General features: G+C 74.1%; 42 protein-coding genes and 1 pseudogene (1 of these 43 running past the window's edge). 31 read left to right on the top strand and 12 right to left on the bottom strand.

Translation table 11 applies throughout. The features are described from left to right. On the top strand, nucleotides 1-1,613 hold a 1,613-nt coding region (locus tag ABZ495_RS26380; protein ID WP_359838416.1), incomplete at its 5' end, for a restriction endonuclease. 276 nt (nucleotides 1,614-1,889) lie between these two features. Then, nucleotides 1,890-2,681 (top strand): ZIP family metal transporter, encoded by a 792-nt coding sequence (locus ABZ495_RS26385; RefSeq protein WP_352288042.1) that lies wholly within the window; start codon nucleotides 1,890-1,892, stop codon nucleotides 2,679-2,681. Between the two features lie 72 nt (nucleotides 2,682-2,753). Here ABZ495_RS26385 and ABZ495_RS26390 read toward each other — a convergent pair whose 3' ends face one another. Beyond that, on the bottom strand, nucleotides 2,754-3,659 hold the full coding sequence (locus ABZ495_RS26390; RefSeq protein ID WP_352288039.1) for a LysR family transcriptional regulator: 906 nt from the start codon (nucleotides 3,657-3,659) through the stop codon (nucleotides 2,754-2,756). A 106-nt stretch (nucleotides 3,660-3,765) separates the two neighbouring features. On the opposite strand from ABZ495_RS26390, the gene ABZ495_RS26395 reads away from it, so the two are divergent. Beyond that, nucleotides 3,766-4,707 (top strand): EamA family transporter, encoded by a 942-nt coding sequence (locus ABZ495_RS26395; RefSeq protein ID WP_359838449.1) that lies wholly within the window; start codon nucleotides 3,766-3,768, stop codon nucleotides 4,705-4,707. On the opposite strand, the gene ABZ495_RS26400 is transcribed toward ABZ495_RS26395, so the two are convergent. Beyond that, complete coding sequence (locus ABZ495_RS26400) at nucleotides 4,598-5,224, bottom strand: MarR family transcriptional regulator (protein WP_359838418.1); 627 nt, start codon at nucleotides 5,222-5,224, stop codon at nucleotides 4,598-4,600. The genes ABZ495_RS26395 and ABZ495_RS26400 overlap by 110 nt on opposite strands. Nucleotides 5,225-5,400: 176 nt before the next feature. Here ABZ495_RS26400 and ABZ495_RS26405 point away from each other — a divergent pair, with 176 nt between their 5' ends. Both ABZ495_RS26405 and ABZ495_RS26410 read left to right on the top strand, forming a co-directional pair. After that, on the top strand, nucleotides 5,401-5,745 hold the full coding sequence (locus ABZ495_RS26405; RefSeq protein WP_359838420.1) for a DUF2218 domain-containing protein: 345 nt from the start codon (nucleotides 5,401-5,403) through the stop codon (nucleotides 5,743-5,745). Nucleotides 5,746-5,797: 52 nt separating this feature from the next. Then, nucleotides 5,798-6,133 carry a hypothetical protein gene (locus ABZ495_RS26410; RefSeq protein WP_359838422.1) on the top strand — a complete coding sequence of 112 codons (336 nt, stop codon included), beginning with the start codon at nucleotides 5,798-5,800 and terminating at the stop codon, nucleotides 6,131-6,133. Nucleotides 6,134-6,426: 293 nt separating this feature from the next. Here the strand turns inward: ABZ495_RS26410 and ABZ495_RS26415 are convergent, their stop codons facing one another. Together ABZ495_RS26415 and gabT are read right to left on the bottom strand one after the other, a co-directional pair. Continuing rightward, entirely contained in the window at nucleotides 6,427-7,065 is a 639-nt protein-coding gene (locus ABZ495_RS26415; protein ID WP_359838424.1) for a phosphatase PAP2 family protein, read from the bottom strand. A 506-nt stretch (nucleotides 7,066-7,571) separates the two neighbouring features. Further along, on the bottom strand, nucleotides 7,572-8,927 hold the full coding sequence (gene gabT / locus ABZ495_RS26420; protein ID WP_359838425.1) for a 4-aminobutyrate--2-oxoglutarate transaminase: 1,356 nt from the start codon (nucleotides 8,925-8,927) through the stop codon (nucleotides 7,572-7,574). Nucleotides 8,928-9,227: 300 nt separating this feature from the next. Here gabT and ABZ495_RS26425 point away from each other — a divergent pair, with 300 nt between their 5' ends. The 3 genes from ABZ495_RS26425 (at nucleotide 9,228) to ABZ495_RS26435 (ending at nucleotide 14,657) form a co-directional block, all read left to right on the top strand. Beyond that, nucleotides 9,228-11,240 (top strand): ATP-binding protein, encoded by a 2,013-nt coding sequence (locus tag ABZ495_RS26425; RefSeq protein WP_359838427.1) that lies wholly within the window; start codon nucleotides 9,228-9,230, stop codon nucleotides 11,238-11,240. Nucleotides 11,241-11,376: 136 nt separating this feature from the next. After that, nucleotides 11,377-12,945, top strand: a complete 1,569-nt coding sequence (locus ABZ495_RS26430; protein ID WP_329487724.1) for a PucR family transcriptional regulator — start codon at nucleotides 11,377-11,379, stop codon at nucleotides 12,943-12,945. 269 nt (nucleotides 12,946-13,214) lie between these two features. Beyond that, nucleotides 13,215-14,657, top strand: coding sequence for an aldehyde dehydrogenase family protein (locus ABZ495_RS26435; RefSeq protein WP_352288023.1), 1,443 nt, complete (start codon nucleotides 13,215-13,217; stop codon nucleotides 14,655-14,657). Between the two features lie 122 nt (nucleotides 14,658-14,779). Here ABZ495_RS26435 and ABZ495_RS26440 read toward each other — a convergent pair whose 3' ends face one another. Beyond that, a complete protein-coding gene (locus ABZ495_RS26440) occupies nucleotides 14,780-15,445 on the bottom strand; it encodes an NAD(P)H-binding protein (RefSeq protein WP_329487722.1) in 666 nt (221 codons plus the stop codon). Nucleotides 15,446-15,513: 68 nt separating this feature from the next. On the opposite strand from ABZ495_RS26440, the gene dxr reads away from it, so the two are divergent. The 5 genes from dxr (at nucleotide 15,514) to ABZ495_RS26465 (ending at nucleotide 21,062) form a co-directional block, all read left to right on the top strand. After that, nucleotides 15,514-16,758 carry a 1-deoxy-D-xylulose-5-phosphate reductoisomerase gene (gene dxr, locus ABZ495_RS26445; protein ID WP_359838429.1) on the top strand — a complete coding sequence of 415 codons (1,245 nt, stop codon included), beginning with the start codon at nucleotides 15,514-15,516 and terminating at the stop codon, nucleotides 16,756-16,758. A gap of 54 nt (nucleotides 16,759-16,812) precedes the next feature. Further along, on the top strand, nucleotides 16,813-18,117 hold the full coding sequence (locus tag ABZ495_RS26450) for a M50 family metallopeptidase (RefSeq protein ID WP_359838431.1): 1,305 nt from the start codon (nucleotides 16,813-16,815) through the stop codon (nucleotides 18,115-18,117). A gap of 140 nt (nucleotides 18,118-18,257) precedes the next feature. Further along, on the top strand, nucleotides 18,258-19,418 hold the full coding sequence (gene ispG, locus ABZ495_RS26455) for a flavodoxin-dependent (E)-4-hydroxy-3-methylbut-2-enyl-diphosphate synthase (protein WP_329487719.1): 1,161 nt from the start codon (nucleotides 18,258-18,260) through the stop codon (nucleotides 19,416-19,418). Between the two features lie 137 nt (nucleotides 19,419-19,555). Next, on the top strand, nucleotides 19,556-20,431 hold the full coding sequence (locus ABZ495_RS26460; RefSeq protein ID WP_359838451.1) for a GNAT family N-acetyltransferase: 876 nt from the start codon (nucleotides 19,556-19,558) through the stop codon (nucleotides 20,429-20,431). Nucleotides 20,432-20,486: 55 nt separating this feature from the next. Further along, the gene (locus ABZ495_RS26465) at nucleotides 20,487-21,062 is read left to right on the top strand and encodes a GNAT family N-acetyltransferase (protein ID WP_329487718.1); all 576 of its coding nucleotides are present in this window, start codon (nucleotides 20,487-20,489) and stop codon (nucleotides 21,060-21,062) included. Here ABZ495_RS26465 and ABZ495_RS26470 read toward each other — a convergent pair. Then, nucleotides 21,035-21,952, bottom strand: coding sequence for an aminoglycoside phosphotransferase family protein (locus ABZ495_RS26470; RefSeq protein ID WP_359838433.1), 918 nt, complete (start codon nucleotides 21,950-21,952; stop codon nucleotides 21,035-21,037). The genes ABZ495_RS26465 and ABZ495_RS26470 overlap by 28 nt on opposite strands. A gap of 130 nt (nucleotides 21,953-22,082) precedes the next feature. Then, nucleotides 22,083-22,556 (bottom strand): annotated as a pseudogene (locus tag ABZ495_RS26475) (ferritin-like domain-containing protein); the annotation flags it as partial. A gap of 1,001 nt (nucleotides 22,557-23,557) precedes the next feature. Between ABZ495_RS26475 and rimP the strand changes: the two are divergent. From rimP to ABZ495_RS26525, 10 genes are all read left to right on the top strand, one after another. Then, nucleotides 23,558-24,124, top strand: coding sequence for a ribosome maturation factor RimP (rimP, locus tag ABZ495_RS26480; protein ID WP_329487716.1), 567 nt, complete (start codon nucleotides 23,558-23,560; stop codon nucleotides 24,122-24,124). Nucleotides 24,125-24,181: 57 nt separating this feature from the next. Further along, complete coding sequence (gene nusA / locus ABZ495_RS26485; protein WP_329487715.1) at nucleotides 24,182-25,195, top strand: transcription termination factor NusA; 1,014 nt, start codon at nucleotides 24,182-24,184, stop codon at nucleotides 25,193-25,195. Between the two features lie 138 nt (nucleotides 25,196-25,333). Beyond that, a complete protein-coding gene (locus ABZ495_RS26490) occupies nucleotides 25,334-25,582 on the top strand; it encodes a YlxR family protein (protein ID WP_329487714.1) in 249 nt (82 codons plus the stop codon). 249 nt (nucleotides 25,583-25,831) lie between these two features. After that, a complete protein-coding gene (infB, locus tag ABZ495_RS26495; protein WP_329487713.1) occupies nucleotides 25,832-28,993 on the top strand; it encodes a translation initiation factor IF-2 in 3,162 nt (1,053 codons plus the stop codon). 151 nt (nucleotides 28,994-29,144) lie between these two features. Beyond that, on the top strand, nucleotides 29,145-29,441 hold the full coding sequence (locus tag ABZ495_RS26500; RefSeq protein WP_329487712.1) for a DUF503 domain-containing protein: 297 nt from the start codon (nucleotides 29,145-29,147) through the stop codon (nucleotides 29,439-29,441). Between the two features lie 154 nt (nucleotides 29,442-29,595). After that, on the top strand, nucleotides 29,596-30,036 hold the full coding sequence (gene rbfA, locus ABZ495_RS26505; RefSeq protein ID WP_329487711.1) for a 30S ribosome-binding factor RbfA: 441 nt from the start codon (nucleotides 29,596-29,598) through the stop codon (nucleotides 30,034-30,036). 2 nt (nucleotides 30,037-30,038) lie between these two features. Further along, a complete protein-coding gene (locus ABZ495_RS26510; RefSeq protein ID WP_329487710.1) occupies nucleotides 30,039-31,142 on the top strand; it encodes a DHH family phosphoesterase in 1,104 nt (367 codons plus the stop codon). 34 nt (nucleotides 31,143-31,176) lie between these two features. Further along, on the top strand, nucleotides 31,177-32,106 hold the full coding sequence (truB, locus tag ABZ495_RS26515) for a tRNA pseudouridine(55) synthase TruB (protein WP_359838435.1): 930 nt from the start codon (nucleotides 31,177-31,179) through the stop codon (nucleotides 32,104-32,106). Between the two features lie 269 nt (nucleotides 32,107-32,375). After that, nucleotides 32,376-36,119 (top strand): serine protease, encoded by a 3,744-nt coding sequence (locus ABZ495_RS26520; protein ID WP_359838437.1) that lies wholly within the window; start codon nucleotides 32,376-32,378, stop codon nucleotides 36,117-36,119. Nucleotides 36,120-36,184: 65 nt separating this feature from the next. Then, complete coding sequence (locus ABZ495_RS26525; protein WP_329487707.1) at nucleotides 36,185-37,129, top strand: bifunctional riboflavin kinase/FAD synthetase; 945 nt, start codon at nucleotides 36,185-36,187, stop codon at nucleotides 37,127-37,129. 87 nt (nucleotides 37,130-37,216) lie between these two features. Here the strand turns inward: ABZ495_RS26525 and ABZ495_RS26530 are convergent, their stop codons facing one another. The 3 genes from ABZ495_RS26530 to eccE all read right to left on the bottom strand — a co-directional run bounded on the left by ABZ495_RS26530 (nucleotide 37,217) and on the right by eccE (nucleotide 41,917). Then, nucleotides 37,217-39,622 carry a MinD/ParA family protein gene (locus ABZ495_RS26530; protein ID WP_359838439.1) on the bottom strand — a complete coding sequence of 802 codons (2,406 nt, stop codon included), beginning with the start codon at nucleotides 39,620-39,622 and terminating at the stop codon, nucleotides 37,217-37,219. A gap of 127 nt (nucleotides 39,623-39,749) precedes the next feature. Then, nucleotides 39,750-40,520: a hypothetical protein gene (locus ABZ495_RS26535; protein ID WP_359838441.1), complete on the bottom strand. Its 771-nt coding sequence runs from the start codon at nucleotides 40,518-40,520 to the stop codon at nucleotides 39,750-39,752. Further along, nucleotides 40,520-41,917 (bottom strand): type VII secretion protein EccE, encoded by a 1,398-nt coding sequence (eccE, locus tag ABZ495_RS26540; protein ID WP_359838443.1) that lies wholly within the window; start codon nucleotides 41,915-41,917, stop codon nucleotides 40,520-40,522. The genes ABZ495_RS26535 and eccE overlap by 1 nt, the downstream gene beginning before the upstream one ends. Before the next feature lie 170 nt (nucleotides 41,918-42,087). Between eccE and eccB the strand changes: the two genes are divergently transcribed. The 4 genes from eccB (at nucleotide 42,088) to mycP (ending at nucleotide 45,960) form a co-directional block, all read left to right on the top strand. Further along, the gene (gene eccB, locus ABZ495_RS26545) at nucleotides 42,088-43,776 is read left to right on the top strand and encodes a type VII secretion protein EccB (protein WP_359808464.1); all 1,689 of its coding nucleotides are present in this window, start codon (nucleotides 42,088-42,090) and stop codon (nucleotides 43,774-43,776) included. Nucleotides 43,777-43,957: 181 nt separating this feature from the next. Continuing rightward, the gene (locus ABZ495_RS26550; protein WP_329487702.1) at nucleotides 43,958-44,257 is read left to right on the top strand and encodes a WXG100 family type VII secretion target; all 300 of its coding nucleotides are present in this window, start codon (nucleotides 43,958-43,960) and stop codon (nucleotides 44,255-44,257) included. Between the two features lie 73 nt (nucleotides 44,258-44,330). After that, nucleotides 44,331-44,621: a WXG100 family type VII secretion target gene (locus ABZ495_RS26555; protein WP_329487701.1), complete on the top strand. Its 291-nt coding sequence runs from the start codon at nucleotides 44,331-44,333 to the stop codon at nucleotides 44,619-44,621. Nucleotides 44,622-44,733: 112 nt separating this feature from the next. Next, nucleotides 44,734-45,960 carry a type VII secretion-associated serine protease mycosin gene (gene mycP / locus ABZ495_RS26560; RefSeq protein ID WP_359838445.1) on the top strand — a complete coding sequence of 409 codons (1,227 nt, stop codon included), beginning with the start codon at nucleotides 44,734-44,736 and terminating at the stop codon, nucleotides 45,958-45,960. A gap of 173 nt (nucleotides 45,961-46,133) precedes the next feature. Here the strand turns inward: mycP and ABZ495_RS26565 are convergent, their stop codons facing one another. After that, nucleotides 46,134-47,543, bottom strand: coding sequence for an APC family permease (locus ABZ495_RS26565; protein WP_352297655.1), 1,410 nt, complete (start codon nucleotides 47,541-47,543; stop codon nucleotides 46,134-46,136). A 481-nt stretch (nucleotides 47,544-48,024) separates the two neighbouring features. Continuing rightward, the gene (gene eccCa, locus ABZ495_RS26570; protein ID WP_359808461.1) at nucleotides 48,025-51,972 is read right to left on the bottom strand and encodes a type VII secretion protein EccCa; all 3,948 of its coding nucleotides are present in this window, start codon (nucleotides 51,970-51,972) and stop codon (nucleotides 48,025-48,027) included. 513 nt (nucleotides 51,973-52,485) lie between these two features. On the opposite strand from eccCa, the gene eccD reads away from it, so the two are divergent. From eccD to ABZ495_RS26590, 4 genes are all read left to right on the top strand, one after another. Continuing rightward, entirely contained in the window at nucleotides 52,486-53,943 is a 1,458-nt protein-coding gene (gene eccD, locus ABZ495_RS26575) for a type VII secretion integral membrane protein EccD (RefSeq protein WP_359808459.1), read from the top strand. Between the two features lie 163 nt (nucleotides 53,944-54,106). Further along, nucleotides 54,107-54,397, top strand: coding sequence for a 30S ribosomal protein S15 (rpsO, locus tag ABZ495_RS26580; protein ID WP_030397713.1), 291 nt, complete (start codon nucleotides 54,107-54,109; stop codon nucleotides 54,395-54,397). Between the two features lie 462 nt (nucleotides 54,398-54,859). After that, nucleotides 54,860-57,067 carry a polyribonucleotide nucleotidyltransferase gene (locus ABZ495_RS26585; RefSeq protein ID WP_329487696.1) on the top strand — a complete coding sequence of 736 codons (2,208 nt, stop codon included), beginning with the start codon at nucleotides 54,860-54,862 and terminating at the stop codon, nucleotides 57,065-57,067. A gap of 107 nt (nucleotides 57,068-57,174) precedes the next feature. Continuing rightward, nucleotides 57,175-57,671, top strand: the beginning of a protein-coding gene (locus ABZ495_RS26590) for a pitrilysin family protein (RefSeq protein ID WP_359838447.1). 856 nt of this gene lie beyond the right edge of the window; only the first 497 of its 1,353 coding nucleotides appear in the window; its start codon is at nucleotides 57,175-57,177; its stop codon lies off the right edge, out of view.

The raw sequence follows: 57,671 nt of genomic DNA on the forward strand, positions 1-57,671 counted from the left end.
CCTCCCGCGCGGGGCGGCCCGCACCGCCCGGAGCGGCCGGCCCCGCGGGGCCGGCTGGGCCGCCGGGCCCGGGGGGCCCGCCGGGGCGCCGGGGCCCGGCCGACCGGGCGGCCGACGGTCATGGCGGCCTGACCGGCCCGGAGGGCGCGGACGAGGCGGTCGCCGTGCACACCCGGGCCGCCGCGCTGACCCACCACCGGTCCGTCACCGTCCGGGCCGAGCACGAGCGGCTCGCGGACCTCCTGCGGCGGGCCGCGCTGCCCGTCTCGGCAATGGACTTCGAGAGCCAGCTCCGCCACTACGAGCCGAGGCCCTACCCGGCCACCGGCCCGGGCGGCGGCGAGGCCGACGCCGAACCGCGCTGGGCGGACTACGCGCCCGAGCGGCCGGCCGGGGCCGACCCCGACGAGCCGCCGACCCGGCGACTGCTGGACTCCGGCTTCCAGCGCGAGCTGGCCCAGGCCCGGCTCACCCACCAGCGTGCCCTCCGGGAGTGGCGCACCCGGCGGGCCGGGGCCGACCGCCCGGCCGAGGATGAGTCGCGGCGGGTCCACGAGCAGGCCGAGCAGGCCAGGGCCCGCGCGGTCCGCGAGTACAACGAGACCCTGGAGGAGTGCCGGCGGGCGTACCGGCTGGCCGAGCCGGCCGCGGTCGAGTCCCTGCTGGAGCGGGCGCTGGCGGCCGCCGAGACGGCCACCCAGGACGTACCCGCGCCCTGCCGGGCGGTCTTCCGCCCGCTCACCCGCACCGCCGTGCTCGACCTCGACCTGCCGTCCCTCGACCTCGTGCCGTCGCTGACCGGGTACCGGCTCGCCCCGGACGGCGAGATACTCCCGGTGCCGCGCCCGCCGGCCGACCGGGCCACCGACTACCTGCGGCTGGTCGCCCGGCTGGCCCTGCGCGCGCTGCAGGCCGCCGATGCCGTCGACACCGACGAGATACTGGCCGGGGTGGTGCTGAACGGCTGGCTGCGCGAGTCCGCCGGAGCGGAGCCGCTCTGCCTGGTGAGTGTGGACGCCGACCGCGACGCCCTCGCCCGGACCAGGCTGCTGCCGGCGGCCGCCCCCTACGAGGACCACGACGGCGAGGGCGTCTACGCGGACGCCGAACAGGACGAGGCACTGGTCCGGCTGCGCCAGCTCGGCGCCGCCGTGACCCCGGACCCCTACGCCAGGGCGGGCGTCGAACCGGCCGCCCTGGCGGGCGCCACCGTGCCGTCCGCGCCGGACCTCTCGGCGAACGAGTTCGCCCACCTGGTCCGCGAACTGCTCACCCGCGGCGGGCTGGAGCAGTGGAGCGTACGACTGCGCGGCCCGGCGGGCCTGGTCGCCACCGGGGAGGGGGCGGCGGGCAGCGCGCTGCCCGGGCGCTGGGTGGTCTGGGCCTCCCGCGGGTCCGGGGCGGTGGGCGAGGAGGAGATCAGGACCTTGGCGGAGGCCGTCCGCGAGGAGTCCGCCGAGCGCGGTCTGCGGCTGACCACCGGCCGGTTCACCGACGAGGCGCTCGACCTCACCGGCGAGGACGGGCACCAGCACATCCATCTGGTCGACGGCGACGGCGTGCGGGAGCTCGCCCGCGCCCACCTCGGGCTGCCGCTCGCCTCCGGTCACTGAACGGGCCCGGCCGGGCCGCGAGTCCGACGGGTGCCCGGGTGCTCTCGCGGCTCACCCTCACGGACCGTCCGGCGGGCGGCGCCCCGGGCACCGGGCGAGGCTGGGGGGCACCGGCACCGGGGCGTTCCCGGCCCGGGGCGTTCGGCACCGTTCGGCGGTCGGCCCCGGCGAGCCACCGGGGCACGGGACGCCCGGGACGCCCGGGGGTTGCTCGGGACGCTCAGGACACGGGGGAGGCGAGGGGATGCGTACGGTCTCCGGTACGGGGGAGGTGGGATGACCGCGATCCTGGTCGCCGCCGGCGCTTTCCTGATGACGCTCATCGGTGGCTACGTCGCCCAGCGCACCGGTGACCGGCGCCATCTGGTGCTCGGGTTCGCCGCCGGGCTGATGCTCGGGGTGGTGGCCTTCGACCTGCTGCCGGAGGCGCTGCACCAGGCGCCCGGGGAGATCCACGGCGTCCCGCAGGCGCTGCTGATGTTCGCGGCCGGGTTCCTGGCGATCCACGTCGTCGAGCGGGCGGTCGCCATCCACCGCGGCCACGAGGGCGAGTACGCCGCGCACACCCACGGCCACCAGCACGTCCACACCCATGCGCACGCCCAACCGGCGGTCGCCGAGGGAACGTCCGCGCCGGGGATCGGGCTGACCGCGGCGCTCGCCCTGGTCGGCCACAGCGTGATGGACGGCTTCGCGATCGGCGCGGCCTTCCAGGCCGGGACCACCGTCGGGACGGTGGTCGCCGTCGCCGTGGTGGCCCACGACTTCGCCGACGGCTTCAACACCTACACGATCACCCGGCTGTACGGGAACGACCGCCGGCGGGCGCTGACCCTGCTCGCGGCCGACGCGCTGGCACCGGTGACCGGCGCCGCGATCACCCTGCTGTTCACCATCCCCGAGCAACTGCTCGGCCTCTACCTCGGGTTCTTCGCGGGCTTCCTGCTCTACCTGGCGACCTCCGACATCCTCCCCGAGGCGCACAGCCCGCACCCCTCGCGCGCCACCCTGCTCTGCACCATCCTCGGGGTGGGCTTCATGTGGCTGGTGATCGGGTTCGCCGGCTGAACAGCCGGAGCCGGGCAGCCCGGGCGGCCGCACACCCGGCCCGGCGGACCCTCACCCGGGCCGGGCCCGCGCTCACGCCGCCAGGGCGGCCCACCGGTCCCGCATCGCGGCCAGCGCCTCGGTGATCGCCGGCCGCCGGGAGGCCTGGGCGCGCCAGAGCGCGAACACCCGCCGGGCCGGCTCCGGCACGACCGGCCGGGCGACCACCCCCGGCGGCAGGGCGCCCCGGCCGAGCCGCGGCACCAGCCCCATCCCCAGACCCGCCGCGATCAGCGCGATCTGGGTCTCGAACTCGCCGACCTGGTAGCGCACGTCGGGCTCCTCGCCGACCTCGCGCAGCGTGCGGACCAGCCAGTCGTGGCAGATGTTGCCCGGCGGCACGCTGATCCAGCACTGCCCGCGGAGCCGCTCCACCGGGACCACGGCCTCCCCGGCCAGCGGGTGCGCGGCGGGCAGCAGCAGGTCCACCGGATCCGGGCCGAAGTCCAGCCGGACCAGGCCCTCCTGCACCGGCAGCGGCACGGTCGGCCAGTCCTGGACCAGCGCCAGGTCCACCTCGCCCCGGGCCACCAGCTCGGCCGCCGGGTACGGGTCGCTCTCCAGCAGCCGGACGTCCAGGTCGGGGCAGCGCTCGCGCAGGTCGGCGAGCGCGCCCGGCATCAGTCCCCGAGCGCCGGTGGCGAAGGCGGCCACCAGGAGCCGCCCGACCGCCCGGCCGCGCTGCTCCTCCAGCCGCACCTGGGCCTGTTCCACCAGGCCCAGCACCGCCTGCGCGGTGACGGCCAGCTCGCGGGCGGCGTCGGTCAGCACCACGCCCCGGCCCTGACGCTCCAGCAGCACCGTCCGGGTCTCGCGCTCCAGTTTGGCGATCTGCTGCGAGACCGCCGACGGCGTGAAGCCGAGCGAGGCCGCCGCCCCGCCCACCGAACCGTGCACGGCCACCGCGTGCAGCGCCCGCAGGCGTCCCAGATCCATCATGCAGCAATGCTAAAGGCCGCCCTTCAGAATTCATCGCTGGTGCTACACGGTCGGTGGCGGCCATCCTCGACCCATGACCGCAACACCGGCCGCCCCCGGCGGCAGCATGAGACCGCGTCACATCGCGCTGGCCGTCCTGGTCGCCGCCGTCTGGGGCCTCAACTTCGTCCTGATCCACGTCGGCCTGGAGAACTTCCCGCCGCTGCTCTTCTGCGCCCTGCGCTTCGCGGTGGTCGCCGTCCCGGCGGTCTTCTTCGTCGGCCCGCCCCGCGTGGCGTGGCGGTGGGTCCTCGGGGTCGGCCTGGTGCTCGGGGTGGTCAAGTTCGGACTGCTCTTCCTCGGCATGCACGCCGGGATGCCGGCCGGGCTCTCCTCGCTGGTCCTGCAGGGCCAGGCGGCCTTCACCGCACTGTTCGCCGCCGTCCTGCTGGGCGAGCGGCCCGGCCCGCAGCGCCTGGCCGGCCTCGGGATCGCGCTCGCCGGCATCGGACTGAGCGCCGTCGACCACGGCGTCGGCGGCCCGGTCGGGGCCTTCGTCCTGGTCGTCCTCGCCGCCGTCGCCTGGGGGCTGTCCAACGTGCTGACCCGCAAGGCCGCCCCGCGCGACGCGCTGCGCTGGATGGTCTGGGTCAGCGCCGTCCCGCCGCTGCCGCTGCTCGGGCTCTCGCTGCTGGTCGAGGGCCCGGCCGCCGACCTGCGGGCACTGCGCGACCTCACCCCGGCCGGACTGGGCGCGATCGGGTACGTCGGACTGGTCTCCACCCTGTTCGGCTTCGTCGCCTGGAGCTTCCTGCTGCGCAGCTACGACGCCACCACGGTCGCGCCCTACTCGCTGCTGGTCCCGGTGTTCGGGATGTCCTCCGCCTGGCTGCTGCTCGGTGAGCGGATCGGCCCGGTGGCCGGCTGCGCGGCGCTGCTGGTGATCGCCGGGATCGGGATCACCGCGCTGCGCCCGGGGGCGCTGTCCGGCGCGGCGGCATGGTGGCCGCGTACGCGCTCTCGGCGGAGCGCAGCGCTCGCAGCAGGGCGTCCTGGTCGGCCGGGTTGATCGGGCCGAAGTACTCCTGCGCCACCTCGTGCCGGACCTGCCCGATCCGCTCCACCGCCGACCGGCCGGCCGTCGTCAGCACGATCCGGACGGCGCGCCGGTCGGCCGGGTCCGGGGTGCGCTCGACCAGCCCCGCCTCCTCCAGCGCGTCCACCACGGTGGTGGCCGAGCGGGGGGCGATGTGCAGCCGCTCCGCCAGGTCGCCCAGGCGCATGGCGCGGTCCGGCAGCTCGCAGCCCGGGGCGTGCGCGAGGGTGCGCAGGGCGCGGCCCTGACCGGGGGTGATGCCGAAGGGCTCCAGGCGCTCGCTGGTGAGGCGGCGGATCCGCTTGATCGCTCTGGTCATCGCGTCGGCGAGCTCGGCGGTCGTGTCCTGGGCCGCGGTGTCCTGGGCCGCGGTGTCCTGCACTGCGGTGCCGTCCGGCGCGACGGTGAGGTCCGGGGCCGCGGCGCCGTCCCGGGCGGTGCCGGGGCCGGTGGAGGAGCTCCCCGCGTCGTCGGTCGGCGTGGTGGTCATGGGGGCTCTCCTCGGCAGGTGTCGACCAAGGGTATCGGCCGGTCCGGGGGCGGGAGCAGGGCAGGACGCGCCGCCGCCGAGGGCTCCGTAAAGTTGTTGAGTCTGGCTCACTATCTGGGTTAGCTTGGTTCCGAGTGAGGGCAACCTAAGTTCCCTCCCGTGATTCTGGAGGGCCCGTGCCCCGTTCCGAAGCCCGCGTCGCCACCGACCGGTCCGCCCGCTACGCCAAGCAGCTCGCCGCCCACATGGGGCGCAAGATCGAAGCCGACTGGTCGGAGGAGACCGGTCGCGGCACCCTGACCTTCGGTCGCGGCACCGCCACGCTGGAGGCCGCCCCCGACGCCCTGCTGCTCACCGTCGAGGGCGAGACCGAGAACCTGCCGGGCCTGGAGGACGTGGTCGGCCGTCACCTGGTCCGCTTCGGCGCCCGCGACGAGCTGGTCGTCAGCTGGCAGCGCGACAACGGCGAGCCCGGCCTCGTCCAGCGCAACGACGCGCCCGCCGAGCCCGCCGAGGGCTAGCTGACGGTCCTCGATCAGGACGGCCACCCGCACCTGCACCGTCCCCGTCGGGGTGCCGGTCGTTTTCCCGCTGGTGAACCTGTTCGGCGAGTCCGCGGACTGCCTGGAGTTCATGAACGCCGCCAAGGGAAGCGCCACCCTGGACGGACGCTCCCTGACCCCCGAGGAGCTCGGTTCCACCCCGATCCGGATGAACCCGCGGAAGGGCAACCCGTTCACCACCACGGCGGGCCTCCTCAACACCTGGTCCTGCGGCCTCTGGGTCCGGCTGGGCCCCCTCGCCCCCGGCAGCCACGCGCTGAGCCTGCGGGGCGAGTCAGGCACCTTCTCCACCTCCGTGGACTACCGCCTCCAGGTCGCCCGGCCGACCCCCACCAACGCGGTCTGACTGTTCATTAGTTGCGGCATGGGGAGCGAGGACGGCCGCCGACCGTGAGCCGAGGGGACCTGCCCAGCTGGCCTGGTGCACCCCGAACTCCGTGTGTCGCCGAAAACTCACTGTCCCGGTCGCCTGGAGTGGCCGGGAATTGCCTTCTCGGGGCATGCCTGAACTGCGGTGAATCCTTCAGCAGGTCGTCGGTCATCACATAGAGCGCGGCCGCGAGGGAGTCCAACTCTGTCTTCACACAGTGACGGTGCACTCCCTCCCATACGCGCAGGCGATCCCTCGGAATCGATCATCTAGGGGTGGCGCCGGGAGTCGCGGCCGTTCCGGGCCGGTGGCAGCCCGGCGAGCGCCCGGAGCACCAGCCCGCCGAGGCACCAGCCGGCCACCACGTCCAGCAGCCAGTGGTAGTCGCTCCACACCAGCCCGAGGCCGACGCCGGCCGCGAGCAGGGCGGCGGCCGCGTACAGGCGGCGGCGGGCGCGGGCGCCGGCGGTGCGGGCCAGCAGGAACGCGGCCACCCCGTAGGAGAGGGTCGCGGTCGCCGTGTGGCCGGACGGGTACCAGCCCCACTGGTCCGGCGCCAGGGGCATCCCGAACGGCCCCGGCCGGGCGAGCGCGGCCTTCGCCGGGATGACCAGCAGTGGGATCAGCCCGGCTGTCAGCACCGCGATCAGCGCCGGCAGCCACGGGCGCGCCGCCCCGGCCCGGCGGGACCGCCAGGCCGCCGATGCCCCGGCGGCCAGCAGGACCGGGATCGCCGGGACGGAGCTTCCGAGGTCCGACAGGGCTTCGCCGAGATGGTTGAGCAGCGTGCTGTGGAGGTCGTGCCGGGTCTCCCGGACGCCGTGCCGGACCCAGCGGTCCAGTCCGAGCAGCGGCCCGTCGACGGCCACTTGCCAGGAGATCAGCACCAGCACGGTGGCCAGCGCCATCGGCAGGGCCGCCGATCCGGCCGGGCCCGCCAGGCGCTCCGGAACGCGAAGTGGCCGCCCCGGAGCAGGGGGGAGAGCTCCGGGGCGGCTCTGATGATCGCCGTTCCGCGCGCCCCGGGGGGTATGGGTCGGACGGTCGGTCGATCGGCCTTCGGTGTGCGCCGGCCCTTGCGGGTCGGCCTGGTTGTCCTCGCGGGCGACCTGCGGATCCGCCGGTGGGGGCGGCGCCGCGGACGGGTCCGCCAATGGCTGGGGCTCGCTGTCCATCTGTCATGACACTACGTCAACGGCTACGGCGCACTGAGGAGCTTCAGCGATTCAGCACAGCATCTTCACCCCTGGTGGGCGGTGCGGCGGCCCGCCCCGCACACCCGGACGAAACCGCCCGTAGCGACCGAACGGCCCGTGCGGACGAGGTGTCCGCACGGGCCGTTCGATGCTGTCCGGAATCCCTCCGGCGGGTCGGTGTCACCCGGTCACGGGCGGCCCGGTGGGGGCGCCGCCGCTCAGACGGTGGCGAAGGCGTTCTCCAGGATGTCCAGGCCCTCGTTCAGCAGGTGCTCCGGCATGACCAGCGGCGGCAGGAAGCGCAGCACGTTGCCGTAGGTGCCGGCGGTCAGGACCACCAGGCCCTCGGCGTGGCACGCCTTGGCGATGGCCGCGGTGGCCTCCGCGTTCGGCTCCTTGCCACCCGGCTTCACCAGCTCCACGGCGATCATCGCGCCGCGGCCGCGGACCTCGCCGATCCGCACCGAGTCGTGGTGGGCGAACTTCTCCTGCAGGGCCCGCAGACGGCCGAGCATGATCTCGCCGATCCGCTGCGCCTTGCCGTTGAGGTCCTGCTCCTTCATGGTCTCGATGGCACCCAGCGCGGCCGCGCAGGCCACCGGGTTGCCACCGTAGGTGCCGCCCAGGCCGCCGGCGTGCGCGGCGTCCATGATCTCGGCGCGACCGGTCACCGCGGCCAGCGGCAGACCGCCGGCGATGCCCTTCGCGGTGGTGATCAGGTCCGGGACGATGCCCTCGTCGTCACAGGCGAACCACTGGCCGGTGCGGCAGAAGCCGGTCTGGATCTCGTCGGCCACGAAGACGATGCCGTTGGCCTTGGCGTACTCCACGATCGCCGGCATGAAGCCCTTGGCCGGCTCGATGAAGCCGCCCTCGCCCTGGATGGGCTCGATGATGATCGCGGCGACGTTCTCGGCGCCGATCTGCTTGTTGATGATGTCGATCGCCTGGGCGGCGGCCTCGGCGGCGCAGTTCTCCGCGCCGGTCAGCCAGCGGTACGGGTAGGCCACCGGCACCCGGTAGATCTCCGGCGCGAACGGACCGAAGCCCTGCTTGTACGGCATGTTCTTCGCCGTCAGGCCCATCGTGAGGTTGGTGCGGCCGTGGTACCCGTGGTCGAACACCACGACGGCGGTGCGCTTGGTGTAGGCGCGGGCGATCTTCACCGCGTTCTCGACCGCCTCGGCGCCCGAGTTGAACAGCGCGGTGCGCTTGTCGTGGTCGCCCGGGGTCAGCTCGTTCAGCTGCTCGGCCACGGCCACGTAGCCCTCGTACGGGGTCACCATGAAGCAGGTGTGGGTGAAGGCGGCCAGCTGCTCGGTCGCCTTGGCCACCACGGCCTCGGCGCTGTTGCCGACGTTGGTCACGGCGATGCCGGAGCCGAAGTCGATCAGCGAGTTGCCGTCCACGTCCTCCAGCACGCCGCCGTTGGCACGGGACACGTACACCGGCAGGGTGGTGCCGACGCCGGCCGCCACCGCACCCAGCTTGCGGGCCTGCAGCTCCTGCGACTTCGGACCGGGGATCGCGGTGACCAGGCGGCGCTCCTGCGGGAGCGGCGTTGCGGCGCTCATGGGTTTCTCCAGACTTCTCGGCTCGGTGCTTCGCAGGCTACGGCGGCCCTCCCCGGCCGGGCATGCGCCACTCGGTAGCACTGGGCCGTCCGACTTGTCCGGGGCGGCCAGCGCAGGGAGTGCGACTACCGGCAGCCCACGCTCCACTACATTGAGCGCGGGCGTGTCGCCGGTGCGGCGGCATGGGTATGGCGGGACCGACGGTGGTCGGGCCGGGCGGGCGAGGGAGCGGGGCCGTACATGGGACTGGACGGGGCACGGGGCCACGGCGAGCGGACCGCCGCCGCACCTGCGACACCCATGCCGCACCAACGTCCCGGCCGCCCCGCGGCACCCCCGCCCTTCGACCTCGCCGCCTGGGTCGCCGCCCCCCGCCCCGACGCCGCCCCCGGCGTCTACCGGCAGGGCTACGACCAGGTCGACCCCCACCGGGCGGACGACGCCAAGGTCCCGACCTGGCCCCTGCTGCTGAGAGCGGGGCTGAACGCGGTGGTGGGGTGGCTGGCGTTCCTCTACGGCACGCAGCTGGTGCTTCGTCTGATCGTCCTGACCGTGTGGGTGGAGCACCCGTCGGGGACGGCGGTCACCGTCGTGGGCCTTTCGGTCAACGTGCTCGTGCTCGCTGTCGTGATCAAGGTGTTCGGCCGGATGGGCCGCTGGCCGGAGGTGTGGCGGCGGTACGTGGCGCCGTTGATGGCGCGCACGGTGACCACGGAGGAGCCCGCCGAGGAGGGTGTGGCGGCGCAGGCCGAGTGGGCGCGTGACCCGTGGGCGGCGCTGCGGCTCGGCGGGGCGGCCGCGGCGGCGGGCCGGCTGGACGGCGAGCCCGTCGGGGACGTCGACTACGTGCGGATCCAGCGGGCCTGGGAGTCGGCCCAGGCCGACCCGGTGTTCGTGCCGGCCTTCGTCGAGCAGGTGGCCGCCCGGGGCGCGGCGGCGTTCGCCCACCCCTCCGAGGCGCGCGAGCTGGCCGGGCGGGAGGAGCAGCACGATCTGCTGCTGGGCCAGGTGCGGCTGGGCACGGCGCAGGACGTGCCGAAGAACCCGTTGACGCACCGGGCGGCCGGTTTCGCGCTGGATCCGTCGCTGCTGGGCACCTCGTTGCTGGCGGTCGGCCCGGCGGGCACCGGGAAGACCGCGCGGCTGGCCCGGCCGGTCGCCGAGGCGCTCTGCCTCCAGGCGCTGGCCGGTACGGCGTGCGCGGTGGTGATCGGCGCGGCCGACGCGGAGCTGGGGCCGGACGCCTGGTACGACGTGGTGATCGCGCCGGGGGACCGGGGCTCGGCGTACGGGCTGGACCTCTACGGGGCGGTGCAGGATCCGGACGAGGCGGCCGCCCGGCTGGCCGAGGCGCTGCTGCCGGACGAGCTGACGGCCCGGGCGGAGACCGCCCGGACGGCGCTGCAGCAGGTGGTCGGCCCGTTCCGAGCCGGGTTCGGCCGCTACCCGGCGGTGCGTGAGCTGCGGGCGCTGCTCGGTGGCGAGCCGGAGGCCTTGGAGGCGCTGGTGAAGGCGCTGCGCGCGGCGGGCCGGCTGGCGGCGTACGAGCGGGACCTGGAGTACCGGGAGCGCCAGCGCGGCCGGGCGGACGACCCGGGGGCGCTGCTGGCGGACCGGCTGGCCCTGCTGGACCGGCCGGCCTTCGAGGGGGCGTTCGCGACCGACGGTACCGGTCGGCCGCCGTTCGCGATGCGGGTGCTGGACCACCCGCTGCGGGTGCGGGTGAAGCTGCCCGAGCGCAGCCACCCGGAGGCGGCGCGGATGCTGTCGCGGCTGCTGGTGGGTCAGTTCGTGCAGGCCGCGGCGGCCCGGGAGGACCGTTCGCTCTTCGCCGGCCTGGTGGTGGACGACGCGTCGACGGCGTTGGACGCGCACATCGTCCGGGGGCTGCAGCGGCTGCGCGCGGCCAACGCGGGCGCCGTGCTGTTGCTGCGGACCCTGGTCGATCTGCCCGAGGCGCTGCGGGCGCCGCTGTTCGGGGCGGTCGGCTGCCGGATGGTGTTCCCGGGGATCGCGCCGTGGGACGGCCGGATGTTCTCCGAGGCCTGGGGCACGCACCTGGTCCGGGAGACGGCGGTGACGCACGCGCCGGACACCTCGGGCGGGCTGGTCCGCCGGGCCGGGCGGCTGGGGCGCAAGGCGCTGTCGGGGACGACGGCGCAGACCGAGTCGGTGACCACCCGGGACGTGGAGCGGCTGCGCTGGTCGCCGTCGGACCTGGCGCACGCGTTGCCGGCGGGCCATGCGGTGATCTCGCTGACGGCGGTCTCGGGCGAGCAGGTGCCGCCGCTGCTGGTGGACCTACGGGGCTGAAGCTCGCCTCCGAGGTGGATTCGGCAGTGCCGGTTGTCCGGAGCGTCCATAATGAGGGGAGAGACCCCCACCAGACTCCCCAGCCCTCTCCTCGCCCGGCCGCAACGGCGCGGTCAGGTCGTCCCCCGAAGGTGCCATGCCTCCCACACTCGCCTCCGTCGTCCGCAACACCTCGCTCCATCTGACGGTCCTCGCCGGTGCGGACCACCTGGAGCGGCCGGTCCGCTGGGTGCACACCAGTGAGCTGGACGACCCGACGCCCTTCCTCGAAGGCGGTGAGCTGCTGCTCACCACCGGGATCAAGCTGGGCCGCACCGCGGCCGGGTTGCAGGCGTACGTGCACCGGCTGGCCGACGCGGGCGTGGTGGGGCTGGGCCTCGGTGTCGGCCTGTCGCACACCGAGGTGCCGCAGCCCCTGGTGGACGCGGCCGCCCAGCGCGGGCTGCCGCTGCTGCGGGTGCCGGAGCCGACGCCGTTCATCGCGATCAGCAAGGTCGTCTCGGCGGCCCTGGCCGCCGAGCAGTACGAGGCGGTCACCACCAGCTTCGAGGCGCAGGAGGAGCTGACCCGGGCGGCGCTCGGCAAGGACGGCACCACGGCCGTGGTGCGCCGGCTGGCGGCGCGGCTGGGCGGCTGGGCGGCGCTGTACGACGGCTCGGGCGCGCTCTCGGTGGTGGCCCCGGACTGGGCGGCTCGCCGGGCCGGCCGGCTGGCGGCCGAGGTGGACCGGCTGCGCCGGCGCCCGGCGCCGTCGAGCGCCGCGCTGCAGGGGCGTTCGCCGGGGATAGACACCGCGGACGAGGACTACGTGGTGGTCCAGTCGCTGGGGGCGGACCGCCGGGCCCGGGGCTTCCTCGCGGTCGGCACCGAGGACCGGATCACCCCGACCGAGCGGTACGTGCTGAACGCGGCGGTGGCGCTGCTGACCCTCACCCTGGAGCGCTCGCGCGAGCTGCGCCAGGCGGAGGAGCGGATGGGCGCGGCGCTGCTGCGGATGGTGCTGGCGGGCGAGGTGGCGACCGCCCGGCAGGTGGCGGCCGGGCTCTTCGGCGGTCTGCCGGAGGGGACGGTCCGGGTCATGGTGGCCGGTGCCGGCCAGGGAGTGGACGCCACGGAGGCGCTCGGCGAGCTGGGCGACCGGGCCGAGCAGGCCGGCGCCCGGGTGGGGGAGAAGCTGCTGGTGGCGCGCGAGGAGGGCGGCACGCACGGGCCCCGGCTGATGGTGCTGGCGCTGGACAACGGTGCCGTGCACCGGGCCTGCCTGGGGGCGGTGGAGGAGCACGAGGGCCTGTCGCTGGGGGTCTCGGCGCCGGCCGCGCTGGAGGAGGCGGGCACCGCGAACGCGCAGGCCGAGCGGGCGCTCGCGGTGGCGCTGCGCGGCGGCCGCCGTGCGGTGGACCACGAGGAGGTGGGCGCCGGCTCGCTGCTGCCGCTGCTGGGCGAGGACGCGGTGACGGCGTTCGCGGAGGGGCTGCTGCGCCCGCTGCGGGACCACGACCGGACCGCCCGCGGCGACCTGGTGGCGTCGCTGCGCGCCTGGCTCTCCAGACACGGCCAGTGGGACGCTGCCGCCGCCGACCTGGGCGTGCACCGGCACACGCTGCGCTACCGGATGCGGCGGGTCGAGGAGTTGCTGGGCCGCTCGCTGGACGACACCGACGTCCGGATGGAACTCTGGCTGGCCCTTCGCTCCGGCGAAGAGTAGGCGAGGAGCAGCGGAGCAGCGGAGCAGTAGCCGAGCAGCGCAGCAGTGGCGGAGCAGCCGAGTAGCGGGCGACGCCCGCCGGGCGGCTGCTCCGCCCACCCGGGCGGCGGAGCACCGGAACCCGGCCCGTCCGCTGGACGGGATGGAGTGAGCGCGAGGGCGAACGCTACTCCGTGGCCAACCCGGTCGGCGCGCCGCCGCCCCTACCCTCGGTTCTGGTTCCACGTCCGTGGGGCCGTGAGGACGACGAGGAGAGGGCCGGTACCACGGTGACCACCACGTACGATTTCTGGCTGGCCGGCCGCCGGGCGAGCGGCGACGCCGACTTCGAGGTGCACAACAGCTGGGACGGCCGCCTGGTCGGCAAGGTCAGCGTCCCCACCGAGGCCCAGGTCGAGGAGGCGCTGGACGCCGCCGTGGCCGCGCTGCCGGTGTTCGCCGCGACCCCCGCGCACGTCCGTGCCGCCGCGCTGGACCACGTGGCCAAGCGCCTGGCCGAGCGCACCGAGGAGATCGCCCAGCTGATCACCGCCGAGAACGGCAAGCCGATCAAGTGGGCGCGCGGCGAGGTCGGCCGTGCCGTCTCCGTCTTCCGCTGGGCCGCCGAGGAGTCCCGCCGGACCAACGGCGAGACCATGCGGCTGGACACCGACCCGGGCGGCGTGGGCCGTTTCGCGGTGGTGCGCCGGTTCCCGCGCGGCGTGGTGCTGGGCATCGCCCCGTTCAACTTCCCGCTGAACCTGGTCGCCCACAAGGTCGCCCCGGCGATCGCTGTCGGCGCCCCGATCATCCTCAAGCCGGCTCCGGCCACCCCGCTCTCCGCGATGGTGCTGGGCGAGATCCTGGCCGAGACCGACCTGCCGGCCGGCTCCTGGAGCGTCCTGCCGGTGCCGAACGACCGGATGCCCGCGCTGGTGCAGGACCCGCGTCTGCCGGTGATCTCCTTCACCGGTTCGGACAAGGTCGGCTACCAGATCATGGACTCGGTGCCGCGCAAGCACACCACCCTGGAGCTCGGCGGCAACGCCGCGGCCGTGGTGCTCGCCGACTGGTCCTCCGAGGCCGACCTCGACTGGGCCGCCACCCGGATCGCGATGTTCGCCAACTACCAGGGCGGCCAGTCCTGCATCTCGGTGCAGCGGGTGATCGCCGACGCGTCGGTGTACGACGCGCTGGTGGAGAAGGTGGTGGCCAAGGTCGAGGCGCAGGTCACCGGCGACCCCAACGACGACGCCACCGACGTCGGCCCGCTGGTCGACGAGAACGCCGCGAAGCGGGTGGAGTCCTGGGTGGACGATGCCGTGGCCAAGGGCGCCAAGGTGCTCACCGGCGGTACCCGTGAGGGCGCGACCTTCGCCCCGACCGTGCTCGCCGAGCTGCCCGCCGACGCGATCCTGGCCAAGGCCGAGGTGTTCGGCCCGGTGCTGTCGCTGCACCGGGTGGACGGCACCGACGAGGCCTTCGCCGCCGTCAACGACTCCGCCTTCGGCCTGCAGGTCGGTGTCTTCACCCGTGACCTGCAGACCGCCTTCCGCGCCCATCGGGAGCTGGAGGTCGGCGGTGTGATCATCGGCGACGCGCCGTCCTACCGCGCCGACCAGATGCCGTACGGCGGGGTCAAGGACTCCGGCGTCGGCCGCGAGGGCGTCAAGTACGCGATGGACGACTACACCGTGGAGAAGGTCCTGGTCCTCACCGGCCTCGACCTCTGATCCCGAACGATCCCGAACGATCCCGAAGGGCTCCCGGCACGCCGAGGGGCCCGAACGGCCCGAGGGGCCGGGTACCGCCGCGCTGCGGCGGTACCCGGCCCCTCGGCGTGTCCGGGGGAGGTTCAGACCCGGCCGGCCGCGGCCGCGACGGCCTCCGCCACGGAGGCGTTGCCGGCGACCAGCTCCAGCGTCTGCCCGGCGGTGCCCGCCTCGTGCAGCAGCTCGGCCAGCACCGCCGCCACGTCGGCGCGGTCCACCGCGCCGCGTTCGACCGAGGGGGCGAGCCGGACCAGGCCGGTGCCCGCGCCGTCGGTGAGCCGGCCGGGGCGCAGCACCGTCCAGTCGAGCGCGGTACGGGCGCGCACGGCGTCGTCGGCGGCGCCCTTGGCCCGCAGGTAGGTCTCGAAGACCGGGTCGGCCGGGTAGTGCGCCTGGGCGTCGGCGCCCATCGAGGAGATGATCAGGTAGCGCCGGACCCCGGCGAGTTCGGCGGCGTCGGCGAGCAGGACGGCCGCGTCGCGGTCGACGGTGTTCTTGCGGTCGGCGCCGCTGCCGGGGCCGGCGCCGGCGGCGAAGACCACGGCGTCGGCGCCCGCCAGCAGCCGGGCGAGTTCGGGGGCGGTGGCGCTCTCCAGGTCCAGCAGCAGCGGCTCGGCTCCGGCGGCGGCCAGGTCCCCGGCCTGTTCGGGGCGGCGGATGAGGCCGGCGGGGCGGTCGCCGCGCTCGGCGAGCAGCCGTTCGAGCTTGAGCGCGATCTGTCCGTGGCCTCCGGCGATGACGGTACGCATGGCTCCGACGGTAGCGGGGACGCGTCCCGGCGTCCTGTGGAGTCCGGCCGGCAGGACACAATGGGCGCATGACTTCGCTCGCCCACCCGCAGCTGCGCTTCACCCCCGTGGTGAAGGACCCCTCCGCTCCCCGGGAGCTGGTGATCCTCGGCTCGACCGGTTCGATCGGCACCCAGGCCATCGACGTGGTGCGCCGCAACCCGGACCGGTTCCGCGTGGTCGCCCTGTCGGCGGCCGGCGGGCGGGTGGAGCTGCTGGCCGAGCAGGCCCTGGAGCTGGGCGTGCACACCGTGGCGGTCGCCGACCCGGCGGCCGAGCCCGCGCTGCGCGAGGCGCTGGCCGCGAAGGCGGCGGGGCGTCCGCTGCCCGCCGTGCTGGCGGGCCCGGACGCGGCCACCGAGCTGGCCGCGATGGAGTGCCACTCGGTGCTGAACGGCATCACCGGGTCGATCGGCCTGCGCCCGACGCTGGCGGCGCTGCGGGCGGGCCGGGTGCTGGTGCTGGCGAACAAGGAGTCGCTGATCGTCGGCGGTCCGCTGGTGAAGGCGGTGGCGAAGCCCGGGCAGATCCTGCCGGTGGACTCCGAGCACGCCGCGCTGTTCCAGGCGCTGGCCGGCGGCACCCGCGCCGAGGTGCGCAAGCTGGTGGTCACGGCGAGCGGCGGCCCGTTCCGCAGCCGGACCCGCGAGCAGCTGGCGGGGGTGACGCCGCAGGAGGCGCTGGCGCACCCGACCTGGGCGATGGGGCCGGTGGTGACGATCAACTCGGCCACCCTGGTCAACAAGGGCCTGGAGGTGATCGAGGCGCACCTGCTGTACGACGTGCCCTTCGACCGGATCGAGGTCGTGGTCCATCCGCAGTCGGTGGTCCACTCGATGGTGGAGTTCACGGACGGCTCCACGCTGGCGCAGGCCAGCCCGCCGGACATGCGGATGCCGATCGCACTGGGGATGGGCTGGCCGGACCGGATCCCGGACGCGGCGCCCGCCTGCGACTGGACGAAGGCCGCCACCTGGGAGTTCTTCCCGCTCGACGACGAGGCCTTCCCGGCGGTCCGGCTGGCCCGCGAGGTGGGATCGCTCGGCGGGACGGCGCCGGCGGTGTTCAACGCGGCGAACGAGGAGTGCGTGGAGGCCTTCCTGAAGGGCCGCCTCGCCTTCACGGGAATCGTGGACACTGTTGCCAAGGTCGTGGCCGAGCACGGACAGTACGACAGCGGGCGGGCCGCGGCGGGAACTTCTCTGACCGTCGAGGACGTCCTGCACGCGGAGGACTGGGCCCGCGCCCGGGCCCGCGAGCTGGCGTCGGGCTGACGGCTCCGGCGGACGACCGGACGACGAGCGGAGCGCAATGACGGAGGGCCTGCGGTGGCAACGGTTTTGACGGTGGTCGGCATCCTGGTCTTCGCGATCGGGTTGCTGATCTCGATCGCCTGGCACGAGCTCGGCCACCTCTCCACGGCCAAGCTGTTCGGCATCAGGGTGCCGCAGTACATGGTCGGGTTCGGTCCGACGGTCTGGTCCCGGAAGAAGGGCGAGACCGAGTACGGCGTCAAGGCGATCCCGCTGGGCGGGTACATCCGGATGATCGGGATGTTTCCACCCGGCGCGGACGGGCGGATCACCAAGCGCAGCAGTTCGCCCTGGCGGACCATGATCGAGGACGCCCGGGAGGCCTCCTACGAGGAGCTCCAGGACGGTGACGACAGCCGGCTCTTCTACACCCGCAAGCCGTGGAAGCGCGTCATCGTCATGTTCGCCGGGCCGTTCATGAACCTGATCCTGGCCTTCGGGCTCTTCCTGACCGTGATGATGGGCTTCGGCGTCTCGATGACGGTGCCGACCATCGGCACCGTCGCGCAGTGCGTGGTCAAGGCCGGCCAGCCGACCGACAGCTGCCCGGCCGACGCGCCGAAGACCCCCGCCGCCCAGGCCGGGCTGCGGCCGGGCGACAAGGTGGTCTCCTTCGACGGCGACCGGATCGGCGACTACGACCAGCTCCAGGCGGACATCCGCCGTTCGGCCGGGAAGACCGTGCCGGTGGTGGTCGAGCGCGAGGGGCAGCAGCTCACCCTCACCCCGACCATCGCCGTCAACGACGTCCAGAAGTACGACGGCAACGGCATGCCGGTCAAGGGCGAGACGGTGCAGGCGGGCTTCCTCGGCTTCACCCCGACCAGCGGTGTCGTCCGGCTCGGCGTCGGGCAATCCCTCGACCGGATGTACGACATGGCCGAGAGCGGTGTGAAGTCGCTGGTGGCCCTGCCGGGCAAGGTCCCGGGGCTGTGGAACTCGGTGGTGGACGGCGCCCCGCGCGATGTCGACTCGCCGATCGGCATGGTCGGCGCCGCCCGGGTCAGCGGCGAGGTCTTCTCGCTCGACATCCCGGGCACCCAGCGGATCGCGTACTTCGTGAACCTGCTGGCCGGCATCAACCTGTCGCTCTTCCTGTTCAACATGCTGCCGCTGCTCCCGCTGGACGGCGGCCACATCGCCGGCGCCCTGTGGGAGTCGGTGCGCCGCCGATTCGCAAGCCTGTTCAAGCGGCCCGACCCCGGTCCGTTCGACGTCGCCCGGCTCATGCCGCTGGCCTACGTCGTGGCCAGCGTCTTCATCGGGTTCACCCTGCTCGTCCTGGTCGCCGACCTGGTCAACCCGGTCAAGATCAGCTAGTCGCCCGGTACGGCTGGTGTGCCCGGGGCCACCACCGTGCCGTACCGTTGGGGGCCGGGTGCGCGTTTCATCGGCGCGCCCGGCCCAGGCCGTCGAACGGCCGGACCGACCACACCTCAACCCCGGGGAACCCTGCGCACATGACCGCGATCTCGCTCGGTATTCCGTCCCTGCCGCTCAAGCCGCTCGCCAAGCGCCGAGTCTCCCGGCAGATCATGGTCGGCAACGTGCCGGTCGGCGGCGACGCCCCCGTCTCGGTGCAGTCGATGACCACCACGGTGACCTCCGACATCAACGCCACGCTGCAGCAGATCGCCGAGCTGACGGCGTCGGGCTGCCAGATCGTGCGGGTCGCCGTACCGTCCCAGGACGACGCCGACGCCCTGCCGATCATCGCGAAGAAGTCGGGCATCCCGGTCATCGCGGACATCCACTTCCAGCCGAAGTACGTGTTCGCCGCGATCGACGCCGGCTGCGCCGCGGTCCGCGTCAACCCGGGCAACATCAAGGCCTTCGACGACAAGGTCGGCGAGATCGCCAAGGCCGCCAAGGGCGCCGGCGTCCCGATCCGGATCGGCGTCAACGCCGGCTCGCTGGACAAGCGCCTGCTGGAGAAGTACGGCCGGGCCACCCCCGAGGCGCTGGTCGAGTCCGCGCTCTGGGAGTGCTCGCTCTTCGAGGAGCACGACTTCCGCGACATCAAGATCTCGGTCAAGCACAACGACCCGGTCGTGATGATCAACGCCTACCGCCAGCTCGCCGCGGCCTGCGACTACCCGCTGCACCTCGGGGTCACCGAGGCCGGTCCCGCCTTCCAGGGCACCATCAAGTCCGCGGTCGCCTTCGGCGCGCTGCTCGCCGAGGGCATCGGCGACACCATCCGGGTCTCGCTGTCGGCCCCGCCGGCCGAGGAGATCAAGGTCGGCAACCAGATCCTGGAGTCGCTCGGCCTTCGCCAGCGCGGTCTGGAGATCGTCTCCTGCCCGTCCTGCGGCCGCGCCCAGGTCGACGTCTACAAGCTCGCCGAGGAGGTCACCGCCGGCCTGGAAGGCATGGAGGTGCCGCTGCGCGTCGCGGTCATGGGCTGCGTCGTCAACGGTCCGGGCGAGGCCCGCGAGGCCGACCTCGGGGTCGCCTCCGGCAACGGCAAGGGCCAGATCTTCGTCAAGGGCGAGGTCATCAAGACCGTCCCCGAGTCCAAGATCGTGGAGACCCTGATCGAGGAGGCCCTCAAGCTGGCCGAGCAGATGCAGGCCGAGGGCGTCGAGTCCGGTGCGCCGACCGTGACCGCCGCGGAGTGACCGGCGGGCAGTAGTTTCCGGAAGCGGGGCCGTCCGTGCGCGGACGGCCCCGCGGCCGTAGCCGGGTGGGGCCACGGAGTAGGGTGCGGCCAGAGTCGTCTCAGTGAGGTGCTGTCTCGATGCTCGATCGAGGTGTGATGCTCCCCAGCTCGTTCCAGGCCGTCCGCGCCCTGGCGACCACGCGCGTCCTGGAGGCCTCCGACCTCGCGGACACCCTGGCGGTGCTCCGGCGCGATCCGGTCGCCAACGCCTTCGTCGCGACCAGGGTGGAGGCCGTCGGGCTGGACCCCTGGCGCCTCGGCGGCGAGATGTGGGGCTGGTACGACGAGCGCGGTGAGCTGGACGCGCTCTGCTACGCCGGCGCGAACCTGGTCCTCGTGGACGCCGGCCCGCAGGCCGTGCAGGCCTTCGCCGAACGGGCCCGCCGCCAGGGCCGCCGCTGCTCCTCGATCGTCGGCCCGGCCGAGGCCACCGCCGCCCTCTGGGCCCTGCTGGAACGCAGTTGGGGACCGGCCCGCGAGGTCCGCGCCCACCAGCCGCTGCTCGCCACGGCCGTGCCGTCCGCCGAGATCGCGCCCGACCCGCTGGTACGGCGGGTGCGGCGGAGCGAGATCGAGTCGCTGATGCCGGCCTGCGTGGCGATGTTCACCGAGGAGGTCGGGGTCTCCCCGCTGGCCGGTGACGGCGGGCTGCTCTACCAGGCCCGGGTCGCCGAACTGATCTCCACCGGGCGTTCGTTCGCGCGCTTCACGGAGGACGGCCAGGTCGTCTTCAAGGCCGAGGTGGGGGCCGTCACCGAGGGCGCCTGCCAGATCCAGGGCGTCTGGGTCGACCCGGCCCACCGCGGCCGCGGCCTCTCCGAGACCGGCATGGCCGCCGTCCTGGACATCGCCCTGCGCGAGGTCGCCCCGGTGGTCTCGCTCTACGTGAACGACTACAACCTGCGGGCCCGCGCCGCCTACCGCCGGGTCGGCTTCCGCGAGGTCGGGGCGTTCATGAGCGTGCTGTTCTGAGCTCCTTGCCGCCTCCGCCCGCGTGGGGGGCCGGACGGGTAGTAACGTCCGGGGCATGGATCAGCTGACCGGGGTGACGATCGAGGCCATCGACCTTGCGGCATGGGCTCCGCAGGCGCTCGACGTCCAGGCGGTGGCGTTCGGGCTGACCCCCGAGGAGGTCCTGGTCCGGCTGCACATCGTCGGGCGGCACGCCCAGCAGCCCGGGGTGATCGCGCTGGGCGCGCTCAGCGGCGGCCGGCTGGTCGGCTTCGGTTACGGCATGCCGAACCGCCGGGAGCACTGGTGGAGCACCGTGATCCAGCCCTATCTGGAGGCCGGCGGCCACGGTGCGTGGCTGGACGAGGTCTTCGCGATCACCGAACTGCACGTGCTGCCCGAGTTCCAGGGGCAGGGCATCGGCTCCACCCTGATCAGGACCCTCTGCGCGCGCTCCGGGCTGTCGCGCACCATCCTCTCCGCGATCGACGCCGAGACGCCCGCCCGCCGGCTCTACCGCTCGCTCGGCTACCGGGACCTCGCGCGGGCGGTGCACTTCCCCAACACCGAGCGCCTGTACGCGGTGATGGGCGCGGAGCTGCCGCTGCGGGGGACCGGACCGGCTCAGAGCGCGCCGGCGAACTCCAGGTAGAGCTCGGCGTCCTCCCGGCGGCCCGCGGCCAGGGCGCGCAGACCGAGGTCGGCCGCCCGGAACAGCGTCCAGCCGCGCAGCCGGTCCCGGTCCACGTCCAGGGCGTCCGCGAGCTGGTGCAGCCGCCGGCGGACGGCGGCGGGGACGCCCGGGGAGCCGACCAGGGTGTCCGCCCGGTCCAGGGCCAGCCGGGCCAGGTCGTAGGCGCGTTCGCCGACCAGCGGCCGGGGGTCGATCGCGAGCCAGGGCGCGCGGTCGGCGGCGAGCACGTTGCCGTGGTGGAAGTCGCCGTGCAGCAGCACCTCCTCGTCGGCCGAGGCGCAGAGCCCCTCGGCGGCCGCCAGCGCCTCGGTGACCAGCGGGGCGGCCTCGGCGGCGCCCGGCAGCGCGCCGCGCCGGCGCAGCCCGGCGGCGGTCGTGGCCGTCCGGTCGGCGAGGGTGGCGAAGCCGTGGTCGCCGGGCGGCTCCACCCAGAGCCGGTGGAGCAGGCTGGTGGCCTCCAGCATCGCCTTCGGCTCGGCCAGCGAGCGCAGCGGGATGTCGCCGTGCAGCCGCTCCAGCAGCAGCGACCCCTCGGCGGGGTCGGCGGCCAGCAGCAGGACGGCGCCGCGGCCGGCCCACTGGGCGAGGGCGGCGTGCTCCCGGTCGGTCTCCGGGGTGACCAGCCCGGTCTTGAGGACGGCGGGGCTCAGGTCGTCGCGGTGCACGTAGGCGATCAGGCTCAGACTGCCGCCCGGGTCGGCCACCCGCTCCAGGGTGAGGTCCCAGCGTGCGAGCCCGGCGCCGACCTGGGCCGGCAGGCCCGTGAGCCAGTGCCGGCCCTCCTCGTCCGCGCCGACGCTGCGCGCCAGCCATGCGGGGACGGTGATCTGCCCTGGTGCTCCCGACATGCCGGCCTTCCGGTTGTGCTTCCCCCGTGGTGCTACCCGTCCATTGTCGGCCATGGCGGTGAAACCGCAGGTCAGCGATTCGAGGTGGCAGCGGTGGCGGCGCGTCCGCAGGTCAGGGCGGTGCCGGGGGTCAGGCGGCCGGGCCGGCGGGGTCGGGGCCGGCGGTGGCGGGGCCCGTCGTGGCGGGCGTGCCGGCGGGGTCGGGCAGGCCGGGGAACGCGGCCGGGGCGGCGCCCCAGCGGCGGGCGCGCAGCGCGCAGTCGCGGAGCGCGTCCGCGGCACTGCCGCGCTGCGGGGCGGCGACGGCGGCGACCAGGTCGGCGTAGACCGCGGTGAGCCGGCTTTCGAGGTGCGCGGCCAGCCGGCCGGCGCCGGCCGCGTCGGTGACGGCGAAGGGCAGCTGGTAGCCGGCCGCCGCCGCGCCCGGGGTGGCCCCGGCGCCGCCGAGCAGCCGTTGCCAGGCGTCCCGCCGGGCCTGGTGGGCGGCCAGGGCGGTCCGCGCTTCGGTGCGCTGCTGGTCCTCCGGGAGCCGGGCGCCGACCACGCCGTAGCCGTAGATCGCGGCGTGCTCGGCGGCCAGCGCGCCCTGGAGGGCGGTGAGCGCCTCCGGGGCGGTGCCCGCCGTGCCTCCGGAGGCGGCGGGGGAGGCGGCGGGGGAGGCGTCCGGGGAGGCCGGGGCGGTGCCGGACGGCGTGGCGGGCCCGCCGGGCGGGTCGGTGGGCCCGGGCAGCGGGGCGGCGGCCGGAGCGGTGTCGCCCAGGGCGACGGCGTGCAGCACCCCGGCCGCGGAGACCGAGGCGAGCAGCCGGGCCAGCCCGGGCGAGGCGGCGCCGAGGTCGGCGAGCCGGGTCTGCGCGGTCTGCCGCTCCAGCGCGGCGAGCGCGGCGACGGTGGTCACCGTCGGGGCCGGGGCGGTGGCGGACGACGACCCGGGGGATCCCGAGGGGGACCCGGACCCGCCGGCGGACGGCGACAGGGACGTGGACTGCGACAGGGACGGGGAGGCGGAGGGGGCCGGGAGCCCGGCGGCCAGGGCGGCCCGGTGCTGGAGCACCTCGGCCCGCAGCGGCTGGAGCTGCCCGGCCTGCCCGGCCCCGGCCCCGGCCAGCAGGGCGTCGTACCCGGCCAGCAGCGCGTCGGTGGCGTCGACGGCACGCAGCCGGACCGGCTCGTCCGGGTCGGGCCGCCGGTGCTCGCCTCCGCCCGCGCCGCCCTCGTCGGGGGAGCCGGTGCAGGCGGCGAGGGCGCCGCCGGTGGCGAGGAACAGGCCGAGGGCCAGCAGGGTCCGTCGGCTGGGCGGCTGCATCGCGGTCACTCCGGGGCGTGTGCGGGAGGACGGCCTGCGTGCCCTCGTTGGCGTGAATGATTACAGAATCCTCACGGGTCCGGCCCCGGATTCCCAGGCCCTGGACCACGTCCCACCGGTGTGACCTTGCTCGCAGTGGGTGGCGCCCGGGCGCCCGCACGTGGTCCGGAATCGGTGGTTGGCGACTTCACCGGATAGGATTTGGGCCGAGCTGCCGCGACCCGGCCTGCGCCCGAGCGGCGCCGGACGGCGCGGTGCGCCCTCTGACAACAGCAGACGCGGCCGAGGAGTCCACCCGGATGAGCACCACCCACATCGACCGGCTGCGTGCGTTGCTGGAGCCGTTGGCCGCCCAGGCGGGCCTGGACCTGGAGGACGTCAAGGTCACCCAGGCCGGCAGTCGCCGCCAGGTGCAGATCGACGTGGACGCCGACGGCGGCGTGGATCTGGACGCCATCGCGGAGTTCAGCCGGGTGGTCGGCGAGGCCCTGGACACCTCCGACGTGATGGGCACCGGCGCGTACGTGCTGGAGGTCGGCTCGCCGGGCGCGGAGCGCCCGCTGGTCGAGCCCCGCCACTGGCGCCGGGCCGAGGGCCGGCTGGCCGCGATCCACCTGGTCGACGGCGGGGAGATCGTCGCCCGGGTGCTGGAGGCGGACGAGGACGGCGCGCTGGTCGAGGTGCAGCCGGTGAAGGGCCGCGGCCGGCCCAAGGAGCGCCGCCTGGAGTACACCGAGGTGTCCCGAGCACGCGTCCAGGTGGAGTTCAACCGCAAGGACGACGAGCTCCTCGACCAGGCCCAGGACTTCGTGGACGACGACTCGGCGGACGACGGCGCCGAGGAGGGGGACGACGGTGCGCAGTGACGACCTGCCCACCGACCGCACCATGACGAACGTGACGAAAGACGAGGAGGCGTAGCCGTGGACATCGACATGAGTGCCCTGCGCACGCTGGTCAACGAGAAGAACATCCCCTTCGACCTGCTGGTCGAGTCCATCGAGTCGGCCCTCCTCACCGCGTACCACCGCACCGAGGGCTCGCGCCGCCGCGCGCGGGTCGAGCTGGACCGCAAGTCCGGCCACGTGACGGTCTGGGCGACCGAGGACCCGGCCGAGCTGGACGAGGGCGTCGAGCCGAAGGAGTTCGACGACACCCCGAGCGGCTTCGGCCGGATCGCGTCCAGCATCGGCATCCAGGTGATGATGCAGCGCCTGCGCGACGCCGCCGACGACCAGACCTTCGGCGAGTACGCGGGCAAGGAGGGCGACATCGTCACCGGTGTCGTCCAGCAGGGCAACGACCCGAAGAACGTGCTGGTGGACATCGGCAAGCTGGAGGCCATCCTGCCGCCGCAGGAGCAGGTCCCGGGCGAGGACTACCGGCACGGCACCCGTCTCAAGTGCTACGTGGTGGCCGTGCGCCGCGGCGTGCGCGGCGCGTCGGTGACGCTCTCGCGCACCCACCCCAGCCTGGTGAAGAAGCTCTTCGCCCTGGAGGTGCCGGAGATCGCCGACGGCAGCGTCGAGATCGCCGCGATCGCCCGTGAGGCCGGTCACCGCACCAAGATCGCGGTGTGGTCGCGCCGGTCCGGGCTGAACGCCAAGGGCGCCTGCATCGGCCCGATGGGCAGCCGGGTGCGCGCGGTGATGGGCGAGCTGCACGGCGAGAAGATCGACATCGTCGACTGGTCCGAGGACCCGCGCGAGATGGTCGCCGCGGCGCTGTCCCCCGCACGGGTGACGAGCGTCGAGATCGTGGACCTCCAGCAGCGCTCCGCACGGGTGATCGTGCCGGACTACCAGCTGTCGCTGGCGATCGGCAAGGAGGGCCAGAACGCCCGCCTGGCCGCCCGCCTGACCGGCTGGCGGATCGACATCCGCCCGGACACCGAGGGGCAGTCCGACGACGGCGGCCGGGAGTCCTCGGCCGAGTAGTCGCGCCCCGGCGCCACCGTTCCACCGCCCCCCGCCGTTCCACCCCGGATCGGCGGGGCGGCGCCATGTCCCTTCGGAGGGGTAGACTTGCCTTCGTCTGGCCGGACGCACGTCCGAGCACGCCCGGAACGCACCTGCGTGGGCTGCCGCAAGCGCGCGGCCAAGCACCAGCTGTTGCGTGTCACGGCGGTCGAGGGCGTTTGCGTCCCCGATCCGCGTGGCGCGCTGCCGGGCCGGGGCGCGCACCTGCACCCCGATCCGGCCTGCCTCGACCTCGCGGTCCGCCGTCGGGCGTTCCCCCGGGCCTTCCGGCTCCAGGGCACACTCGACACCGAGCGGCTCCGCGAGTACATCGGGGAGCGGGCAGGCGACACCCCGGCGCCCTGAGCTTCCTCAGGCCTCTGGCGGGCACCTCCCCGTTACGGCCGCCGCTCCACGCGGCGGAGAACCACCGCACCAAGCACAGTGCGCGGGCAGCCGCACGCCGTGCCACCAGTCAGGTACCTCGCGATGTGGAAGTAGGTCGAGATTGCGATGAGCACTCGATGAGTACGCGATGAGTACGCGATGGGTACGCCCATGAAGTAGCGACGGTCCGGCGGACGAGACACCCCGGACTCATAGATCAGGAGTGAAGTGGCTAAGGTCCGGGTTTACGAACTCGCCAAGGAACTTGGTTTGGAGAGCAAGGCCGTGATGGCCAAGCTGACCGAGCTGGGTGAGTTCGTCCGTTCGGCGTCCTCGACCATCGAGGCGCCGGTCGTACGCAAGTTGACTGACGCGCTGGGAGTCGCCCCCACCGGTGGCGCTGCCAAGCCTGGCCCGCGGAAGCCCGCGGCGCCCCAGCCCGCCGGCGGTTCCGCCGCCGGTGCGGCCGCACCCAGGCCGGGTGCCCCGACCCCGGGTCCGCGCCCTGCCGCGACCCCGGGACCCCGTCCCACCCCCGCTGCCGCGGCGCCCGCCGCCCCGGCCGCACCCGCCCAGGCCGCCCCGGCCGCTCCGCGCCCGGCCGGCGCGCCGACCCCGGGCCCGCGCCCGGCGGCTCGCCCCGCCGCCGCGCCCGCGGCCCCGGCTGCTCCGGCGGCCGAGTTCTCCTCCCCGGCCCCGGCCGAGGAGACCCAGGCCCAGCGCCCGGCCGCGCAGGCCCAGCGCCCGGCCGGCCCCGCCGCCGGCAGTGGTGCCCGTCCGGGCCCGCGTCCGGCCGGCCCGCGCCCGGGCAACAACCCGTTCACCTCGGGCAGCGCGACCGGAATGGCCCGCCCCGGCGACCGCCGTCCGGCCGCGCCCGGTGCCCGTCCGGCCGCCGGTGCCCCCGGTGCCGGTGACCGTCCGCGTCCCGGTGGCGACCGTCCGCGTCCCGCCGGTGCCCCTGGTGCCGGTGACCGTCCGCGTCCCGGTGGCGACCGTCCGCGTCCCGCCGGTGCCCCCGGCGCCGGTGACCGTCCGCGTCCCGGTGGCGACCGTCCGCGTCCCGCCGGTGCCCCCGGCGCCGGTGGCGCGCCGCGCCCCGGTGGCGCCCCGCGTCCCGACGGCATGCCCCGTCCGGCCGGTCCGCGCCCCGGTGGCCCGAGCCCGTCCGGCATGCCGCGTCCGAACCCCGGCATGATGCCGCAGCGTCCGGCTCCGGGCCCGCGTCCGGGCCCCGGCGGCCGTGGCCCCGGTGGCCCCGGCGGCCGTCCCGGTGGTCCGGGTGGCGCCGGTGGCGCCCGTCCGGGCTTCGCCGGTCGTCCGGCCGGTCCGGGCTCGCGCCCGACCGGTGGCTTCGGCGGCCCCCGTCCCGGTGGCGGTGCCCCCGGTGGCGGCGGCGGCTTCGGTCCGCGTCCCGGTGGCTTCGGCGGCCGTCCCGGCGGCCCGGGTGCCCGTGGTGGCACGCAGGGTGCCTTCGGCCGTGGCCCCGGTGGCCGTCCGGCCCGTGGTCGCAAGTCGAAGCGGGCGAAGCGCCAGGAGTACGAGGCCATGCAGGCCCCGTCCGTCGGCGGTGTGATGCTGCCCCGCGGCAACGGCCAGACCGTTCGCCTGTCCAGCGGCGCCTCGCTGATGGACTTCGCGGAGAAGATCAACGCCAACCCGGCCGCGCTCGTCTCCGTGATGTTCAACCTCGGTGAGATGGTCACCGCGACCCAGTCGGTCTCCGACGCGACCCTCGAGCTGCTGGCCGGCGAGATGGGTTTCATCCTGGAGATCGTCAGCCGCGACGACGAGGACCGCGAGCTGCTGGAGTCGTTCGACATCGACTTCGGTGCCAACGAGGGCGACGAGGACCAGCTGGCCCCGCGCCCGCCGGTCGTCACCGTCATGGGTCACGTCGACCACGGTAAGACCCGACTGCTGGACGCCATCCGCAAGTCGAACGTGGTGGCCGGCGAGGCGGGTGGCATCACCCAGCACATCGGTGCCTACCAGGTGGCCACGATCGTGAACGGCGAAGAGCGCCCGATCACCTTCCTGGACACCCCGGGTCACGAGGCGTTCTCCGCCATGCGTGCCCGTGGTGCCAAGTCCACCGACATCGCGATCCTGGTGGTCGCGGCCAACGACGGTGTCATGCCGCAGACGGTCGAGGCGTTGAACCACGCCAAGGCCGCGGGTGTGCCGATCGTGGTCGCGGTCAACAAGATCGACGTCGAGGGCGCCGACCCGACCAAGGTCCGCGGTCAGCTGACCGAGTTCGGTCTGGTGGCCGAGGAGTACGGCGGCGACACCATGTTCGTCGACATCTCCGCGCGCCAGGGCCTCAACATCGACCAGCTGCTGGAGGCCGTGGTCCTGACCGCGGACGCCTCGCTGGACCTGCGGGCCAACCCCGAGCAGGACGCGCAGGGTATCGCCATCGAGGCCCACCTCGACAAGGGCCGCGGCGCCATGGCGACCGTGCTCGTGCAGCGCGGTACCCTCCGCGTCGGCGACTCGATCGTGGTCGGCGACGCCTACGGCCGCGTCCGCGCGATGCTGGACGAGAACGGCAACAGCCTCGCCGAGGCCGGCCCGTCCCGCCCGGTGCTGCTCCTCGGTCTGACCTCGGTGCCCCGCGCCGGCGACAGCTTCATCGTCGTCGACGAGGACCGCACCGCGCGCCAGATCGCCGAGAAGCGCTCGGCCCGCGACCGCAACGCCGCGTTCGCGCAGCGCCGGGTCCGGGTGTCCCTGGAGGACCTCGACAAGGCCATCGCCGCGGGCGAGATCGAGCAGCTCAACCTCATCATCAAGGGTGACGTCTCCGGTTCGGTCGAGGCCCTCGAGGACGCCCTCGTCAAGCTGGACGTGGGCGAGGAGGTCGAGCTCCGCATCCTGCACCGCGGTGTGGGTGCGATCACCGAGTCCGACGTCAACCTGGCGATGGGTTCGGACGCCATCATCATCGGCTTCAACGTGCGCGCCGAAGGCCGTGCGCGCGCCGCGGCCGACAAGGAAGGCGTGGACGTCCGGTACTACTCGGTCATCTACCAGGCGATCGAGGAGATCGAGAACGCCCTCAAGGGCATGCTCAAGCCCGAGTACGAGGAGGTGCGCCTCGGCTCCGCGGAGATCCGCGAGGTGTTCCGTTCCTCCAAGTTCGGCAACATCGCGGGTGTCATCGTCCGCGAGGGCCTGCTGCGCCGCAACGCCAAGGCCCGCCTCATCCGCGACGGCAAGGTCGTGGCGGAGAGCCTCACCATCGAGGGTCTGCGTCGCTTCAAGGACGACGCGACCGAGGTCCGCGAGGGCTTCGAGGCCGGTGTGACCCTGGGGTCGTTCAACGACATCAAGGTCGAGGACATCGTCGAGACCTACGAGATGCGCGAGAAGCCGCGCGCGTAAGCGGGTGGTGTCCGGGGCCGGTCGACGGGTGGTATTTCCGTCGACCGGCCCCGGTCTCGCTGTGTAGGGTCCTGGGGTAGTCAGCGATGACGAGAATCAGCCCGGTCCAGGGCTGCCCCCGAGGCCTCCAGGTCGGCGAGACCTGTCATACATGTTCGTGGGAACACTCACCTTCGACCTGCTGCTGGGCGACGTACATTCGCTCAAGGAGAAGCGTTCGATCGTGCGGCCCATCGTGGCCGAACTGCAGCGCAAGTACAGCGTGTGCGCTGCCGAGACCGGGAACCAGGATCTGCACCGCAGGGCCGAGATCGGCCTGGCGGTGGTGTCCGGCGAAGCCGGGTACGTCACCGAGATCCTGGACAGCTGTGAGCGGTTGGTCGCCGGCCGCCCCGAGGTAGAGCTGCTCTCCGCCAGGAGGCGCTACCACAACGACGACGACGAATGAGGTCTGCGGAACGGACCGGCGCGAGTCGCCGTTCTCACACAGATCAGGACCGAGAGCGCCCACAAGGCTGGGCGCGGGCCGGTACTTTGGGGCGTGGGCCCCGACGGGCAGGCAGTACGCCCGAGTTACCCGGCCCATTGCACGAGGAGGCAACGTGACCGACACCGCTAGGGCGCGCAAGCTCGCAGACCGCATCCAGGTGGTCGTGGCCGAGACCCTGCAACGCCGGATCAAGGACCCGCGACTGGGCTATGTGACCATCACCGACACCCGGGTCACCGGCGATCTGCGCGAGGCCACCGTCTTCTACACCGTCTTCGGTGACGAAGCCGAGCGCGAGGCCTCGGCCGCCGCGCTGGAGAGCGCCAAGGGAGTGATCCGCTCCGAGGTCGGCAAGATCGGGGTGCGTTTCACCCCGACGCTGACCTTCGTCGCGGACGCGCTGCCGGAGAACGCCCGGAACATCGACGACCTGCTCGACCGGGCCAGGGCCATCGACGCCGCGGTGCGCACCACCGCGGCGGGCGCGAAGTACGCCGGTGACGCGGACCCCTACAAGGTCCCGGCGTCCGAGCGTGACGACGAGGACGAGTAGTCATGGCAGGTGAGCCGGCGTCGACCGGTTCGACGGCCGGAGCAGTCGCGGGGGCGTCCTCCACCACCACGGTGGAGGGTGCCCTCGCGGTGCTTCCGGGGCCGCGCGCCGAGGCGCCCGGCTTCGAGCTGGTCTGGCAGCAGGTGGTCGCGGAGATCGGGCGCGCCCGGTCGATCGACCTCATCTGCCACATCTGCCCGGACGGCGACGCGCTCGGCTCGGCCCTGGCGGCCGCGCTGGCCCTGCGCGGGCTGGGCCACGAGGTCCGGGTCTCCTTCGGGGACGACCCGCAGATCGTGCCCGAGTCGCTGGCCTTCCTGCCCGGCCAGGAGCTGATCGTGCCGGCCTCCGAGGTGCCCGCCGTCCCGGAGCTGGTGCTCTGCTTCGACGTGGCCGCCGAGAGCCGGCTGGGCCTGCTGCACGAGAAGGCCTTCGCCGCGCCGGTGCTGGTGGTCATCGACCACCACGCCTCCAACCCCGGCTTCGGCACCCACCAGCTGATCGACCCGAGCGCGCCCGCCACCGCCGTCCTGGTGGACGAGCTGCTGCGCCGGCTCGGCGTCGAGCTGGACCAGTCCCTGGCCACCTGCCTCTACACCGGTGTCGCCACCGACACCGGCTCGTTCAAGTACCGGGCCACCACGCCCGCCACCCACGAACTCGCCGGGCGGCTGCTGGCCACCGGCATCCGGCACGACCTGATCTCCCGGCAGCTGTGGGACACCTCGTCCTTCGGCTACCTCAAGGTGCTCGCGGCCGCGCTCGACCGGGCCGTCTACGAGCCGGACGCGGCCGGCGGCCTGGGCCTGGTGTGGACCTGGGTCCCCTACCAGGACCTGGCGCTGTTCAGCGTCACCGTCGAGGAGATCGAGGGCCTGATCGACATCCTGCGCCGCCCGGCCGAGGCCGAGGTCGCGCTGGTGCTCAAGCAGGACCCGGACGGCACGCTGCGGGGCTCCTCGCGCTCCAAGGGCGCGGTGGACGTCGCGGCGGCCTGCGCCGGGCTCGGCGGCGGCGGGCACACCTTCGCGGCCGGATTCTCCACCCGCGAGCCCGTGGCCGACGCGGTGGAGCGGTTCCGGGGCGCGCTGCGGCCCGTCAGCTGACCACTTCCAGAGAAGCCTCCAGAGAAAAGAACAGATGAAGCGCAAGGGAACCGGCCCGGACGGCCTGGTCATCGTCGACAAGCCGGAGGGCATCACCTCGCACGGGGTGGTCGCCAAACTGCGGTGGCTGGCCGGGACGCGGAAGGTCGGCCACGCTGGCACGCTGGACCCGATGGCCACCGGCGTGCTGGTCATCGGCATCGAGCGGGCCACCCGGCTGCTCGGCCACCTGATGCTGACCGCCAAGACCTACGAGGCGACCGTCCGGCTCGGCCAGACCACCGTCACCGACGACCGGGAGGGCGAGGTCACCGCGTCCGTGCCGGCCGACGGCGTGCGCCGGGAGGACATCGACGCCGGGATCGCCGCCCTCACCGGCGAGATCATGCAGGTGCCGTCCAAGGTCAGCGCGATCAAGATCGACGGCAAGCGCTCCTACGCGCGGGTGCGCGAGGGCGAGGACTTCGAGCTCGCGGCCCGGCCGACCACCATCCACTCCTTCACCGTCCACGAGCAGCGGGCCGCCGTCGCCGAGGACGGCACCCCGGTGATCGACCTCGACGTGACGGTGGAGTGCGCCTCCGGCACCTACATCCGGGCGCTGGCCCGCGACCTCGGCGCCGGCCTCGGCGTCGGCGGCCACCTCACCGCGCTGCGGCGCACCCGGGTGGGCCCCTACGGCGTGGAGTCGGCCCGGACCCTGGAGCAGCTGGAGGAGGCGGTGACCGGTGACGCCGGCGCTCCGCTGGAGGTGCTGCCGATCGGCGACGCCGCCGCGGCCGCCTTCCCGCGCTGGGACCTCGACGCCGAGCAGGCCAAGGTGCTGTCGCACGGCGCCCGGCTGAAGGCGCCCGGGATGGGCGTGGCCGGTCCGATCGCGGTCTACGGGCCGGACGGGCGGTTCCTCGCGCTGGTGGAGGAGCACGGCGGTCAGGCGAAGTCGGTGGCCGTCTTCGTCGGCTGACGCCGGGAGCGCCGGGCCGCGTGCCGGTCGAGCCCCCCGCCGCCCCCGTCCGGGGCGGCGGGGGGCTCTCGGCGTTCCGCGCGGGCACCTGGCGGAGCGGGGCCGGAGAGGTTCACCCGCACGGGGGAGCGCGCGAGGTGAACCCCGGTGGTGAGCGGCGCGGGTGCGGTCGGGCCTGCCCGGCACCGGGCAGGCTCCCGAGCGGCGAGCAGGTCGCCGCGACGCGTCCGCCTCCCGGGCCGCTCGGCCCTGCCGGGAGGGCTGCACGCATGCCGGGAGCACTGGACGGCGACGGGGTGGCGGACGATCCGGGGCGCTACCTGCTGCGGATCCGCGACCTCGACGGACGACTGCGCGGGCTGGGGTTCGTCGCGGACCCGCAGGGGACCGTCCTCACCGCGCACGAGAGCGTCGCGGACCTCGACCGGATCGTCCTGCACACCCCGGGCGGCCAGACCAGGGTGCTGGGCCCGGACAGCGTCCTGCCGCTGCCCGGGCACGGCCTGGCCCTGCTGCGGACCGACGGCGTCGGCGGGCTGCCGGTGCCCCCGCTGCCGATCGCGGCGCCGGGCGCGGTGGCCGCCGGGCGGGAGGTGCTGCTGCCCGCGTTCACCGGCGAGGGGGAGCGGACGGTCGCCCTGCGCTGCGGCGTGCTGGGCGTCACCGGCGCGGTCTACGCCCAGTCCGACCGCTTCCACCTGCTGGGCGGGGTGCTGCTGCTGGACGTGCCGGTCGTCACGGGTACCGGGCCGGTGCCCGCCGGGGCGCCGGTGCTGGACGCCCGCAGCGGCGCCGTGATCGGCGTCGCCGCTCCGGCGCTGCGGGCCCCGGAGCAGGGCGGCGCGCTGACCGCCGCCCCGGCGAACGGCAGCGGGTCGGGCGAGGGCGCGCCGGCGCTGGCCGAGGCGCTGGCGCGCAACGCCGCCGGTGTCCCCGCGTACGGATCGGCGCTGAACCTGGCGGGGGTGCTGCGGCTGGCCGCCGCCCAGGTGGCGGCCGCCGGGGCCGGTCCCGGCCGGGTGGCCGCTCTGGCCGCCGACCGGGTCGACCGCCCGGACGGCCTGGCCGGGGACGATCCGCGGGCGACGGTCACCGCGCTGGTCGGCGCCCCCGGCTCCGGCCGGACCACCGAGCTCGCGGCCCTCGCCGTCCGGCGCGGCGGCGAGGACCGGGCGCTTCCCACGCTCTGGCTGCGCGGCGCCGACCTGCGCGCCGAGGACGCCTCGCTCGCCGCGGCGGTGCGGCGGGCGCTGGCCTCGGCGGCGGCCGGCCTCGGCACCCGGCCGCCGCCCGGGCCGGACGCCGTGGCCGCCCTCTGCGCGGCCGCGCGGCGGCCGCTGCTGATCGTGCTGGACGGCCCCGAGGAGGCGCCCGTCCCGCTCGACCGGGCCTGGCGGCGGGCGGCCGGGGAGTGGCTGACGGCGGTCGGGGCCCGGCTGCTCACCGCCTGCGGGGACGAGGCCTGGGAGCTGCTGGCGGGCCTCGACGACGACCGCGCGGCGGCCGGGCCCGGTACGGCGCCGGCGGGGTGTCCGCGGCACGGCGGGGACGGCCCGCCGTGGGACCGGGAGCCGTGGGACCGGGAGCCGTGGGACCGGGAGCCGTGGGCCGGTGACGAGTTACCGGCGGGCGGCACCACGGCCGGGCCGGCCGGGGCCGACCGCCGCTGCGCGGGGGCGGCCGGGAGCTTCGCCGTCCACCGGCTCGGCCCGCTCCCGGCCGAGGCCGCCGACCGGGTGCGCCGCCGCTACGGGCTGCCGCCGGACTGGACGTCGGCCGCGGACGCCCGCCACCCGCTCGCCGTCCGGCTGGCCGGGGAGCTGTGGGCGCAGGGGCTGCGCGGGGAGCCGGTGGGCCGCGGCGAGCTGTTCGCGGCCCACCTGGACCTCTGCTGCCTGCGGGTGGCCCAGCGGATCGCCGCCGACGGGCGGCCCCGGCGCCCGGGCGCCCACCGGCGGGGTGCCGGGCGGCCGGCGGGTCCGTCGCCCGGCCGGGTGCGCAGGCTGGCCGCCGCGGTGGCCGGGCGGGTGCACGAGGCGGCCCGGCGGATGCTCGGCGCGGAGCAGGGCGGGCTCGGCCGGGCCGCCTTCGAGGAGCTCTTCCCACCCGGCAACTGGGCGGCCGCGGTGCTGGCGGAGGGCCTGTTCGTGCCCGCGGGCCCGGGCTTCCGGCTCGCCCACGGCGAGTTCTCCGACTGGCTCCAGGGCCTGCACCTGGACCTGGACGCGGCGCTGCGGCTGCTCCTCGGCGAGGCCGAGGACACCCCGCCGCCGGGGGAGGCCCGTACGGTGCCCCGGCACCGCGTCGCCCCGGTGGCGTCCGCGCTCGGGCGGCTGGCCGAGACCTGGGGCGCCACCGCCCTGGACCCGTGGCTGCACCGGCTCTGGCGGGCGCTGGACCTGCGCCCGCCGGGCAGCGAACCCGGCTGGTGGGCCGGCCGGTTGCTCGCCGCCGGGCTGGCCGCCAGCCCCGATCTGGACGAACACCGGTCGCTGCTCGCCCAGTTGGCCGGCCGGATCGCCGAGGTGGCACCGGCGGCCGGCGGGTTCGAGCGGCTCCCGGCGGCCGGTCTGGGCCGCTTCGGTCCGCGCTTCTGGACCGGTCTGGGCCTGCCGGTCGAGAGCGAACTGGCACTCCTGCGCCGACTGGTCACCGCCGACGGACCGGCGCGGCCGTTCCTCGCCGCCACGGCCGAGCGGCTGCGCGCCGACCCGGCCCGGGTGATGCCGCTGCTCTGCGCCTGGTTCGACGACCCGCGCGGGCTGCCCGGCCGCCCCGGTACCACCGTCGCCGATCTCGCCCACGACCTGCTGTACCGCCACCGCGCGCTGGCCCTGGACGACCTGACGGAGGCGCTGGCCGACGCGGCGCACCCCCGGGCGGACGCGCTGCTCACCGTGCTCGCCGGTGAGGAGCCGTCGGCGCTCTGCCGCGCCGTGGACCGCTGGAGCCACGACCGGCGGCCCGAGCGGCACGTCGCCGCCGCCGTGCACGCGCTGCGCGCCGCGCCGTACGCGCGCGGGGCCGGACCGGAGTTGCTGCGGTTCGCCGCACTGGCACTGCTCGCCCGCGAGGAGGAGCCGTGCCTGCACGGCGCCGCGCTGGCGCTGCTGGTGCGCGACCCGCGGGCCCGGGCCCGGCACCTCCCGGCCGCGCTGGCGGCGTACCGGCACGGCGAGGACCGCTTCCTGACCGCCCGGGCGCTGGCCCCGGCGCTGGAGAGCGACCCCGAGCCCGTCCTGGCCGCTTTCGCGCAGCGGCTGGCGGCCCCCGGCGCGGCCGTCGCCGAGACGCTGCGGGTGCTGGCCGACGCCCGGACGCCGCAGGCCACCCGGCGCGGCGCCGAACTGGCGGCCCGGCTGCTGCGGGAGCGCCCGGCGCTGGCGGGCGCGGTCGCCGTCGACTACCTGGGCCGCCGGCTGACGCGCGGCGCCGCCGGGGGACCGGCCGCCCGGCTGGAGCTGCGGGTGCTGCTCGGCAGCGCCCTGGCGGCCGGTCCGGTGGCGGTGCGGCGGCCGTTCGCCCAGGTGCTGGCGGTCCCGGTGGCCGATGCCGAGGCCGACGCCCTGCGCTGCGAACTCCTGGACACCCTGCTGGCCACCGAGGGCGACCAGGAGGTGCTCGCCGCCGTCGTGGAGCGGCTGGCCGAGCACTGCGCGGCCGAGCGCCCGGCGCGGGCCCGGACGGTGCTGGCCCGCGCCGCGGCCGGGCTCACGGACGCGGACGAGCTGCTGGCCCGCTGCGCGGGCCGTTCGGCGGCGTTCGCGCTGCTGCTGGCCCGGTGGCCCGAGGGCGAGGCCCCGGCCCGGCCCGCCGACCCCCGGTCGGCCCGGCTGCGGGAGCCGGCGGCGGCCGGGCGCGACCCGCGGGAGGCCGCCGAGGCCGGGCGGGAGGCGGACCGGGCGACCCCGCGGGAGCCGGTTCCCACCCCGGTGTCCGGGACCGGACAGCCGGCGGTGCGCCCAACCCGCCTTCCGGTGCCGAAGCAGGGGCGGGCGCATGGCACGCTATAGGGGTTCGGGTTTGAGCGTTTGAGCGTACAGAAGGTACGCGCCGTAGGGAACAAGGAGCGGTCAGGGTGCAGCGCTGGCGTGGCCTGGAGGAGATCCCCGGGGACTGGGGACGCAGCGTCGTCACCATCGGGTCGTTCGACGGTGTGCACCGCGGGCACCAGCTGATCATCAACCGGGCGGTCGAGCGCGCCCGTGAGCTCGGCGTCCGCTCGGTCGTGGTCACCTTCGACCCGCACCCGAGCGAGGTGGTCCGCCCGGGCAGCCACCCGCCGCTGCTCGCCCCGCAGCCGCGCCGCGCGGAGCTGATCGAGGCGCTCGGGGTGGACGCCGTCCTGGTGCTGCCGTTCACCTCCGAGTTCTCCCAGGAGTCCCCGGAGACCTTCGTCCGGCAGGTGCTGGTGGACGCGCTGGGCGCGCGGCTGGTCATCGAGGGGCCGAACTTCCGCTTCGGGCACCGCGCGGCGGGCGACGTCGCGCTGCTGGCCGAGCTGGGCCGGGCCGCCGACTTCGACGTCGAGGTGGTCGACCTCCAGGTGCGCGGGGCGGCCGGGGACGGCGAGCCGTTCTCCTCCACCCTCATCCGGCGGCTGGTCGCGGCCGGTGACATGGCCGGCGCGGGCGAGGTGCTGGGCCGCCCGCACCGGGTCGAGGGCGTGGTGGTGCGCGGCGCCCAGCGCGGCCGCGAGCTGGGCTTCCCGACGGCCAACGTGGACACGGTGCCGCACAGCGCGATCCCGGCCGACGGCGTCTACGCGGGCTGGCTGACGGCGGACGGCGAGCTGATGCCGGCCGCGATCTCGGTCGGCACCAACCCGACGTTCGACGGTACGGCCCGCACCGTGGAGGCGTACGCCATCGACCGGGTCGGCCTGGACCTGTACGGGCTGCACGTCGCGGTCGACTTCCTCGCCTACCTGCGCGGGATGGAGAAGTTCGACTCGATCGACGCGCTGCTGGACCGGATGGCCGACGACGTGAAGCAGGCCCGCGAGCTCACCGACGGGGGCTGACCGGACCGGTCGCGGATGCCGAAGGGCCCGCCGGCCGTCCACGGATCCGCTGGATCCACGGACGGCCCGGCGGGCCCTTTCGGTTCGCTACGGCTGCGGCTGCTGCGGGTAGCCGTACCCGGCGGGGGGCGGCGGCTGCGCGCCCGGCTGGGGCTGCGGGTAGCCGTACCCGCCGGCCGGCGGCTGGGGCTGCTGCTGCCAGTCCTGCGGGGGCTGCTGGGCACCCGGTTGGGCCTGCGGGTACCCGTAGCCGGGCGGGGGCGGCGGGGCCTGCCCCGGCTGCGGGGCCCACGGCGCGCCGGGCGCGGGCCCGCCGGCCGGGTAGCCGCCCTGGCCCGGCTGCGGGTACGGCTGCTGCTGGGCCTGCTGCGGGTAGGGCTGCTGCGGGTCGGCGTACGGCTGCGGCTGGCCCGGGTAGGGGGCGGTGGGCTGCGGGGGCTGGTGGGCCTGCTGCTGCCAGCCGGACTGCTGGGCGGCGGCCTGCTGGGCGCGGACGATGTCCTCGCCGACCAGGGTGGCGAGTTCGAAGTACGCCTCGCGGACCTTGGGCCGCATCATGTCGAGGTTGACCTCGGCGCCCGCCGCCAGGCTCTCGTCGAACGGCACCACGATGACGCCGCGGCAGCGGGTCTGGAAGTGCGCGACGATGTCCTCGACCTTGATCATCTTGCTGGTCTCGCGAACCCCGGAGACCACCGTGATGCTGCGCTGCACCAGGTCGGCGTAGCCGTGCGCGGAGAGCCAGTCCAGCGTGGTCGACGCGGAGGAGGCGCCGTCCACGCTCGGCGTGGAGACGATGATCAGCTGGTCGGCGAGGTCCAGCACCCCGCGCATCGCGCTGTACAGCAGGCCGGTGCCGGAGTCGGTCAGGATGATCGGGTACTGGCGGCCCAGCACGTCGATGACCTGGCGGTAGTCCGAGTCGTTGAAGGTGGTCGAGACGGCCGGGTCGACGTCGTTCGCCAGGATCTCCAGGCCCGAGTGCAGGTCCTGGGAGGTGAACTGACGGATGTCCATGTAGCTGCGCAGGTGCGGGATGGCCGTCACCAGGTCGCGGATGGTCGCGCCGGTCTGGCGCTTGACCCGGCGGCCGAGGGTGCCGGCGTCCGGGTTGGCGTCGATCGCGATCACCTTGTCCTGGCGCTCGCTGGCCAGGGTCGCGCCGAGCGCGGTGGTGGTCGTGGTCTTGCCGACGCCGCCCTTGAGGCTGATCACCGCGATCCGGTAGCAGCTCATCACCGGCGTCCGGATGACCTCCAGCTTGCGGCCGCGCTCAGCCGCGGCGGCCTTGCCGCCGAACTGGAAGCGCGGCTGCTGGCGCTGCTGCTTCGGCTGGTTGCGCAGCAGCCGGTCCGAGGAGAGCTCGACGGCGGCCGTGTAGCCGAGCGGTGCGCCGTGCGAGACCTGCTGCGGGGCGGCGGACTGCTGGAACGCGGCGGGTGCCTGCGGGACCCCGGACTGCTGCTGCCACGGCTGGGCGGGGCCCGGCTGCTGGGGCTGGGGCTGGGGCTGCTGGGACTGGGCCTGCTGCTGCGGCGGCTGCTGGTACGGGGTCGGCTGCGGCCAGCCGCCCTGGCGGGGGTCGACCGGCGGTGCCTGCGGGCCGGGCGCCTGCTGGGCGGCGGCCCAGGCGGCGGCCTGCTGCTCCTGGGGGTCGGCCGGCTGCTGCGGCGGCGCCGGCTGCGGCCACTGCTGGGCCTGCTGCGGCTCCGGGTAGGGCTGCGGCTGGGCGTACGGCTGCGGGTCCGCGTAGGGCTGGGGCTGGGCCTGCTGCGGCGCCTGCTGCTGGGGCTCGGCGTAGGCCGGCGGCTGGGCCTGCTGCGGCGGCCCGGGGTAGGGCTGCGGCTCCGCGTACGGCTGCTGCGGCGGGGGCACGGCCGGGCCGGGCTGCTGGTGCGCGGCCACGTCGGCCGGCGGCCACGGCTGGGCCGCCGCGGCCTGCGGCTGTTCGGGGGCGGGGCCCGGCGCCGGGGCGGGCGCGGGCCCACCGGCGGTGGGCGCGGCGAACGGGACGTGCTGCGCCTCGACATGGGTGGCCGGCGCGGGGAGCGGCGGGGCCGTCTCCGGGGCGGTCGCGGCGGCCGGGGCCGGCTCGGCGGCCGGGACGGGCGCAGGCGCGGGCACCGGAGCCGGTGCGGCGACCGGCGCCGCCGCCGGACCGTCCGCGGCCGGGGGAACGGCCGGTGCGACGAACGATTCGGCCGCGGGCACGGGCGCGGGCGCGGGGACCGGTGCCACGACGGGTGCCGGTGCCGGTGCCGGCGCGGCCGGGCCGCCGCCCGCCGCCGGAGCGCCCGCCCCGTCCGGTGCTCCGCCCGCCTGGACGGGTGCCGGACCGGCGCCCGGACCAGGGCCCGGACCGGCGGCCGGAGCCGCCGCGGAGTCCGTCTGCACGTACCAGGACGGGGGAGTGTAGTCGGGCGCGTCGGACCAGTCGTCGTCGTCCTCCGCCGCGTTGTCGCCGACGTAGACGCCGTCCCGATCGCTGCTCACCTAGGGCTCCCTCGTGTTCGCCGCCGCTCGTCGCGGTGCCGTTGCCGCATCAAAGACTAGGCCGTGCACCACCCCCCGTTGAAGGCGGAGTCTCATCTCGCCCGGGGCGCGATCGGGTCCCGGCAGGTCAGTCCATGCGTCGTGCCCCGCCCAGGACCTGCTGCTCGGCCTGCCCGGCGACGGTCCGTACGTACTGGCGGCGCATCCGGGTCGTCCAGAGCGTCATGTCGTCCCCGAGGGTGGGCAGCGAGGCGATGTCCTGCGGGCCGAGCGAGAGCACCCGGCCGATCAGCTCGGCCTCCTGCGGCGAGACCCGCTGCACGCCGACCAGGTCGGCGGCGTTCAGCACCCGGGCCGCGTTCGGGCCCAGGTAGGGCAGCAGGGTCAGGGTGGTCTGCCAGGGCGCGGCGGAGAGCCGGCTGCGCGGCGGGCGGGCGCCGAGGTCGCGCACCACGAGCACCGGCGAGGTCACCGAGGCACCCTGCGGGCCGAGCCGGCCGACCTGGTGGACGGTCACGCACGGCTGGCCGCCGCCCGCGGCCTGCGCCATCGGTCCCCACAGCTGCCCGCGCGCGGTCTCGACGGCGATCCGGGCGCCGGTGGCGGCCGCCCGCAACGCGATGACCTGGGCCGTCCAGACGCCGCCGACCAGGACCAGGTCGTAGGCGCTGGGCCGGAAGAGGCCGAGCACGGCGGGCTGCTTCTGGACGTCCTCGCCGATCAGCACGCCGTCGTCGCCGACCGGGAAGGAGAGCGCGCCGAGGTCCTCGGTGGTCAGCACGTGCTTCTCGCGGCGCGGGCCGCGCAGTCCGAAGCCGGGCAGGATCCGCGGCCGGACCCGGGGCTGCTCGGTGGAACCGGGCTGCGGGCCGGGCGTCGGGTAGGTCTGGTACGCCATCAGGAAGCACCTCCCAGGGGCAGGGTGGCGAGCATGCCGGGGGCCTGCTCCAGGTCGAGTCGGGTGAGGCCGAGGCCGGTGCTCTGCGCCCGGGCCTCCACCAGTCGTCCGACCTGGACGACCTCGCTCTCGCTGCGCCCGGTCACCCGGACGTGGCCGCTGATCGCCACCGAACCGCCGGTGCCGTGACCGGCGGTCAGGCTGAAGGTGCTGGCCAGGGCGGGCGAGCCGGTGATCAGGTTGACGAGGTCCGGCGCGGCGATCCGGCCGGGGGCGCCGCCGGGGCGGCTGAGCTGCGGCCACCGGGAGATCCAGTAGGTGCTGTGCCAGCGGTCGTCGATCCGCCAGAAGCGGTTGCTCTCCTGGGTGCGGCGGCCGCTGCCGCCACCGCTGCCGGTCCCCTGGCGGCCGGCCACGGCGAGCGGGTTGGCGCAGGTGGAGATGGCCAGTGCGGCGATCAGCTCGCGCTCGTCCAGCACGGTGGCGTTGAACCCGGCGCTGTTGAGCCGCCCGGCGAGCTGGTCGGTGACCCGCTGCAGGGCCTTGCGGGCGCCCTCCTCGCCGCCGCCGCGGGCGCGGACGGCGGTGGCCGCGCGCTCCGGGTCGAGCTTGAGCGCCACCCAGGTCAGCCGCAGGCCGGGGGTGGCGGTGCCGTCGGGCAGCTCCTGGTAGGCGCGGGCGGCCAGCGACTGCTCGGGCAGGTGCGGGGCGGGCGCCGGCTGGGTGTGCTGGACGATCTGGACCGACTCCAGCGTGATGTCGTCCACCCGCAGTGCCGAGCAGATCACGTCCAGCGGCAGCGGCAGCGCGGTGCGCACCGGCCGCAGCGGCTGGTCCTTGGCCTGGACGAGCAGCACCGAGCTGAGGAAGGTGCCGTCGCCGACCATGCCGGTCTCCCGGCGCATCGGCCGGCCGCCGAAGTCGGTCTCGGTGGCGTGGGTGCAGGTGCGCAGGGCGGGTTCCAGCTCCAGCGCGGGGGCGATGGCCGGGTCGGTGCCGACCGGCGGGACGTTCGTCCGGGCCTGCTTGCGACGGGCCTTCAGGGCGGCGCGCACCCGCAGCGCCTCGGGGATGGTGCGTCCGCGCAGCGGGATGACCGCGAGGACGACCAGCGCCAGGGCGACGGCGCCGAAGCCGCCGGCCACCGGCTTGCTGATCGTCCAGCCGACCGCCACGAGTGCCACCGCGACCTCGACCAGCACGAGTTGCTGGAGTCTCAGCCGGCCGCCGAGCAGCCCGGGCCTGGGGTGGACGCGGACCGGTACGGGGGCCGTCGGCCCGACGGCGGCCGCGGGTTCGGCGACCTGGCCCCGTTCGGGCCGGGCCCGTCGGCCGGAGCGGCGCGATCCCCTGCCCTCGTCGGTGCTGCGGCGCCCTGGAGCGGTCTGGCTTGGCATCCCCCGAGTGACCCTCTCTGAATCAGTTGTCGCGGCCCGGTTGGCCGGTTCGCGAACCGTACCCGTACCGTACTCACCGTCTGCTGCCGCATCGTAGAGGGTTCGAAGCCGCTCTCGCCCGGCGGGTGCGGACCACGGGGTATGTCGGTCAGACAGGGGAGACGACGAGCATGGCATCACGCCGGGACGAGCTGAACGCCTACACCTTCGCGCGGAAGCGAACGGTCGGCGCGTTCCTGCTGCCCAACGGGGGCGGCAGCGACGAGGACGCGCCGCGGCCGGTGAAGGCGATCCTGCCGAGCGTCATCGTGGGCGCTCTGGTGGTCGGCGCGTTCGGGGTCTGGGGGGTGTTCAAGCCGAGCGCCCCGGTGGGCTGGGACAGCGGCAAGAACATCGTGCAGGGCAAGAAGAGCACCACCCGATACGTGGTGCTGACCGATCCGGACGGCAAGACCAAGCGGCTGCACCAGGTGCTGAACATGTCCTCGGCACGGCTGGTGCTGCCGGTGGACGCGAAGGTGGTGGTGGTCGCCGACGAGGTGCTCGACAAGTACCCGAGCCACGGCCCGACCATCGGCATCCCGAACGCGCCGGACCGGCTGCCGACCAAGGAGAACGCGAGCAAGCCGATGAAGTGGTCGGTCTGCGACAGTCCCGGTCCGGACGACAAGCAGGAGACGGCCAATCAGGCGCTGTTCCTCGCGGGCGGTGCCGACGCCAGGACGCTGGCCGCCAAGGACCGGGTGCTGGACACCGACCAGGCGCTGCTGGTGAAGGAGATCGACGACCAGCAGGTCGCCGCGCAGCCCGGCCCGGGCCAGCCGCCGATCGACCAGAGCAAGTTGAACCTCTACCTGATCGACTCGCAGGGCCGCAAGCACGCCATCGGGGGGACGCAGACCTCCGAGAGCGACAAGAAGCAGCTGATGGCGGCGATCTTCGGGGCGAGCGCGAAGCCGCAGCCGGTGAAGAGGGAGTGGATGGACACCCTGGTCACCGGCTCGGTGATCCAGTTCCCCAAGATCGACGGGCTGGTCCCGGACGTCAAGGGCCCCAACTCCTCGGTGGCGCTGCAGAAGCCGGAGGACCGCAAGATCGGCCGGCTGGTCCGGTACGGCGACCGGAACTTCGTGGTGGGCAAGGACCAGCTGTTCGTGGTCACCCAGCTCCAGGCCGAGCTGATCCGGCAGAACCCCGCGTGGCAGGGGCTCTACAACCAGGACGCCGACCGGACGCCGCGGATCGACGAGCTGATGCCGGCCGACTACGCCGCCTTCAACTCCAGCACCCCGCTGAAGGACGCCGACGACTGGCCGACCAGGACGGGGGCGCCGGCCAACAACTGGCAGGCGGCGAAGGACGCGAAGCCGGTGATCTGCAGCACGTTCGACGGGATGGCCGAGGACGGCAAGACGCCGCGGCGCAGTGTCTGGGCCGGCCCGGACTTCCCGGCGAAGCACAGCAGCGGCGTCGGTTCGGCCTATGTGACCCCCGGTCAGGGCCTCTTCTACCGCGCGCTGGACGGCGGTGCGGGCGGCTCCGGCAGCGACTACCTGATCACCGAGACCGGGCTGCGCTACGCCGTCCCCGCCAACACCACCGGCGGCAAGGGGGCGCAGGCCGCGCCGTCCGCCCAGCCGGGCAAGCCGGTCCCGACCGTCACCGCGACCCCGACCGTCCAGCCTGCTGACCCGGCCGCCGGGCAGCCGGGTCAGCAGCAGGACGAGGCCGGCGGCAACCAGGCCCGGCTCGGCTACCAGGGCCTGCAGCCGGTGCCGGTGCCGCTGGCCTGGTCGGCCCTGGTGCCGTCCGGTCCGGCGCTGAACGCGAAGACCGCGGCCCAGCAGCAGAACGCCTGACCGGCCCGTTCCGGCAACGGAATTGGCCCCAGTGTCATGGTCTGGTAACTAGCGGTTCCCCGGTGTTGGGCGAGTTGCGTGTGCCGACTACAGTGCTGCTGGACATCACACCGGTGATGCGGCGGACCGGCCGGGAACGGCGGTCCGGACACAATGTCTGTCTCATGGGGGACGGTAGAGCATGGGTCAGTTCAAGACGACCGCTCAGGAGATGCTGGCTTTCGCCAAGCACATGGACGAGGTCATCGGCCAGATCGAGGGCGAGATTCGCAAGCTCGACAGCCTGGTGGGTTCGATCGCCGGCGGTTGGCAGGGTCAGGCGGCCACGGCCTACAAGACCCTTCAGGGCCAGTTCAACGAGGACGCGGTCGAGCTCAACAAGTCGCTGAAGGCGATCAAGAGCGCGATCGAGATCACGACCAAGCAGTACTCGGCGACCGACGCGGACCAGCAGGCGGCGTTCGGCGCCGGCAAGATCTGATCCCCTCTCTGCCAGGTCATTCACCGGCGGCCCCTGGTGAGGGAGCGCGTCGGTTCCTCGACAAGGAGACATCGTGTCCGACCACATTCTCGTCAACTTCGAAACTGTCCGGAACGCCGGCAGCGAGGTTCGCGCCACCGCCAACCGCATCAACTCCCAGCTTGAGGAGCTGAAGGCGGGCGTGACCAAGATCGCCTCCAGCTGGGAGGGTGCCGCTCAGCAGGGCTACCAGGCCCACCAGGCGAAGTGGGACTCCCGCGCCAGCCACCTGCAGCAGGTGCTGTCCCAGATCGCCGGCTCGCTGGACAAGGCGGCCGAGAGCTACAACAGCACCGAGAACAACAACGCCAAGCTCTGGGGCTGACGGATCCCGCCCCCGGTCGTGGGGGCGATCGATTCCGCCGAAGGGGCGGGTGCCCGGTCCGGGCACCCGCCCCTGGCGCGCAACACGGGTGGACGACAAGAGGGGTGGCAGGGTGTCCGTAGTCAGGTACCGGAAGGTGGCCGCGACGGTGGCCGCGCTCGCGGTGCTCGGCGGTCCGCTGGCCGCCCCGGCCCACGCGGACGGGCCCGGCATCGCCGCCGCCGGTGACTGCGCCAAGGACGCCCAGAACGTGCAGGCCGTGCCGTGGTCGTTGCAGCGCATGGTGCTCGACGAGCTCTGGCAGGGCGGCACCGTCACCGGTGCGGGGGTGACCGTCGCGGTCATCGACACCGGGGTCAACGACCAGAACCCCCAGCTGGCCAACCGGGTGGTCGACGGCGGCTCGCTGTTGAAGGACAAGGACAAGAAGAAGGTCGAGGGCACCGGCAAGGACGACCTCGTCGGCCACGGCACCAAGGTCGCGGGCATCATCGCGGCCGGCCACTACGACCAGACCGGCTTCGTCGGCATCGCCCCGGACGCCGGCATCCTGTCGATCCGGCAGAACGACGCCGAGGGCAACGGTGACGTCTACACCCTGGTCGAGGCGATCTACATCGCGATCCAGCGGGGCGTCAAGGTCATCAACATCTCGCAGGACGTGCGCGGCGCCGGCAACGCCGACTTCGGCGGCTACGCGGAGCTGAAGGCCGCCGTCGAGGCCGCCGAGGCCAAGGACATCGTGGTGGTCGCCTCCTCCGGCAACGACGGCAAGGAGGGCGACACCTACCCCGCCGCGTTCCCGACCGTGCTCGCCGTCGGAGCCTCCGACCGCAACAACGAGCGCGCCCCGTTCTCCCAGTACGGCGACTTCGTGGACGTCGTCGCGCCCGGGGTCGACATGCTCTCCACCGTCCCCCGGGGCGGCCAGTGCGTGGACAACGGCACCAGCTTCGCCGCGCCCTACGTCTCCGGCCTGGCCGCGCTGCTGCTCGGCGCCCACCCCAAGTGGAAGCCGGCGCAGGTGCGCGCCCGGATCGAGCAGACCGCGCAGCGCACCGGGCACGAGGCGAACGCGTACATCGGCTGGGGCGTGGTGGACCCGGTGAAGGCCGTCACCAAGGCACCCGAGGACCCGCCGTACAAGGCGAAGCCGGACGAGCCCGTCCAGCTGGCCGCCGCCCCGATCGTGCCGCAGCCGCTCGGCCTCGGCGAGACCCAGGCCGACCGCGACGGCCGCACCGCGACCTACGTGCTGGGCGTCGGCGCCCTGCTCGTCGCGCTGCTCATCGGCGGCGGCGTGGTGCTCCGCGACCACCGCCGGCGCCCCACGGACTGATCCGGAGCCTTCTCCCCGCCGCGAGCCTGCGCCGGCCGGTCGGCCGGCGTCCGACCGGCCGATCCCGGGGTGGCCGGCGCGTGCGGAACGGCGGTGCCGCGGACCAGAGGGGGAGTGGTCCGCGGCACCGCCGTGTGGGGGAGGGGTGGGGGTCGGGGGCGGCCCCGCCGGGGTCAGGCCTGCTGGTCCTCGGGCAGGCTGATCACCCAGCGGGTCTCCTGCCGGGGGCGCAGGTAGAACAGCCAGTAGAGGGTGGCGGCGGCGGTGATGCCGCCGGTCCACAGCAGGGGCACGGTGTCCAGCTGGGTGATGATGTAGACCAGCACGACGATCAGGACCACCGGGACGGCCGGCCAGAGCGGCATCCGCCAGGCGGTGGCGTGCTTGTGCTGATCGCGGCGCGACAGCAGCGCGGCGATGGCGACCAGCAGGTACATCCCGGTGACGGCGACGCCGGTGATCTCGCTGAGCAGCTCGCCCTTGACGAAGCAGAGCGCGGCGCCCGGCAGGCCGACGGCCAGCGTGGCCACCCACGGGGAGCCGAACCTGCCCAGGGTGGAGAAGGCCTTGTTGACCGGCTCGGGCCACGCCTTGTCGCGGGCCGAGGCGAACAGCACCCGGGAGTTCTGGATGACCATGACGATGCCGGCGTTGATGATCGCCAGCGCCACGCAGAGGCTGATGAAGGTGCCGACGGCGGAGTTGCTCCACGCGGTGACCATGCCGGAGATGTCGCCGGAGGTCAGGGTGGCCAGGTCGGGGGCGCCCATGGTGATCGCGGTGACCGGGATCAGGATGACCGCGGCGGAGATGCCGAGGGTCCACAGCACGGTGCGCGAGACGTTGCGGCGCGGGTCCTCCAGCTCCTCGGAGAGGTAGACCGCGGTGGAGAAGCCCTGGGTGATGAAGAGGGCGATGCCGAGCGCGCCGACGATGGCGCCGATGCTCACCGTGGTGGTGGCGCCGCCGTCGCCGGCGACCACCCCGTGCAGCAGGCTGGGCGCGTCGCCGTTGGCGTGGGCGAAGCCGAGCACCGACACCACACCGGCGGCGACGACCTCCAGGACCAGGAAGACGCCGGTGATCCAGGCGTTGGCACGCAGGTCCAGCAGACCGGCCAGGGTGGCGGCGAGCATCACCGCGGCGCCGGCGATCGGCTTGTCGACGTGCAGCACCGGGGCGAGGTAGTCGGCGGTGCCGAGGGCGATCACCGAGGGGACGATCAGCACCACGATCAGCGAGAGCACGAAGACCAGCCAGCCGGCCAGTCGCCCGGCCAGGGTGCCGACCATCGCGTACTCGCCGCCGGCGCTGGGGATCAGGGTGCCGAGTTCGGAGTAGCAGAAGGCGACCGCGATACAGAGCACCGAGCCGATCGCGATGGCCAGCGCGGTGGCGCTGCCGATGCTGGAGAACAGCTCCGGGACGATCACGAAGAGCGTGGAGGCCGGGGTGACGCAGGACAGCGTGAGCAGGGTCCCGCCCACGACGCCGATCGAGCGCTTGAGCGTCTGGGGGGAGGCGGCGCCCTCGGCCGCCGTAGTGGGGGCTACGGCGTGTGGCGGGCGAAGCGTGTCGGTCATGTGGCTTCCGATCGGCTCTGTGCGGTCCTGGAGAGGGAGCGGTATCGCCTCCGCTGGCTTGCTGCTGTGGGGTTCTGGTCCTTCGCTCCCGGGCCGTCATGGAACCTTGGCCGTAATGACTGCGTCAATGCCGGAAATGCTTCGGAATCCGTTGCGAAGGTGGGCATAAACATGCGATCCGATGATCACCGACGGTGATTGTCACGCATGTCCGACTTGTTACCTCTGCCACATCGCGCTTGAATCCAAGGTGAACGGAGCATTGCGCGCGCTCATTCCAAGGCTGATGACCGGCTCGGAGAAGGTCGCCCAGGCGGCTTCCCGGAGCCGGTCACCGCCCGCCCGGGGTGCGGGAACCGCAGCCCAGAGCCGGAAAGATCTCCATAACGTTTCAGCACGTGGACGCGGAAGGGGCCGGGCTCCGCGGAACCCGACCCCTTCCCTCACTTTCCGTCACCGCCACCGGGGGCGGCCGCTCCCGCTACGCCGACGGCAACCAGCCCGTCTGCACCATCTGCCCGCTGGTGATCCGGCGCGAGACGAACACGCCCCGGCCCGGCGGCAGCGGCTGCGGCTTGACGGTGCCCAGCAGCGCGCCCTCGTCCTTGTTGCCGGAGAGGATCACGCCCTGGCCGCCCAGCTCCCGCATCCGCTGCATCACCGGCTCGTAGAGCGAACGGCCGGCGCCGCCCGCGCTCCGCGCGATGATCACGCGCAGGCCGATGTCCCGGGCGAACGGCAGGAACTCGGCCAGCGGCGCCAGCGGGTTCCCCGAACCGGTCGCCACCAGCTCGTAGTCGTCCACGATCACGAACATGTCCTTGCCGCTGTACCAGCTGCGGTTGCGCAGCTGGTCGGCGGTCACGTCCGGACCGGGGAGCCGGCGCGAGCAGGCCCCGCGCAGCATCTCCACGATGCTGGTCATGGCCGGCTGCGCGGCCGCGTACTCGACCAGGTACTCCTGCGGCACCGCGCCGAGCAGCGCGCGCCGGTAGTCGCCGACCACGATGCCGGCCTGGTCCGGGGTGTACCGCTCGGTGATCTGCTTGATCAGCATCCGCAGCGTCGCCGACTTACCGGACTCGGTGTCGCCGAAGACGATGAACAGCGGGTCCGTCTCGAAGTTGACGAACGCCGGCGCCAGCTCGACCTCGTCCACGCCGAAGGCGACCCCGCGCTCCGGGTACTCGAAGCCCTTCGGCAGCGAGTGGCCGTCCAGCACCGCCGGCAGCATCCGGACCTGCGGCGCGCGCGGGCCCGTCCAGGCCGCGTCCACGGCGGCGACCAGCGCGGTCACCCCGTCCTGGAGGTCGTCCACCGAGGACGAGCCGTCCAGCCGGGGCAGGCCGGAGAGGAAGTGCAGCTTGCCGGAGGTGACGCCGCGCCCCGGCAGGGCCGGGATGTTCTGCGCCACCCGGCGGTCCACCTCGGACTCCATCGCGTCACCGAGCTTGAGCTCGGTCCGGTTCTGCAGCAGGTCCTTCAGCGCCGGGCGGACCTCCGCGTAGCGGGCCGCCGTGATGATCAGGTGGACGCCGTACCCGAGACCGCGCTGGGCGATGTCCCCGATCACCGGCTCCAGCATCTCGAACTCCTGCTTGAAGGTGTTCCAGCCGTCGATCATCAGGAAGACGTCGCCGAACTGCTCGTCCGGCAGCTGACCGCTGGCCCGCCGGGACCGGTAGGTCGCGATCGAGTCGATCCCGGTCGCCCGGAACAGCTCCTCGCGCCGGTTCAGCACCCCGTGCACCTCGCTGATCATCCGGCGCACCTTCTCGGCGTCCAGACGACCGGCCACCCCGCCGACGTGCGGCAGGCCCTGCAGCGACTGGAAGCCGCCGCCACCGAAGTCCAGCAGGTAGAACTGCGCCTCCAGCGGCGTGTGGGTGAGCGCGAACCCGGCCACCGTGGTGCGCACCAGCGTCGACTTGCCGGACCGCGGGCCGCCCACGATCAGACCGTGACCGGCCGCACCCGAGTAGTCCTGGTGCAGCACGTCGCGGCGCTGCTCGCGCGGCCGGTCCACGATGCCGACCGGCACGTTGAGCCGGCCCAGCGCGCCGAAGCCCGGCGAGGTGAGACCGCGCTCCGCGGTCGCCTGCAGCGGCGGCAGCAACTGGTCGACGCTCGGCGCCTCGTCCAGCGGCGGCAGCCACACCTGGTGCGCGGCCGGGCCCTGCCCCGCCATCCGCTGCACGAAGACGTCCAGCACGGTGTCGACCAGCGCGTCGTCCTGCTCCACGACCTCCGGCTCCACCTCCTGCACCGGCGGCTCCAGCACCGGCACCTCGGCCGCGGTGAACAGCACCGGCTGCGCCGTCACCAGACGCCCGCCGGTCGACCGCTGCTGCCCCGGCGCCCGGTAGGGCCCCGAGACGTACGCGGCCTTGAACCGGTCCATCACGTCGGTGCCGAACTTCAGGTAGCCGACACCCGGCACCGGCGGCAGGTGGTACGCGTCCGGCACGCCGATGGCCGCCCGCGACTCGGCCGCCGAGAAGGTGCGCAGACCGATCCGGTACGACAGGTAGGTGTCCAGACCGCGCAGCTTGCCCTCCTCCAGGCGCTGCGAGGCCAGCAGCAGGTGCACGCCCAGCGAACGGCCGATCCGGCCGATCTGGATGAACATGTCGATGAAGTCCGGCTTCGCGGTGAGCAGCTCGGAGAACTCGTCGATGATCAGCACCAGCGAGGGCAGCGGGTCCAGCGCCGCACCCGCCGCGCGCGCCCGCTCGTACTCGTTGAGGTTGGCGTAGTTGCCGGCCGAGCGCAGCAGCTCCTGCCGGCGGTTCATCTCGCCCTCGATCGCGTCGCGCATGCGGTCGACCAGGGTGAGTTCGCCCTCCAGGTTGGTGATCACCGCCGAGGTGTGCGGCATGTCCGCCATCCCGGCGAAGGTCGCGCCGCCCTTGAAGTCCGCGAGGACGAAGTTCAGCGTCTCCGAGGAGTGCGTCATCGCCAGGCCCAGCACCAGGGTGCGCAGCAGCTCCGACTTGCCGGAGCCGGTCGCGCCGACGCAGAGGCCGTGCGGGCCCATGCCTTCGAGCGCCGCCTCCTTGATGTCCAGGTAGACGTGCTCGCCGCCGGCCCCGACGCCGATCGGCACCCGCAGCTTCTCGTGCTGCGCCCGCGTCCGCCAGCTGCGCGTCACGTCGAACGAGCCCGGGTCGCCCGAGTTCATCAGCTCGGTGAAGTCCAGGTTGGACAGCAGCGGTTCGTCGTCGCCGCCGGCCGAGATCCGGTACGGCGCCAGCTGCCGGGCCAGGGCCTCGGACTGCCAGGTGGAGAGCGTGTCCGGGGTGCCGGAGTACGTCGCGCCGGAGGCCGAACGCAGCACCAGCTCGTCCGGGGTCACCGTCACGATCAGGTGACCGGTCGGCTCGTCCAGGTCGCCCGGGACCACCTCGACGATGGTCACCCCGTGCACGCCCTCGGCGCCGGCCAGCAGCGAGTCGTGCGGGACGGACGCGCCGTCCATCACGACGATGATGTGCGGCTGGTCCGAGGACGGCGCCGCGTCGCGCACGAAGCGCTGGCGCCCCGCCAGTTCGTCCTGGAGCAGGTACTCCAGCTCACCGAGGCCGGTGGCGATCAGCCGCCGCGAACCCGCGCCGTCGCTGTCCTTGCGGTGCTGGTTGTGCGGGAGCCACTTGGTCCACTCCCACTCCTCCACCGCGCCCGGCGCCGCGGCCACCGTCACCAGCAGGTCGTCCGGCGAGTGCAGCGTCGTCAACTGGGCGATCATCGCCCGGACGTTGCCGTACACGGTGTCCGGGTCGCCGCACACCGTGATGTGGTAGAAGGCGCGCAGCGAGACCGCCAAGGGCAGGTCCTGCAGCGTGCCGTGGGCCTTCAGGAAGGTGTGCATGGCGGCCGCGGCGAGCGGTTCCAGCTCCTCCATCGGCGCGGTCTGCGGCGCCACCAGCGGGGTCGACAGCTGGACCGGCCCCCGGCCGACCCGGATCTGGGCGAAGTCGGCGTCCCCCGTGCGGCGTTCCCAGAGCCGGCGGCCGTCCGCGACGATCGACCAGAGCTGGTCCGGCTCCGGGTTCAGGAACAGCTGCGCGCCGCGCTGGCGCTCCGCCGTGCGGCGGACCTGGCGGCGCATCTGCTGCAGGTACTTCAGGTAGTCGCGCCGCTCGTCGGCGGTGGCGGTGGAACCGCCCTTGCGCGCCCGCACGATCTGCGCCAGCGCCATGCCGACGGTCGAGACGACCATCAGGCCGCCCATGATCTTCATCGGGGCCTGTGCGCCGGGCGAGAAGAAGAACACCGCCGACCCGCCCATGCCGAGCATCGGCAGCAGGCTCATCATCCAGTCCTCGCCGCCCGACCGGGGCAGCTCGGGCGGGGTGACCAACTCCACCGGTTCGTCCGGCACCGCCGGGGGATAGGCCCGCGCGGGGCGCTTGACCGTGATCACGCTCATACGCACCCCACCCCGCGGTTTCGAACGGTCTGATCGTTCACTTCGGCATCAGCCCTCACGCAAACTGGATACGTACGGGTGAGGGCGCCCCGTGTGACGCCGCCCCCGCTCCGCCGACCGCAGGCACCCGGGGAGGAGCGCGGCCCCTGCCCCCGTCGCCTTGCGCAGGGGCCGATCCTACTGGGGCGCGTTCCGGCGGATCAGCCAGGGCGGCCCCGTGGTGCCCGGGGCCCCGCCGGCCGCCGTTCCACCGGCCCCTGCGCGCCGGTGGGCGGGACCGGAACGGGTAGGGTAACGCCGCGCCAACTCATGGCCGGATCGAGTCAGTTCCAGCCCCGACCGGCCCGCGCCAGCAGCCAGCAGGAACCGCCGCCGGTACAGCGGCACCGTCAACAAGGGGGAGCGCCCAGTGCGTCGAGCGATCGAGGGGTGCGCAGTGAGCGAGCGGAACGAGCCACTCGTCAGGGAAGCGCGCCGTTCCCGGCACGCGTCGAGCGTCCGCGAGGTGGGGGCATGAGCACCTCCGCCACGACCGGCTTCTGCCGCGTCACCGTCGTCGCCCCGGACAGCCGGATCGACGTCGCCCTGCCCGAGGACGTCCCGCTCGCCGACGTCTACCCCGAGGTGCTGCGGCTCTCCGGGCAGACCCAGCCCGACGGCGCCCCGACCGGCTTCCACCTGGTCCGCCGCGACGGCACCGTGCTCGACAGCGGTCTGCCGCTCGCCGCGCAGCAGGTCCGCGACGGCGACCTGCTCAGCCTGCGCCCGTTCGCCGAGTCGCTGCCGCCGGCCGTCTACGACGACGTCGCCGACGCCATCGCCACCGCCGTCGAGGCCGACCGCCGGTTCTGGAGCCCCGAGTTGATGCGGGCCTTCGGCCTGATCGGCGCCGGCGTGCTGCTCACCCTGCTCGGCTTCGCGCTCTGGTTCTCCGACCTGCGCCACGACATGCACGGCCTGCCCGGCGTCCTGTCCGGCGTCATCGCCGTCGTGCTCACCGCCCTGGCCGGCGTCCGCGCCCGGGTGTACCAGGACGCCTGGGCCGCGCTCGCGCTCGGCCTCGGCGCGCTGCCGCACGCCCTGATCGGCGGCAGCGGCCTCATCGCGGTCGCCCACCCGTGGGACGGCCCGGGCCGGCTCCAGTTCCTCACCGGCTGCGTCGCCGTCCTGGTGGTGGCCGTCCTGCTGGTCGGCCTGCTGCCGGAGAAGGACTCGCTGTTCGTGGCCGCCGCCTTCGTGGCCGCCGCCGGTGCGCTGGCCACCTTCGCGGCCGTCCTGCTGCCGTCGACCCCGGCCAACCACATCGCCGCGGTCACCGGCGTCGCCGCCGTCGCCGTGATCGGCTTCCTGCCCGGCCTCTCCGCCCGGTTCGCCCGGCTGCCCGTCGGCTTCAGCGCCCCCGGCCAGACCCGGACCCGCAGCCGGGACTACGACGACGAGGCCGGCCGCGCCGAGGCCGTCCAGTACGAGCGCATCGCCCACCAGGCCCGCCGCGGCCACGAGGTGCTGGTCGGCCTGGTCGGCGGCTGCGCCGCGGTGATCGTCGGCGCCTGCGCCGTCCTCGGCTTCACCGACGAGCTCTTCCCGGAGCTGCTCGCCCTCACCCTCGGCATCGCCACCATGCTGCGCGCCCGGCTGTTCCGCTACACCGCGCAGGTCTTCAGCCTCACCATCGCCGGCCTGTTCGGCCTGTCGCTGCTGATCGTCGGCCTCTCGCTGCACACCCCGCTGTTCATCCTGAAGGCCGCCAGCTCCACCGACGTGGACCTGCGCACCATCTGGCTGGCCACCTCGATCGCTTTCGGCGCCGCGGTGCTCACCGCGATCGCCCTGGTGGTGCCCCGGCTCGGCGTCTCGCCGTTCTGGGGGCGCATCCTGGACCTGGTCGACAGCCTCACCCTGATCGCCCTCGTCCCGCTGGCGCTGGGCGTGCTGGAGGTCTACGGCCTGGTCCGCGGCGCCACCGGCTGACCGGTCGCACCGGGCACACTGGTACGCTTGCCCTTCGAGTGCAGCAGGGTGTCCGCCCCTCGCGGGTCGCCGACCGCCGGCCGCACTCAGTCACGACACCGAGTTCTCGCAGAGTCCTGTGCCGTAGACCAGGCCCGCTCGGTACCACCTCAAAGGAGTTGCAGTGGCTCTCGCCTCTGACGTCAAGAAGCAGATCTTCGCCGAGTTCGGCCAGAAGGAGGGCGACACCGGCTCCCCCGAGGTCCAGGTCGCCATGCTCTCGCGCCGCATCTCGGACCTGACCGAGCACCTCAAGGCCCACAAGCACGACCACCACTCGCGTCGTGGCCTGCTGATCCTGGTCGGCCAGCGCCGCCGCCTGCTGCAGTACCTGGCCAAGAAGGACATCGAGCGCTTCCGTACGCTCGTCGACCGTCTGGGCATCCGCCGCGGTGCCGCCGGTGGCGCCCGCTAAGACCGCCGCTCGGGGCGGCTCCCCACACCGGGGAGCCGCCCCTCGCGCGTATGCCGCGGTCGCCGACCCGCGACCCGGCACCGTATAACAACTCGCGCGCACCTCCCCTGGTGGCCGAGGATTGCACCGTAGGGTTGTGGGCATGCCGGGTGATGGCGCGACACCGCGCCACCCGGGCGAAAGACCCCGACCCCCCGCGGGACGAAGGCTTCAAACGGAAGCCGCCCGCATCCGAGAGAGCGTCCAGACGCGGACCGCCCGCCCCGGCCTGGCAGCCGAGAGGCGCCGGTCCTCGGTAGTGGCCGCCGGAAGCCCCGCAGACCGAGCGGGGCCCACCGGAGGCTTCGATCGAAGACCGGCCCGACTGCCTTCCTCTGCGCAAGAGCGCACGAGGGCCCGGGCCACCGGCAGCGATGCGCGGGGGCGCTCTCCCGGAGACGTACGAAAGAGGAGATCTTCCAGGTGGAAGAGAACGTGTTCTACGCCGAAGCCGTGATCGACAACGGTTCCTTCGGCACCCGTACCATCCGCTTCGAGACGGGCCGCCTGGCCCGTCAGGCCGCCGGCTCCGCCGTGGCCTACCTGGACGACGACACCATGGTGCTGTCGGCCACCAGCGCCTCCAAGCAGCCGAAGGAGCACTTCGACTTCTTCCCGCTGACCGTGGACGTCGAGGAGCGGATGTACGCCGCCGGGCGCATCCCCGGCTCGTTCTTCCGTCGCGAGGGCCGGCCCTCCGAGGACGCGATCCTCACCTGCCGCCTGATCGACCGCCCGCTGCGCCCGTCCTTCGTCAAGGGCCTGCGCAACGAGATCCAGGTCGTCGTCACCGTGATGGCGCTCAACCCCGACCACCTGTACGACGTGGTGGCCATCAACGCCGCCTCCGCGTCCACCCAGCTGGCGGGCCTGCCGTTCTCCGGCCCGATCGGCGGCGTCCGCGTCGCGCTGATCAAGGGCCAGTGGGTGGCCTTCCCGACCCACTCCGAGCTGGAGTCGGCCGTCTTCGACATGGTCGTCGCCGGCCGCGTCCTGCCCGACGGTGACGTCGCGATCATGATGGTCGAGGCCGAGGCCACCGACAAGACCATCAAGCTGGTCGAGGGCGGCGCCGAGGCGCCGACCGAGGACGTCGTCGCCGCCGGTCTGGACGCCGCGAAGCCGTTCATCAAGGTGCTCTGCGCCGCGCAGTCCCAGCTGGCCGCCCAGGCCGCCAAGCCCACCGGCGAGTTCCCGGTCTTCCTGGACTACCAGGACGACGTGCTCGCCGCCCTGACCGCCGCGGTCAAGGACGAGCTGGCCCAGGCGCTCACCATCCCGGGCAAGCAGGAGCGCAACAACGAGCTGGACCGCGTCAAGGCGATCGCCGCCGAGAAGCTCCTGCCGGAGTTCGAGGGTCGCGAGAAGGAGATCAGCGCCGCGTACAACGCGCTGACCAAGAAGGTCGTGCGCGAGCGCGTCATCAAGGACAAGGTCCGCATCGACGGCCGCGGTGTCACCGACATCCGCACCCTGGCCGCCGAGGTCGAGGCCATCCCGCGCGTCCACGGCTCGGCCCTGTTCGAGCGCGGCGAGACCCAGATCCTGGGTGTCACCACGCTGAACATGCTGCGCATGGAGCAGCAGCTGGACACGCTCTCCCCGGAGACGCGTCGCCGCTACATGCACAACTACAACTTCCCGCCGTACTCGGTCGGCGAGACCGGCCGCGTGGGCTCGCCCAAGCGCCGCGAGATCGGCCACGGCGCGCTGGCGGAGCGGGCGATCCTGCCCGTGCTGCCGACCCGCGAGGAGTTCCCCTACGCGATCCGCCAGGTCTCCGAGGCGCTGAGCTCCAACGGCTCCACCTCGATGGGCTCGGTCTGCGCCTCCACCATGTCGCTGCTGAACGCCGGTGTGCCGCTGAAGGCCGCCGTCGCCGGTATCGCCATGGGCCTCATCTCGCAGGAGATCGACGGCGAGACGCACTACGTCGCGCTGACCGACATCCTGGGCGCCGAGGACGCGTACGGCGACATGGACTTCAAGGTCGCCGGTACCCGCAACTTCATCACCGCGCTGCAGCTGGACACCAAGCTGAACGGCATCCCGGCCTCCGTGCTGGCCGCCGCGCTGAAGCAGGCCAAGGACGCCCGCCTGCACATCCTCGACGTGATGAACGAGGCCATCGACGCGCCCGACGAGATGTCGCCGAACGCGCCGCGCATCATCACCATCAAGATCCCGGTGGACAAGATCGGTGAGGTCATCGGCCCCAAGGGCAAGATGATCAACCAGATCCAGGAGGACACCGGCGCGGACATCACCATCGAGGACGACGGCACCATCTACATCGGTGCGGTCGACGGTCCCTCGGCGGAGGCTGCCCGTACGACGATCAACCAGATCGCCAACCCGACCATGCCGGAGGTCGGGGAGCGCTACCTGGGCACCGTGGTGAAGACCACGACGTTCGGCGCGTTCGTTTCGCTCATGCCGGGCAAGGACGGCCTGCTGCACATCTCGCAGATCCGCAAGCTGGCCGGTGGCAAGCGCGTGGAGAACGTCGAGGACGTGCTCGCCGTCGGCGCCAAGGTCCAGGTCGAGATCGCCGAGATCGACCCGCGCGGCAAGCTCTCGCTGATCCCGGTCGTCGAGGGCGAAGAGGGTGGCGAGGCCGCTTCCGAGTGAAGCGCCGCTAGCCCCCCGGTTCGATAGAAGCGGCCGCGGCCCGCACGCCCCGTCGGCGTGCGGGCCGCACCCTGTTGTTGCACATGCTTTCTACGGAGGTACACCCCGTGGCCCAGGCCTCGGCGGCGAAGCAGCGCCCCGGCACCACCCGGACCCTGCTCAAGGGCGTGGACGGCGCCGGCACGGTGCGCCGCACCGTCCTCCCCGGCGGCCTGCGGGTCGTCACCGAGACCCTGCCGACGGTTCGCTCCGCGACCTTCGGCATCTGGGTCGGAGTCGGTTCGCGGGACGAGACCCCCCAGCTCAACGGAGCCACGCACTACCTGGAGCACCTGCTCTTCAAGGGCACCGAGCGGCGCAGCGCGCTGGACATCTCGGCCGCCCTGGACGCGGTCGGCGGTGAGATGAACGCCTTCACCGCCAAGGAGAACACCTGCTACTACGCCAGGGTGCTCGACACCGACCTGCCGCTCGCCATCGACGTGGTGTGCGACATGCTCACCGGCTCGCTGATCCGCCCGGAGGACGTCGAGGCCGAGCGCGGCGTCATCCTGGAGGAGATGGCGATGGCGGAGGACGACCCGGGTGACGTGGTGCACGACCT

This window comes from Kitasatospora sp. NPDC005748, from assembly GCF_040630735.1.
Classification (GTDB): Bacteria; Actinomycetota; Actinomycetes; order Streptomycetales; family Streptomycetaceae; genus Kitasatospora.

Coding starts and splice junctions, on each gene's coding strand:
- ABZ495_RS26385 (WP_352288042.1), top strand. CDS start 1,890: ATGACCGCGATCCTGGTCGCCGCCGGCGCTTTCCTGATGACGCTCATC.
- ABZ495_RS26390 (WP_352288039.1), bottom strand. CDS start 3,659: ATGATGGATCTGGGACGCCTGCGGGCGCTGCACGCGGTGGCCGTGCAC.
- ABZ495_RS26395 (WP_359838449.1), top strand. CDS start 3,766: ATGAGACCGCGTCACATCGCGCTGGCCGTCCTGGTCGCCGCCGTCTGG.
- ABZ495_RS26400 (WP_359838418.1), bottom strand. CDS start 5,224: ATGACCACCACGCCGACCGACGACGCGGGGAGCTCCTCCACCGGCCCC.
- ABZ495_RS26415 (WP_359838424.1), bottom strand. CDS start 7,065: ATGGCGCTGGCCACCGTGCTGGTGCTGATCTCCTGGCAAGTGGCCGTC.
- gabT (WP_359838425.1), bottom strand. CDS start 8,927: ATGAGCGCCGCAACGCCGCTCCCGCAGGAGCGCCGCCTGGTCACCGCG.
- ABZ495_RS26425 (WP_359838427.1), top strand. CDS start 9,228: ATGCCGCACCAACGTCCCGGCCGCCCCGCGGCACCCCCGCCCTTCGAC.
- ABZ495_RS26430 (WP_329487724.1), top strand. CDS start 11,377: ATGCCTCCCACACTCGCCTCCGTCGTCCGCAACACCTCGCTCCATCTG.
- ABZ495_RS26440 (WP_329487722.1), bottom strand. CDS start 15,445: ATGCGTACCGTCATCGCCGGAGGCCACGGACAGATCGCGCTCAAGCTC.
- dxr (WP_359838429.1), top strand. CDS start 15,514: ATGACTTCGCTCGCCCACCCGCAGCTGCGCTTCACCCCCGTGGTGAAG.
- ispG (WP_329487719.1), top strand. CDS start 18,258: ATGACCGCGATCTCGCTCGGTATTCCGTCCCTGCCGCTCAAGCCGCTC.
- ABZ495_RS26460 (WP_359838451.1), top strand. CDS start 19,556: ATGCTCCCCAGCTCGTTCCAGGCCGTCCGCGCCCTGGCGACCACGCGC.
- ABZ495_RS26465 (WP_329487718.1), top strand. CDS start 20,487: ATGGATCAGCTGACCGGGGTGACGATCGAGGCCATCGACCTTGCGGCA.
- ABZ495_RS26470 (WP_359838433.1), bottom strand. CDS start 21,952: ATGTCGGGAGCACCAGGGCAGATCACCGTCCCCGCATGGCTGGCGCGC.
- rimP (WP_329487716.1), top strand. CDS start 23,558: ATGAGCACCACCCACATCGACCGGCTGCGTGCGTTGCTGGAGCCGTTG.
- ABZ495_RS26500 (WP_329487712.1), top strand. CDS start 29,145: ATGTTCGTGGGAACACTCACCTTCGACCTGCTGCTGGGCGACGTACAT.
- ABZ495_RS26510 (WP_329487710.1), top strand. CDS start 30,039: ATGGCAGGTGAGCCGGCGTCGACCGGTTCGACGGCCGGAGCAGTCGCG.
- truB (WP_359838435.1), top strand. CDS start 31,177: ATGAAGCGCAAGGGAACCGGCCCGGACGGCCTGGTCATCGTCGACAAG.
- ABZ495_RS26520 (WP_359838437.1), top strand. CDS start 32,376: ATGCCGGGAGCACTGGACGGCGACGGGGTGGCGGACGATCCGGGGCGC.
- ABZ495_RS26535 (WP_359838441.1), bottom strand. CDS start 40,520: ATGGCGTACCAGACCTACCCGACGCCCGGCCCGCAGCCCGGTTCCACC.
- eccE (WP_359838443.1), bottom strand. CDS start 41,917: ATGCCAAGCCAGACCGCTCCAGGGCGCCGCAGCACCGACGAGGGCAGG.
- eccB (WP_359808464.1), top strand. CDS start 42,088: ATGGCATCACGCCGGGACGAGCTGAACGCCTACACCTTCGCGCGGAAG.
- ABZ495_RS26550 (WP_329487702.1), top strand. CDS start 43,958: ATGGGTCAGTTCAAGACGACCGCTCAGGAGATGCTGGCTTTCGCCAAG.
- ABZ495_RS26565 (WP_352297655.1), bottom strand. CDS start 47,543: ATGACCGACACGCTTCGCCCGCCACACGCCGTAGCCCCCACTACGGCG.
- eccCa (WP_359808461.1), bottom strand. CDS start 51,972: ATGAGCGTGATCACGGTCAAGCGCCCCGCGCGGGCCTATCCCCCGGCG.
- eccD (WP_359808459.1), top strand. CDS start 52,486: ATGAGCACCTCCGCCACGACCGGCTTCTGCCGCGTCACCGTCGTCGCC.